The following is a 48,283-nucleotide window of genomic DNA, read 5'->3' as shown; positions in this document are numbered from 1 at the left end:
ACGCACCGGGACGGTAATGTTGTCTATCACGGGGCCCAGCTCGCGCTCGCGAGCGAGTACGCCGAGCTCAATGTTGCAGTTCGCCATCTGTTCGACGTTCATCCGTAGGGTCAGGCCCGTCGGACGCAGCAGCGGCATGAACCAGCCCATCCGCCGAAACAGCTTTCGGATATGCTGCTCCATGGCCTCGTCGAGCCAGTCGTACGGTTGCGCGCCTTCAACCAAGACTGCGCCTAGGGCACGGTCTGGATTCCTGCTGGCCCAGTGCGCGGCGACGAACGCCCCGTAGGACCAGCCCACCACCAGCACCCGGTCCACACCCCTGGCCGCAAGAACGGCATCCACATCCCGGACGGCTGCCTCGAAGAAATAGTCCGCCGAACGCTTCGACTTCTTGCCGCAAGCCCGCTCGTCGTAGGTGATGTGCCGCCACCCCGTCCCAAGTTCGGCGATGACCCGCCGCCAGTACCCCTGAGTGGCGAACTGGCCATTGAGGTAGACCAAAGGGATACCGGGACCGCCAGTGTCGGTGACGGACAGAGCTGTATCGTCGACCGGCACCATGCCGTTCCATGCCGATTTTTGCAGCCCTTTTACTTGTATTGCTTTGTTTGCATATCCTTTACGTTATATGGTACTATTCATGCGGTATTACCGCCAGTTAGTAGAATGGATTGTACAATAGACCTTGAGATACCAGCAGTGGTGAAAGGGCCAATGGAGGCTTGCCATTCCCGTTAATCTACATGTTCCTGACTGTGGGAGGAGGAGTCCCTGCCATCCCCAACCCTGCGGGACTCTGGTTCCCGCAGGGTTGGGGATGGAAGCCATCTCATTCCCACCGCACCACCTCCTCTGGATGCAGGAAAATCAAGGGGATAGGATAGGACGTTGATTGCTGGTACCTTTCGTAGTTGGAGAGGCTGGCGACCACGATTGGCCAGAGCCGCTGGCGCTCCTCCGGGCTGGTCTGCCGGACACTCACACGCATCCGTTTTCTCCCAATCTCGATCTGGGCCTGCTTGCTCTCACGCATATTGAGCCACCAGTTGGGAAGCTTTCCCTGACCTTGATTGGAAGCGACGATCATGTACCCATCCCCATTGGGAAAGTAGGCGATAGGCGTGGTATGCTGCTTGCCGCTCTTGCGTCCGATAGTCGTCAACAGCAGAACAGGCAGGCCCAAGATAGTTCCTCCAAGTTTCCCACCGCTCAGGCGATAGAGAACCACATGTCCGGCAGTGCCCAGGCGAGCCAGCCGTGCTACCAGTGGGGAGTATGGGTTGCCCTGAGTCTGAACGAGAGTCTCTCTACGCTCTTGCTGCTTGAACGCTCGGTAGCGTCTCTCGATTCTGAGGATCAGCATCATGGCCCCGATCCCCAGGAGCAGGTGAACGATCTGAACCAGCCAGTGCAGAGAACCCGGCAGGATCAGCGTCTGGGTTATACCAAAGGCAGGTACCACCAGCGCGTAAATGATGCTGCTCGCGCCAAGCCGTCTGCTTCCTTTCGTGGAGGCCGCCACGCCCCCGAGGATGAGTAGACCGAGGACGCCGAGGGTCCCAAGTGCCTCGTGAATGCCAGGAAAACCGATCCAGGCCAGGAAAGCCAGCAGGCCGATCCATCCCAACAGCTGAGCAATCCAAAAGACCAGGCCGAGGGCTAGGGTGACCACCAAGGCCACTCGCGCAACCAGAGAGATGAGGCGTATCCATTTCATACAAATACTCTTTCTTTGGAAATGAACTCATGCATCCTGTCTTTCAGTGATGAAAGCGTATAGTTTGTTGCGACTTCTCCACGTCTCTCAGTGGGAGACGTTGGAGCCCAATGCTCAGCACCAGGGCGAGGGCCATCACGCCAATGCTTCCCATATAGACCGCCCGTGGGGCGATGGTATCGAAGGCAAAGCCTCCCACGATGGGACCAAGAATTAAGGCCAGGCTGAAGGTTGCCTGGAACCAACCCAGAAGGCGACCAGACAGTCGTTCAGGGCCTGCCCTGGTGATGAGTGCTTGCAGGGTAGGCCACACGATTCCATAGCCGAGGGAGAAGATGACCACACACGCGATGACGACCCAGAGGGAAGTAACGGTGAACAAGCCCACTGCGGAAACAAGCAGGAGGACACAGCCCAGTACAATGGCTTTCCGCTCTCCCAGGTGGCCTGCCAGCGGATTGAGCAGAACGAGTTGTGTGAGAGCCATCACCAAGCCCAGCACCGTAATGATCCAGCCTACTGTGCTGACGACGACGCCCTCAGGCTGGCCTGGCAAGAGAACCCGGTCGGCGTAGAGCGCGAATGTCCCAGAAAGCCCCGCCATATACAGCCCGACCAGCAGCGCTGTTGCCAGGATGAGCACCACTGATCGGCTCAGCAACACACGGGAGAGCGTCACCTCTTCAGCCGATTGTGCTTGTGTGTCTGGTATCTGCGCGCGGATCGATGGTTCAGACAGCAGGATGAGGGTCAGCAGCACGGTCACTCCACTGACGACAGCGGCAGCGACAAAGGGGGCAAACAAATCGACCCCTGCAAGCAATCCGGCGAGGGCTGGACCCAGAATATGCCCCAGTCCGCTGGCACCTCCCACCAATCCAAGGGCCTGGGTGCGTTTCTCTGGTGTGCTGATGTCGCTGGCATAGGCCCCGGCCACGCTGACATTGCCGCCCGTTAGCCCATCAAGCACGCGCGCAAGGTAGATGACGGCCAATCCCGGCGCGATCCCCAAGCGCAAGCCAGCATGAGCGAGGAGCGCTCCCAGGGGAGTCGCAAAGATCAACAGAAGGTAGGAACCAATGGTTCCTACTTGACTCAACAACAGAATAGGGCGTCGCCCGAAGCGATCTGCCAGGCTCCCAAGCCACGGGGCTGCCAGAACCTGGGCCACATAATAGGTCGCAATCACCAGAGCAGCCTGGAACGGGGTGGCGGAAAACTGCCCCAGGACCACAACGGGGATAATCGGGATGATGGCCATGGCCCCGACATATCAGCAAGCACAATCAAACAAAGCGTTGCAATGCGTTTTGTGTCCATCACAAGCACCGCGTCCTTTCTCAAGATGTGACAAGGTAACCCTTTTACCTTTAAAGATGTGCGCTCATGACTCTTCATGCCGATGGACCGTCATCCACAGCTTGCCTCGTGGTCGCAGGGTGATTAGCGGTTCTGGTACCACAGAGGCTCCGGGCAGGAAGCGGATTTGATACCGGGACAGGACTGTCGCCAGAATGAGTTGCGCTTCGGTGAGGGCAAATTGATTGCCAATACACACGCGCGGGCCTCCTCCAAAGGGGATGTAGGCAAAGCGGTGACGCCCGGCGGCTCGATCTGGCGCGAAGCGATCGGGATCGAAGACATCAGGCCGCTCCCAGAAGTCAGGATGTTGGTGGGTCACGTAGGGAAACATTAGGACGTACGCCCCTTTGGGGATGGTATAGCCGCCAATCTCATCCGAGGCTCTGGCAGAACGGGCAAAGGTCCATGCCGGCGGATAGAGGCGCATGGACTCCTCCAGCACCATGCGTGTGAATGTGAGCTGCGGCAGATCCTCTATCTGCGGAGCGCGCCCACCTAGAATGCGGGCGTATTCCTCTCTGAGTCTGGCTTCAATATCCGGATGTTGTGCCAGCAGCATCAAGGTCCAGCAGAGCGCGCCGGATGTGGTCTCATGACCTGCTACCATGAGTGTTATGACCTCATCACGCACCTGCTGATCGTTCATGCCAAGGCCCGTTTCTTCATCCCGCGCCTCCAGGAGCATGGTCAGGAGATCGTTCTCGCTTTGTGTCACTCTGTTCCGACGCCCGACGATCAACTCGTCAACGACGGCGTAGAGGGTGTCTCTCGCCTCATACAGGTGACGGCGCTGGGGGTCGGCAGCGAGAGCAGCCCCGGCACATAAAAGGATTGCGCTTCCAGGCGAATGGCGGTGCTCAGCGCCTGAAACACGTGCTGTTTGTAGAGGAGCATGTCGGCGCCAAAGAGCGCTTTACACACAATAGTCAAGGTCAGGCCGCTCATCTGCTGGAACAGATCGAGGGGCTCTCGCGAGTCGATGTTGACTTCCTCGATCCAGGAGGCCACACTCTCGGTCATCAGTTGACCGAAGCCCGCGATGCGGCTTCGATGAAAGGCTGGTTGGATCAGGCGACGCTGCGTGAGCCAGGAATCTCCATTGTTGGTGAGCAAGCCATTGCCTAGTGTCAGTTTGAGCACCTGGTTAGAAATGCCCCCCTTGTGGTAGTTGAAGTGATTCTCCTGAACGACATGGCGCACGCCATCAGGATGAAAGACCAGGGTCCAGGGACCCAGGACCGTTGGCAGCGTCACGACATCACCGTAGCGCTCGCGCAGTTCCTGCACGAAACTCAGCGTCTGACGCGCAAATCTGACGGTGTTCCAGATTGCGGTAGGCCACAGTGGTCCAGGGGCAAGCGTCTGCGCTGCGTTGCTGGCAGCGACGTAGGCGTAGCATGAGACATCTGTTTTTCTCCTCAAAGACAAAAAAAGCTCGTAGACGTGAATTGTCTCTCTAATCTTTCTAGAAACCATCCTGATCTCAACCTTTACGCAACAGACCGAGCACGAGCAACGGGTTTGCCTTCGCGCCAGATGAGCACAGCGCTCCAGGCAATGGCCAGCCCTTCAGCCGCATACCCCGCTGTCTCGACCCACATCGGCACCATCAGATCAATCCCCAGAATCACGCCTCCGACGAGAAACAGCGCCCCAATAGGCCAGGGGAAGATACGTTTCAGCAGGAGCAGAATCCCCAGGAACCCATAGCCAACGATCAGGAGGAGAGACATCAGAAAGGGCGTATAGAGTGCGATCCCGAAGCTCTGAAGCAAAGGGCTCTGGGCGACGGCCTGAAAGAAGTCAGGCGAATGGAATTGCGTTTGCAACGCGGGATCAAAATGCGCAAAAAGAGGGTTGAGGAACCCATCAATAAACAGGAGCCCTGCATACGAGAGTTGCCCAAGCAGAGCAAGAATCAAGCTGAGTGGTGCGATCCTGCCCATACGCTCATGGTAGCGCAGGTAGATGGCGATCAGCCCAAACCCGGCCAAAATGGTACAGTAGGCTCCAATCATATGAGCTCCCATATAGGCAGCGGCGCGTGGATTGATCTCCATGGCGCGTCGTCCACCATGCAGAAAGGCCTCATAGAAAGGAAGAAAAAGCGCGGGGATGATACTGATAGCTGCCAGCGCACGCGTGAGGCGAGTGAAGCTGGTTGAGAAGGTCGTGTTCATAGAAAATCCTTCCGGGCCGGTTGAACCCGGCTATGTCTTTGACAAACTCTATGGATCAGATGTGCCTGGAAGCATCGGCCTGCTCTCTGCGCACTTCGAGCAGAGGTAAAGCCAGATCGCGCACTTTGTTTAGCACCCCATGCAGGGCTGCTTCATCCACCAGGGGTCCACGCAGCATCGTGTTCCCATGAGCGTCGTAGCTGATTTCCAGGCCGTCGAACCACGCTGACCAGTGCTGGTCAAGCTGCCCCTGGACACGAATTTCATAGATGTGCATCGTTCTTCCTCTGGTTGCGTATCTCCTACTTCATGAGCACTGCCCTCAGTATGCAGCTCAACCATGCAGGGAGACCTGTATCGAAGGATGTGTTGTGGGGTTGATTCTTGCCGCGTGCATCAGTCCAGAGAAAGATGGCTGTTGGAGAGGCGCAAGCAGTTCTGCACGAGTGTGTGATGTGGTACGCAGGGGAAGGCGTTCTATCCAGGGAGACGTTCCCTGAAAGTATGGGCGGCTACAGCACGTGCAACGCCTGGGCGCGAGCAATCGCCTGGGCTCGGCTCTGGACGCCCAGTTTGCCATAGATACTGTTGAGGTGCCGTTTCACCGTGCCAACAGTAATGATGAGATCCCTTGCAATCTCGGCATTGGACAGACCCGTCACCAGGAGCCGGAAGACCGTGAGTTCGCGCTCAGTAAGCGGTTCGACGAGCGGGAAGGTGCGGAGGGGGGAACTCTTGGGCTGCTCATCGAAAGCCGAGAGGAGGTTCACAATATAGTCAGGAGCGATGCCGAGCGTATACGCTTGACGCAGTAACGCTGCCATAGGTTCTCCCTCATCAACGAATAGGCGGATGTAGCCTTCCTGTTCGCCGAGCAGAAGAGCACGTTCGAGAGCAGGTAGGGCATGACGCCTGTGCGCCGAAGCAGCGGAAAAGGCGAGCGCCTGTAACACGAGAATTTCCAGGACACTGTCCATACGCGCTTTCGCCTCGGCATCAGCTCGCAGTCGCTCCAGCAGCCTCGAGACCTCCGCAAGATACGCCCCCCCCGGGTCGAGACGTCCCTGAGCGATGCGCACGCGGGCAAAAGTCAGGTATTCTTGCTCACGCGGGTGGGAAAGTTCGTCCGAGGCTGAGAGGCCGCTAGCTTCCGCCCAACGTACCGCCTCCGTGAAATCGCCCTGCATCACTGCGAGCCGGGCGCGAACGGCCCTGGCACTGGCCAGTTGCATGGGAGCGAACTGGCGGGTCTGGGCGAGCCTCTCAAACTCTTCCATGAATGCAAGTGCATGGCTGTGATTATTGCGCGCCTGATGCAAGCGTGCCAGAGTCGCGTACCCCTGGGCGATGGTGGAGGCCTCCAGCGTCAGTGATCCACGCAACGCCTCTCTCCCCTGCTCCAGGAGACGTTCAGCCGTATCAAGGTCGTTCCATTCATAGGCGAGTTCTCCCAGGCCAAAGCAGGAGCCCGGAGAGATAAACGTTCCCTCGTGCTCTCCCTGGAACTGCACCATCTGCTCGTAGGTCGCTGCTGCCTGTCGTAAGCGCCCCTGGAGTCGAAGCAAGCGAGCCTGCAGCAGGATGCCAGTCAGATTCAGAAGCGTCTCCATCGCAGACAGGTCGTTTCTGGTGGAGAGCGCAGAGGTGAACTGAGCCATGTGTTGCTCATCAACATGACTGACCTCTCCACTGAGCATCACGCGGTGAGCCGCAATCACATGGGCACCCTCTCGCACTTCTGGGGGACAATGGGCAAGGTGATTCGACGCCTGTTCTGCCAGCGCGACGCTGCTCTCCAGATCTCCCTGGAAGAAGAGGATGTAGGCTTGTAGGGCAGCGACCTGGTGCAGGAATGCCTGTGCCTCACACTCCTCAGTGATGAATGAGGCCGACTGCTCTGCCATCTGGAGGCGCATGAAGGCCTCCGGCAGTTGTCCTGTGAGCATGAGCAGCAGTCCCTGGGACAAGCGCAGACTCGGGTGTCTCTGGATACGTTCATCTGGGAAAGCATGGAGAAAGGCGAGCACCGTGCGCGCCTGACCACGGAGAACCAGAGCATGTCGGTGCTCTTCAATCAGGCGGGTGGTGCGTTCAAGGTCGGGAGCAAGAATCGCATGATGGACTGCTTCCAGGATCACGTCATGCGCCTCATACCAGCGACTGGCACGCTGATGCAGTTCAGGAAGAGAGGTGGGCATGGCCTTTTGCAGACGGCTGCGCAACAGGTCGGCAAACAGGTGATGGTAGCGATACCATCCTCTCACGTCGTCGAGGGCGATCACAAACAGGTTAGCCCGATCCAGGGTTTCCAGCATCGCCTGGCTTTCCTGCGAACCAGTGACCGCATCACAGAGTGAGCCCGAGAGACGCTCCAGCACGCTTGTCTGCAACAGAAACGTCTGCACCTGGGTGGGTTGGCGGGAAAGCACCTCCTCGGAAAGATAATCGAGCACGAAGCGATGACCGCCAGTGAAGGCGGCAAGCGCGCTTGCGATATCGGCTCGGCTCTGCAAGGAGAGTGCAGCCAGTTGCAGGCCCGCAATCCATCCTTCTGTACGTGTTTGTAAGGTAGTCACCTCTTCTTGCGAAAGATGCAGCCTCATCACTTTTTCGAGAAACGCGCTGGCCTCAGTGGCTCCAAAGCGTAACTCGGTGGCACGCAGTTCGGTTAGGTGCCCGAGTGCCCGCAAGCGTGCCAGGGGCAGTGGGGGATCACTACGTGTCGCAATGATAAGACTCATCTGAGGCGGAAGATGCTCTACGAGGTGCGTCAAGGCACGGTGAATAGGTGTGGCAGTGATCACGTGATAATCATCAAGCACAAGCGTGAAGTCCTCTGCCTGCCAGTTGATGAGATCGTTGATCAACAGAGCCAGCACGGTTTCTAGGTCCGCAGATTGTAGGAGGCGAAGCCTCGCCTGAGCACGCGCGCCAAAATGGGGATCAAGTGTTTGCAAGGCGGCAAGCAGGTAGGTGAAGAACTGCGTGGGCTCATTTTCCTCCGACTCAAGCGAAAGCCAGGCGACAGGTGCGAGCGTGGAAGCAAGCCATTGGGCCAGCAGGGTCGTTTTGCCGTATCCAGCGGGCGCGGAGACGAGGGTAAGCGCACCTCTCACTCCCCGCTGGAGTCTCTCGACAAGAGGCCCTCGGGATACCAACTGCGTGCGAGGGCGGGGCGGGTGGAACTTGGTGGCCAGCAAGAGATGGTGTGCCTCGTGCAAGGCATGTGGCGTCGTGCCAACTAGGTTGGCTGATCGCCGCGCGGGGGAGGGTTCAGGGGTGGGAGAGGCCGCCTCGTGAGTGGCCCGATCAGTTTCCGGCGTCGAGGTCTGGTCGCGGCCTTGTGCCTGAACGAGTGCCTGCAATGGACCCTCGGCAGGCTGTTCCGGTTTGGGAGAGGAAACAGACAGAACCGTGAGGTGAAGAGCGACCTTCTCCAGGTGAGCAGGGGTCAGATCAGCGGTACGGCCCAGATAGCGTTTGAGCATCTTGTCTCCATGCCGACGATAGGCATACCAATACGTCCCTGCACCTCCCCTGGTTTCCTGGCGGACAGTGAGTTGGCCGAGTTTGCCAGTAAAGGTGAAGGATGGGATGCTTCTCAACCAGGAGAACCATTCTGGACTGCCCACAAGATCAGGGATGGTGTGCTCGTTGTTGTCAGCGGAACGCACCGCATAGATTCCCTGCTCGTCGACCCAACTGAGATGGTAGCGTGCAGCCTTTGGCATACTCGCGCTCTCCCTCCTGCTCGTCTTTTGCTACCCAATCGTTCATCTGGATGAAGTATATCGTTTGGGTAGCAAAAACACAAGAGAAGAGGGGTGCCACCCTGGCGAACTCATCAGATTTCTATCACGGTCAGACCCCCTTCTTCCCGAGGGCGAGAAGCAGTGGAGAAAAGAGGCAAAATGGACAGCAATGCAGGCTCCTGGAGCAGCAGAATGATGGTTGTCTTTCGATATAAGATCAACTATACTGTGCACAAAACCTGATCTACATCTATTTTGAAGAGGTGTAGCATATGACCAAAGCCACTGACTTTACGCACGACGAAGGCGAACTCCTGTTTGCAGTTCCCTTTGTGGTGGCAGGAACCTCTCTGGCTGTCATTCACGTGAGCGCGCTCAAAGCTGTCAAAACAGCACTCTCCCTCTACCTGATTGTACGCGACACCAGCAGGCAATTCCCAGAGAGTGAATGTATCCAGAGCATTTTTGCTCTCAAAGAGGAAAATCACGAGGGGCAGAATGAACTCATCGAAAAACACGAGGGAAGCAGTAAAGAGGATGCCATCGCCATCAGAAATCAGATGTGTGAACAAGCCATTGGTATCCTGAACAAGAAAGGCCGGCCTCAAGAGGTCGAAGCATACAAACGCTGGCTTCTGCAAATCGCCAGTGAAGTGATACACAAGGCGCACTCCGCTGGTTTTCTGGGTCTGGGCAAAGCGCACGCTGAAGCCGAAATTGCCCAGGCGCTCTAGGATTTCACAGCAATTTTGCAATTCACCCAATAAGACACTATTTTCAGCCAGAGAGTTCTCTGTTATTTTGTAAAATGGCAGTAGTGTTTGCAGGCAGACTTGTCGCAGTAAAAAAGAGCCTGCCCTGCTCCGGCTAGAGGCATAGGCGTCAAGTTAAGAGAAGAGATCTCAACCTGACAAGTAAAAGCTCCTGTGTCATGATAGAAGTAGGCAAACTGCTATCAGAAACAGGAGCTTTTCTATGAAAAGTATAGCACCCTTGTGCCAGGCCTTAGAGGAATTGATCTATAAAGATGCGCCTCGTTTGGCTCAAGAACAAGGATTGATTGTCCGTCATCGTTGCTTTTCTGCGAGCACCTTGCTGCTTTTACTCGTCTTTGGCTGGCTGAAACATCCATTAGCTGGTCCCAGTCAACTGGCCCGCTTTGCGCACTCGGTGGGGGTGAGAGTGAGTAAACAAGCAATCTTTGAACGCTTGACAAAGAACACAGCGCATTGGCTCTTGAGCGTGTTACAGCAAGCAGTTCACACGCTCCTTCTAACGTCTTCTTTATCTGTTGGGCTCCTAGCTCGTTTCCCTGCAGTTCTCCTCGAAGATACTACCTGTATTGAATTGCCATCGGCTCTCGCCTGGCTCTGGAAAGGAAGCGGAGGGAATGCATCTCCATCGGCTGTCAAACTCGGCGTGCGCTGGGATCTGCGCAGTGGCAGGTTGGACGGGCCAGCACTCCATCAGGGACGTGATCATGATAGCCGAACGAGCACCCACACACTGCCTTGCGGGCAAGGCAGTGTGTGGGTGGCAGATGCTGCCTATTACTCCCTCAAGCAGTTGCGTCAGATGGACCAACAAGGGGTCGTTTTTGTCATTCGCCCACGAGGCAATTTGGCCGTGAGTACACCCGAGGGGCAACGCTTGGATTTGGCATCTCACTTGTCCGCTTTGACCGACACAGTCATTGATCTTTCGGTCCGTTTAGGCTCCATTCGCTCCCTCTGGCTCAATGCGCGGATTATTGCCTTACCTGTCTCTGATGAGGTAGCTCAGAAACGCCGTGAGCATCTGCTGGACAAGGCCAACAAGCAAGGGCATGTGCCCTCCTCACATGCTCTTGCCCTTGCTCGCTGGACCTTGATTGTTACCAATGCGCCTGTGGAACGCCTCTCAGCAGAAGAAGCACTCCTGCTGTTTCGGGCGCGTTGGCAGGTGGAATTGCTCTTCAAGCTCTGGAAGAGTCATGGGCATGTGGATGAATGGAGCAGCCAGCTTCCCGACCATATTCTTTGTGAGTTCTATGCTAAGCTGATCGCTATGCTCGTGGAACATTGGGTTCTCCTTGAGAGTTGTTGGGATGATCCTCACCGTAATTGGATGCTCTGTGCTGATCTCTTTCGAGATCAACTCTCGCTCTTGGTTCTCGGCATTCGTGGATATATCCCTCTTTCTCAAGCCCTTGCATGTATCCGTGAAGCGTTGTTGGGAAGCGCTTCCATCCCCGCTCGAAGTACGCGCCCCAGTACCTCCCATCAACTTCTTGATGGGGTTTACTGGGGCTTAACTTGACGCCTATGCCTGCCCTGCTCCGGCTAGAGGCTCTATTGCTAAACCTGCTCCACTCTTCAGTACGCACCCGGCTTTGCACGTTTCCCAGGAGACACTTTTGCTCCCCTACTTCTCCTCTCGATATTTTCCGGGATGTTCTCCCTTTAACATACCAGGAGAAATCAAGGGTAAATCGCCACAGGTCGCTGCCCAAATTGGTTAATAATGTCTTGGACCGGCATGGTCTGTTCCACCGCGAATTTACAAGAAGCATGTGTGGAACAGCCCTTCTGGTACGGATTTGCATCTTGAGAGATAGTCGATTCCAATGATTGGCCCAAATTCCCATCATTGACCTTAAAAATCGTCGAACATTCGGTTCTTACACATTCACGCTATTTACCACTTGTCAGAACCCGTGTCGATGGGAGGGCTTGACTTAGTTACAATTGACCACTGAGGTTGGCATGACGCAGTCGATTATACAACTGGCGAGGTAATGGCATTGTAAATGCGCGATTGAGGGTAAGATCTGCTGTGTTGTGAAGTGCGTGTCGTCTTTTTGCCATTATTGACAAGGACGCCTCTAGCAAATGATATCATGACATATGCAAGATTGACTCTTGAAGGGGCTCTCTTTCTAGATTATGCATCCTGCGAAGGTCAGCACTCGTGCAGGTTCCAGAGACCTGTAGTGCCAGAGAGCCAGCGTTCCTGTGTTCAACAAATATGAGGGACGCTCTCTCTTACACATTAGGTCTCCTGAGATTGTGCTAGACCCAAACAGATATTTCTCATACGGGGAAAGGTTTTTAAGGAAAATCACAACCTTGGAGGTCGTTTTCATGATTGTCGTCACCACACCTACAGGCCAGTTCGGCCATCAAGTTCTCAACAACCTGCCCAATAGTAACGAGTCGATCCGCGTGATCGTACGCGATCCTTCTCGCCTTCCCGCACACACATGAGCGCGTCGAGGTCGTGGAAGGATCGCATGACGACCTCGACATCGTCAATCGGGCGTTTGCAGGTGCCGACTCTGTATTTTGGGTGGTACCCCCGGACCCACACGCCGCGAGCGTCGAGGCCGCCTATGTTGACTTCAGCAGACCAGTGTGCGAGGCCTTCAAGAGTCAGAGGGTGAAGCGCGTGGTTGGGATCTCGACCCTCGGTCGCGGCACGGTGCTGGAAAAAAACTCCGGGTTCGTAGCGGGGTTTCTGATCAAGGACGACCTGATCGCAAGCGCGGGGGTCAGTTACCGGGCACTAACGATAGCTTCCTACATGGATAACCTGCTCCGTCAGGTCAGGTCGATCAAGGGTCAGGGTATGTTCTTTGACATGGTATCCGGAGATCGCAAGATCCCAACCTGCGCCACCTGCGACATCGCCTCCGTTGCCACCAGACTTCTACTCGATCACTCCTGGAGTGGACAGGGCAGCGTCCCGGTGCTTGGCCCTGAGGACCTGTCCTTCAACGACATGGCGCAGATCATGTCGGAGGTGCTAGGCAGGCCAGTGCGTTACCAGCAGATCCCCGGCGAGGCCTACAAAGCCAGGCTGACCAGATCCGGGATGTCCAACGTGATGGCGCAGAGCATGGTCGATCTGATGGTGGCCAAGAGCAACGGTATCGACAACACTGAGCTGCGCACCCCCGAGTCCACTGCCCCTACCAGCTTTCGCCAGTGGTATGAGGACCTGCTCAAGTCTGCCGTCTGAGCGCCACGGCGACGGAGTCGGCGTCAACTTTGGTCCGCCGAAGATATTCCCTCTGAAGAATTGTCGGAAGAGGAACGGCTTTTGACCTATCGCCGCATTCGCGCCACGCTTACCTAGTCCGCCAGGATAAACGTCATCCTTCGCACACGGTTTGCGATGATTCCACAACGCAAGTGACAGGAAGACACCTTGCCTCATGCATTCTCCAGAGGAAGCTTCTTTCTGATCAAAAAAGCTTCCTCTGGAGAGCCCTTCGGGAAAGTTCACGCTCGTCCTTCCCACCACAAAGGATGTTGCTTAGACCAACGCTCGATCAAGAGCTCGATATCTCCAAATGATACAGGGTCTTCCTTGGGCTCTAAATGGGTAAATACCGTACTTTCGGGTAAGGCTTTGCGGATGGCCAGTTCAATCTCTTCACAGACGGTATGCCCTTTGAGCACCTTCCATTGTCCGGGTACGATCACAGTGTTAGGGATTGATATGGGCATGCCCTCCTTTGAGTGTCAGCGCATTATCGAACAGCATCATGTGTCTCGGCACGAACCATCCGCAGCGCAATAAAGGCGTTTGAGGCACATTTCTACCTTGAAAAGACGCTCTGAGTGAATATGGGTACGCTCTGTTTCTGAGTATTGACGAAAACGGGGCTATATAACAAATCTGAATTGTTGCATGTGAAATCCGTCAAATAAACAGATATATGGAACAGAGGAGAGGAGGCTGAGAGGAAATCAGCCTCCTCTCCTCTGTTCTCTTCAATTGGAAAGCGGGCTCATCACCCTCTCACTTCTGGTCTTTCCAAAGAGTGGAAGCTGTTTCGGCATCCTCTTGCTTTATACAATTCACTCTATCTTTTTGCCAGATCGGCATTTGTTCATTGAAAGGAGAAAGAGGCGTGTTTACATATGATGCTCCAAATCTGTGCCAGACCCATGAAATTTCCACATGGATAAAGCGTAACACCTCAAGCACCCGTGTTATTTCAACTCTGGAGAGATTTCCCTGGTAGTTGTTTCACCTGATCCTGTTTCAATTGATGCACTCGTAGCCGTGGCTGACCTTTGAAGCAGTTTCACGGTCGATAAAGCTGCTATGAAGATCATCGTAAAGATGCTGACCGTCGCTTCTGCTTCAGCAATGCTTCTGGTATGCCAGACCACCCCCATCGCGTCAGTGACCAGCGTATCGCCGCTGCCTGACAGATAGGACACAACATATGCCAACCCAACCACGGCAAACACGATGATCGCCTGAGCGTAGTACGACTTGGGAAAGGCCGACACTTCCTCTTTGCTGTCAGTCCTGCGGAAACGCAGGAAGAGGGCAAACAATTGGAAGAGCACATACGCCGTGAAGAGCCACCCCACATAGTTGGTGAATGGCACCCCGAAGTAGCCACCACCTTGCTCCCAGATGAAGACATGATTGATCGTCGAGATTGTGGGATCCAAGCCCAGATCATTGGCAACCATGCCGAAGGAAGCAATAAACGGAACGGCGAACGTGGTGAACGCACTGGACTTGCGGTCAATATCGCCAATCAGCACCGTGGCAAGAACCCAGGCGGAGTAGCCGGGGAAGTAGGCAAAGCCAACCAGCAGAGGTACCTGAAAGAGCTTGGGACCAAACGCGTCGGTGTAATAATAGTGACCAAATGGAAAGCCAGTCAGAATACTGGTGTTCTCCAGCAGATTACTGACGACCAGACAAAGGACAAGAAAGGTGAGAATGCCGCTCCATTTGTAGCGCAAGGCTCCATGAAGCAGCCAAAAAACGATTGGGATCAAAAGCCCTATCGCCGTAGGAATATGGAGTGGAAGCACTGAATTCATGAGTTTCACCACTGCATACACCACAACCAGAAGCCAAAGGACATAGATCGAGACGTTTCTCACGACAGAGCGATTGTTGACAGTCAAGGGAGATTATCCTTTCTCTTTGACGTAGGCAACTGAACGACAGGTCCGGGAATGAAGGGGGGAACCACATCTTTGCGCGTCCCCCATGCTCTCCGCTTCGCCGAAAGAAGGGCTTCCCTGCTTTTAGAGATCCTTGCCTCGGATGAATGAGAAATTTTATACAATCTCTTTTGAAGCAAATAGGCTTAACAGAAATATAGCACGCCTTCTCAAAAAAAGGCAAGGTCAGAGGACAACCGGTGACGGTCTCGTGTGTTGTAGGAGAGCTGCATATGGATTCCAGAGAGATCTGGTCTCTCCTCTCGTCGTCAGCCGCGAGATCCTCAGTAGTTCCAAGCTTAGGCGACTGGCTCACGCGAGACCTCACCATGAGGCTGTCTTCCCCAGAGCCACAGGCTTTCTCTCTTGACTTATCAACCATTCTTGGGTATAGTTCTCTTAAATTGAATTGCTTCAAATAAGATTAGGAGAAAAGAGACGATGCAGACAATGGAACAGCCAGCGCCGTCGGTGCTCAAACTGCTGGCACACGATCTGCGGTGGACGTTACTCCAACGGCTCACACAGAGTGATTACCGTGTGGCCGAGCTCGTGGAGCAGGTGAAGCACCCACTCAATCTCGTCTCCTATCACTTACGCCAGCTCCGTCAGGCGGGTCTCGTGCATGAGAGGCGCAGCGCTGCTGATGAGCGCTCGTTTTATTACAGCCTGGACCTACAACGCCTGCACACGCTCTACCTGCAAGCATCCTCAAGCCTCCATCCGAGCCTTGGAGACGCGATCCCTCCCACGCAGCGCACGCGCTGGCACTTTGAGGTTTCCCCGCCGCGCCTCTTGTTTCTCTGCACAAGCAACAGCGCCCGCTCTCAGATGGGCGAGGCGCTAGTGCGTCACCTGAGCCAGGGACAGGTACAGGCGTGGAGTGCCGGGAGTCATCCTGCTCAAGCAGTCCATCCGTTGGCAATCCGCACGCTTGCCCAATCGGGTATTCAGATGAACCAGTGTGTGCCCAAATCCCTGGAGATGTTTGTGGGTCAGTCGTTTGATCGTGTGATCACGCTCTGTGATCGGGTTCGTGAGCGGTGTCCCACCTGGCGAGACTCGACACCAATTCATTGGAGTTTGCCCGACCCAACGAGGATAGAAGGGTCGGAAGCGGAACAACAACAGGTCTTCGACCAGCTAGCGAGCCAGTTGGACGTGCGCATTCGATTGTTGCTCACCGTGCTAGAGCAAGAGCGCCGGGAGACGGTTTCGAGATAGAAGACAGCAGGCTGAGCACCTCTCAGCTCGGTTCCGGGCTGGAACCGAGAAGGATCTTTGCGACACCAAGTCGAGGAAAGAGCTCCTGTAAAGGATTTATTGAAGGAACATGGTTCTTGAAGAAAAGGAGAAAGACATGGCACGCATTCGCTATATGATTGAGGATGTCGATCAAGCAATCACCTTCTACACTCGCCATTTGGGATTTACATTGGAATACAATGCCAGTCCAGCGATGGCCTTAGTGGCGCGAGGAGATCTCCAGCTCCTGCTCAGCGGCCCACAAAGCTCTGGGGCGCGCCCTCTGCCTGACGGGCAGCATCCTTCCCCTGGTGGCTGGAATCGCCTGGTCATCGAGGTGGAGGATCTCTCAACCGTGATGGAGACACTCAAACAGGCAGGAGTTCACTTCCGCCGAGATGATATCGTCAGAGGGCCAGGAGGGCAGCAAATCTGGATTGAAGACCCTTCTGGTAACCTTATTGAAGTGTTTGAGCCAGCGGGATTCCCACCTCGTCCCTAACGATATGGTGATCATGAAAGATCTAGTAGCCTTGCTCGACCTACTGGGTGCATATGGATCTCATGAAGCATCCAATAGGTTGATCCGACGCCGTTTCCGGGAGTGGCTTGTGTCTCGTTGATCAGGACGGAGCGTTGCGCACCAGATCTTTTATTGCTCCAATCGCTACGAGCCTCAAGTGATCGAAGGATGACGCAGGCGTTTGTGGCAGGCGTAAGTATCTACAATGTCGGCGAAAATGAGGAGCGCAGCTACACTCACTGGATAAAAACAATCACGCTCAAACTATGTGATACACTGATCAAAAATGAGAAGGCTCGTGGTCTCATTTCTTGTAGGTATCAACCCCCAAAAGTTTAGGAACGCGTTGGCTGCAGCGTTTTCGGTGAGAAGGCCACACTGGGTACGGCCTTGCCTTCTGTCTAGCAACTATTTCAAAACATGACACCAAACCAAAACTCGCCGAGCCACAGCGTAAGCTGTCAATGTGGCGTCAATACTGTCGCCCCTGAGAGATCCTAGAACGCCGGTCAAGAAATGCGAAGGGAGAATTGATAGCAGGGAGGAGGCATGATACTCACTAGAGAAACTGTGGAGATTCTCTAGTGAGGAACCAGTCATTCCCAAGCGCTTGCTTCTTGGAAAATCGAAGCCGCAAGCTTTGAACAGTACTGAGCCATCTCTCCAGGAGAATAGGGTCGTCCCTGTTCAAGCCACCAAGTAATTGCATCGACAAACAACGAGGCCAGCAGTGTTGGCAGAAATCCATTCACAAACACACGACGATCAGCTATGGGCTGCTTGTTTGGAACAAGCGTATGTTCCTTGACCAATTCAGCTAAAGAGGCTCGCATCTTCATGACAAACCAGGGACTCCCTTTCCCCCCAAGCAGCACACGATAGAGTTGCTCGTATTCCGCCACATGCTCGAAGAGATTTACCCATTGTTGCGGAGGGCGCTCTGGGCCGAAGTTGCCCAATGCACTCATCAAAATGTGCATCTCATCCTCGAAGATCTGCTCTACCAGATCATATTTATCTTGATAATTGCGATAAAATGCTGTTCGACTCACCATGGCTCGCTGGATAATCTCGCTCACCGTGAGCGCGTCAAAGCCTCGCTCCTCGATCAAATCAAGCAACGCCTCCCGCAACAGTTTTTTCATGCGTCTCACGCGTAAGTTCTCCGTGTTTTGGGTCATTTTCTGCTCATTTGTTCCATTCAGAACACATCCTCTCGATTGTGACTTGCTTCTTCATACTCTGCTGACTATACTTGCGAAAAGATAGCATATTCCGTCTGGAACAGTATGTTCCGAGTAGGAAGTCCTGTCAAGAGGCAAATCTGAGCCGTCTATGAGGCGAGGCAATGAGAGAGTCGCATGGATGGTACTGTCACAAGCCAAAATCACAGAAAAGATACAGGAGATGACTCATGCGTATTGTAAAAGTCCGCCAATTTGGCCTCCCCGAAGTGTTGCGCCTTGAAGAGAGCGAAGAGCCACAGGCTGGACCCAGCCAGGTCGTGATCGCCGTAGAGGCGGCAGGTGTCTCTTTTGGAGATACATCCGTCCGTGCGGGAAAGTACCCCTTCCCGCTCCCCTTTGTACCTGGATGGGCGGTGGGTGGTCAGATCAGATCAGTCGGGCCAGATGGTGACCAGACGCTCGTGGGAAAGCCCGTGGTGGCACTCACCAAGGCTGGTGGTGGCTATGGAGAGCAAGTGGTTACTGATGTGACCAACGTTTTCTCTCTTCCAAAGGAGCTGTCTGTTGAACGGGCGTTAGGCGTGTTCCTGGCAGGAGGAACTGCCATCTCCATCCTGAAAACGGTGCAGATTAAACCCGATGAAACCGTTTTGATCACGGCGGCAGCGGGCAACACTGGTTCGCAGTTGGTCCAACTGGCGAAAGCAGCGGGCGCGGGCACCGTGATTGGAGCAGCGGGGGGGAAAGAGAAACTCGCGGTCGTTTCTCGACTTGGGGCCGATATGGTTATCGACTACGGTGAGAATGACTGGATGGAGCAGGTGCGAAACGTCACAGGAGGCAAAGGGGCCGATGTGGTCATTGACGCAGTGGGAGGGACCATTGGCCATCAAGCCTTTGAGGTGACAACGAACGGAGGTGGTCGGTTGGTGGTGTACGGCTCCTCCTCTGGCACCGAGGCGACGATCGGCCTGCATGACCTGGCGATGCGAGGCATTACGGTGATCGGCGCCCTTGGGATGGCGATGGCCAGGACAGAACAGGAAACACGCGCTCACATGGAGACCGCATTGCAAGAGGCAGCAGCTGGGCGGCTGGTGGCCGTGATTGGGCAGAGGTACCCGCTGGAGCGTGCCGCTGATGCCCATGCAGCCATTGAAGCGCGACAGGCGATCGGTATGGTGCTGCTCATCCCGTAATGCGCGAGGGCAGCAGACCTGGATGGAGTTGCGAGTCTGCTGCCACATTTCGCAATGCGCGTCACATCCGCCTGTCAATGCTTTGAAGAAGCCGGCGCCTCATGCAATACGAAACATCAAACGGGAACACTTCTCATTTCTCTCTGACCATCGAACAAGAACTGGCAGAGCAAACATGCCCTCATGGCCCAGGCAACGCTCGCCATCCTTGAAAAAGATGCGCAAAGGAGCATACCATGCGTCCCCCACCTTGGCACCCTCCGATTATCCCAACGCCTTTGGAGCAAACTATTATCACATGCATCAAACGAGCGAAGTTGTTTGTCTTTCTCCGGCATTACCGTCATGAGTTGTTTTCTGACGCTTTTCAAGAAGAACTGGCCACACTCTATGCACCAGGTTTTCGAGGTCAGCCACCCATCGCTCCAGCACAACTGGCCTTGGCAACCATCGTGCAAGCCTACACAGGTGTCTCAGATGATGAGGTTGTTGAGGCGACGCTCATGGATCGGCGGTGGCAACTTGTCCTGGATTGCGTTGATACGGAAGAGGCACCTTTTAGCAAAGGAACACTGGTAGCGTTCCGCAAGCGGCTGATTGAAGGACAGATGGACCGACGGCTCATCGAACGGACGATAGAGATTGCAAATCAAAGCCAGGCATTTGGGTCACGGCCATTGCGTGCTGCATTGGATAGCAGTCCATTGTGGGGAGCTGGACGAGTTGAGGAAACATGCAATCTGGTGGGTCACGCGCTCAAAAAGGTCATGCGCGTGGTGGCTGAGCAACAGAAGCGAGACCTAGTCGAAGTAGCGAAAGAGGCAGGAGCAGAGTTGATTTGTGGGAGCAGCCTGAAGGCGGCGTTGGACCGCGATTGGGATCAACAAATCCAGAAAGACGAGGCGTTGGCACTGGTCTTGAACGTGTTACAAGCCGTGGAAACCTGGGTGCAGACCCTGCAACAGGGAGATGCGCAACTGGCTCAGTTATCTCTTGCAGCTGCACAACATGTCAAGGCGCAGGATGTAGAAGTCGATGAGAATGGAAAGGCAAGTCTGATCAAGGGGGTGGCGAAAGACTGGCGCATCAGCATAGAAGATGGGCAGATGCGTCATGGACGTAAAAGTCGCAGTGTGCGGGTAGATGACTACAAGCACCATGTGCTCCACGATCTGGACACAGGTCTCATCCGTGCGGCAGGTCTGACGCCAGCGAATATGCCGGAAGCCAGTGTGACGGAAGCGATCAGCGTCGATCTGGATCGACAAGAGGTCTTTTTGAAGGAACTGCACATCGATCGGGCGTATTTGAGTAGCCATTTGGTGCGTGAGCGCAGCGACGATCTGGAAGTGTACTGTAAAGCCTGGCCGGTTCGCGAAACCAAACGTTTTCCCAAGCAGGCGTTTACTCTGGACTGGGAGCAACAGATCATCAGGTGCCCTGCGGAACAAGAGACGCCTTTCGTGCCTGGTGGAGTGATCCACTTTCCCAAAGAGATCTGCGCGCAGTGTCCCTTGCAAACTCAATGTACTACCAGTTCCAAAGGGCGCAGCGTCAGCATTCACCCCGATGAGGCGTTGCTCCTCGAATTACGCCAACGCCAACAAACCTCACAAGGAAGGGGCAAACTGCGCGAACGGGTGGCTGTCGAACATACCCTTGCCCATGTGGGCCGATGGCAAGGACGACGCGCACGCTATCGTGGCCTGCGCAAGAATCTCTTCGATCTGCGCCGGTGCGCCGTCGTCCACAATCTCCATGTCCTGGCACGTTCTCAGCAGTTCTCGGCTGAGTTTCAGGACGCTGCTTGATTTCTTGACCGGCGCTCTAGGGAATACTAGTCTATGCACAGCAATAAGACGACAAGACCTCAAGGGTACGTGAAAAAAAAGTTCAGTATCTCCCTGGAAGCCAGACCACTTTTTCCACCGAGCGGCGCGACAGACGACCGAAGACATCGTGCGTCGCAGCCGCACCACCCCTCAGAGAGCCTTGGGAAAGCTGCCTTGCCCTCTTGCTCTGTGGAAGTTCTCGATGAATTTACACGATGAGTATGCAATAAGCCGCTTCCAGCATCGATTCACGTTGAACGAGCCTGTTGATTCCAATCAGTCCCGCCGAATTCCCACATTTCGGCTTCAAAAACCGTCGAATATTTACGCTATTTCCCAGTTTTTCCCTTCTCAGTCGTTCAGGCGCTCAAAAGCAACCTGCAGGTGTTCTGGGCCACGCAAAGCGGCATTCCTCCGATAGGGTGGCGGATCGGCGTCTAATCGCGGAGCCTCGAGACGGCGCGCGAGCGCCTTCAAGGCCGTCACCGCTTCGAGCCGGGCAAGCGGCGCACCAACGCAATAGTGATCCCCACCACCAAAGCCAAGATGCTCGTTGTCGTCACGTTCAGGCCAAAAACGATCGGGATCGGCGAAGCGCGCGGGGTCGCGGCTGCCTGCTGCCAGCAGCAGGGCGACCGAGGCTCCTTGCGGGATGGTCACACCAGCAATTGGCACATCGGTCAGCGTCGTACGCGTACGAAACTGCACTGGCGGATCATAGCGCAAGACCTCTTCCACTGTCGGAATCGCCAGCACATCTGGGTTACGCCGTAGACGATTCAACACATCCGTATGGCGTAGCAGCGTCAGCATGCCGTTCGTGATCAGGTTGACAGTCGTCTCATGGCCGGCGATAAGCAACAATTCCATGGTAGCCAGCAGATCCGACTCAGGTAAGCGACCATTGGGATCGTCCCCAACCACTAGACCAGAGAACACATCATCCTGGGGGTGAGCGCGACGGGTCGCGCAAAGCTTCTCCATATATTCACGCATCTGGGTTCGGCTTTGCGTTGCCTCCCGTACCTCTGCCTCGCTCAAGCTTTCTGTCGGATCAAGTGTGCGCACCAGCGCCGAGGACCAGACCCGAAAGCGTGGTTCGTCCTCGGGCGGCACCCCAAGCAACCGACAGATGATGGTGACCGGCAGTGGATACGCGAAGTCCTGGACCAAATCGAGCTGGTACTGGTTCTTCCTGGCATCGAGCAAGGCTTTCACCGCCTGTACGATGTGCTCTCGCAGGCCCATGATTCGTTGCGGGGTAAACTGATGCATAATCAGACGACGGAACCGAGTATGCTCAGGAGGATCGGTAAAAATGAACGGTGGCGTGGGTGAGAGACGCCCCGATGCAGCCAGGGCGCCAGCCCCTTGTATGTTCCTGCGTTCGTCGGAACTGATCCGTGGATCGTGGAGCAGCAAGTTGATCTCCTGATATGTGCTGACGACATAGGTCCCATCCTCTTGCACTGAGACCGGTGTCTCGCGCAAGCGGGTATAGAGTGGATACGGATTGGCTCGACTGGACAGGTCGAGCAGCTGGGAGAACAGTTTCTCTGGAGGAACAATCGATGTTTGTGTCATGAGTGTATTTCTCCTGTGTGTCCTTCTGGCAAGGGAGATCTCTCCTCCATGCCAATGCCGTTCGCGTGCAGTATCGTAAGGGGGGAGCACCGAAGAGTACCCGTGGGTCCAACAACTTGAGCACCTCTTCCTGAATCTCCTGTTCAGGCGTGCTCGGGCCAGCCCCTGTAGGCTCGGCACCCGGATCGTGGGTGGGTTGCCCGCGCTGAGGGAAACCTGCCGGTAAGGGATGTAGCTTAGCTGGCTCATTGGAGGCGTGCAGCTCTGGCGGGAACGGCGCACGAGCCTCGATGAGCGCTTGATAGGCTGGTAAGGACCTGGGTGCGTTGACGGCAACCGCCGCGACGATACGGCCTTGGTGTCCATAGGCGGCGATCAGGCGGCGCTCCTCACTTGAGCCCTGAGTGAGAACGATAGTATCAGCAATGGTGGGTAAACCGATGGCCTTGATATTGACCCCGAACTGGTTGGACCAGAAGAAGGGTAGGTGCTTATGTGCGCGGCGCGTCGCAGCCGTGGCCAGCATGTTATGAGCTGCGGCCTCTGCCTGGGTGACGGCATTGCTCCAGTGCTCGACGACCAGGAGTTGCCCATCATAGAGGGGATGAGGCCAGCGTGCGACATCCCCTGCAACGAAAATGTCATTGGTGACCATCCCATCCACATTGAAGGCACGACAAGCTGCGTCACACACCACCCCGCGGGCGTCAGCGGCCAGTCCGGCATCCTGTAACCACTCCGTATTGCGCAGAGAGCCAAGGGCCACCACGGCCACCTCCACATCCAGCTCGCTGCCATCCGAGAGCCGGGCGCAGCGCAGCTTCTTCTGAGCATCACCCTCCAGAGCCATAACCGTCGTGTTGCAGCGCAGATCCACTCCATGCTGGCGCTGTAAATACGCGGCAAAGGTGCCAGCCGCCTGGCCAAGGGCACCAGCCAACGGCGCCGCGCTGCGCTCAGTGACAGTCACTTCCAGGCCGAGCTCGCGACAGACAGAAGCCACCTCTGAACCGGTGAAACCGGCACCGATAACCAGCACCCGTTTGGGTCTTGCCGCCAGACGGGCATGAAGCCGAGCGGCATCGTCACGAGTGCGGAGCGTGAACACTCCATCGAGAGATGCTTGCTCCTTGTCTGGCCAGGGACGTGCTCGGGTCCCGGTGGAGATCAAGAGTCGATCAAAGGGGACCTGGCGCCCATCGGCAAGCAGAACGTGCCGATTGGGCAAATCCAGTCTCGTCGCCGGGGTTCCCAGCAACCACTCCGCCGCGACATCCCGTCGCCGGGGCAAGGTGGTATGCTCTTCTGAGATCCACCCGGCCTGGACGGTTTTAGATAAGGGCGGGCGATCATAGGGTTCGTAGGGTTCATCACCAATCAGGGTCAATTGACCAGGAAAGCCTTCGGCGCGCAGGGTCTCTGCCGCGCGCAAACCGGCTAGCGAGGCACCAACGATTACTATATGACCATTGGTAAAGCCCGGCATTCTAGGGAGATGGCTACTCGTCATGCCTTTCCTCCAACACTCTCCTGATGAGAATCACTCTCTGGTTGTTCATCCAGGTAATCTAGCATGATGGCATGGACCGGGCAGGCTGCCGCGGCCCACCTGACCTGTTCACGGAACCGGTCATCAGGAGTATAGTCATATTCAAGAGCTTCTTCGCCATGAAATCGAAAGACACTCGGTGCGGCAAAGACACACTGCCCATAGCTCTGACAGCGGGTTAGATCCACGACAATTCTCATGTAAACGCTCCTTTATACTCAACGGTTTCTGGTTCCACCCGGCAAACGAGAGGTGTCCTTGACAGTATGAACCCAAGGATAAAGATCAACCAAAGCGTGATGCCTGATCTAGAGGAAGCACTGGAAGACGTGCCCAAGCATATTCGCACAGTCGTCAGTAAAGCATTGCACTTCAATACTGTTGTCTTCTCAGACCTCATCGCACTGCTAGTGGGTTTGACGGAACTAAATGGACGAGCTTCTGATCGGTATTGCTATGAGGACAGCCACGCATTCACGCAGGTTTTTCCTCACACGTGTAATTGTGTAGTGCTTGCCAGATGAAGGTCTTATTGAGCACCATGGTTGTGGGAGAGCGCTTTTGCTGCACCAGGATCAGCGTTTGCTCCTGAAACGAGCAGTTCAGCAATCGATTGGAGTAGCGCCTCCAGCTCAAAGGGTTTCTGCAGCGTTTTGAGGTGCTTTTTGCCGCTGGCCTCTGGTGGCAGCACATCCGCACTCATCAAGAGGACAGGGATGTGTCCACGCTCTTCTCGACTCCTCAGCCAGTCTGTCAGTTCCAGACCGCTTATCCCAGGGAGATGATAGTCCAGGAGCACTAATGCAGGGATATCCGTTTGCAGGATATGTTGTGCCATCTCTCCGCTGAGGACATGGGAGGCCTCATAGGCCGCCTCATCCTGGAGCGCTTCCAGCAGGATAGCGCCCAGGATGGGATCATCTTCGACGATGAGAATACGTTTGCTGCGCGCAGATTCATGCTCTCCATCGTGGCTCTGGTTCATTGCTGTTCCTCTTCTCTGTTTTCTTCCCACAAGGGAGCCAGAGGAAATGTGACGTGAAAAGTCGATCCTTTTTCTTTCTCGCTTTCGACCCGGATCGTTCCTCCATGATGCTTGACAATCTCCGCGACAATATACAAGCCCATCCCAAGTCCCGGAAAGGCACATTGCTGGGGAGTCACTGCCCGATAGAAGCGTTCAAAGATTCTCCCTTGCAGTTCTCGTGGGATGCCAATCCCCTGATCGCGTACACTGATCGTGACTGCCTTTGACGAGGTGGTGAGCGCCACTTCGATCAGCGGGGCACCTGGAGCATATTTAATCGCATTGCTGAGTATATTCAGAAACACCTGCGCGAGTCGATCTCGATCCCCGATGACGAAGGCAGGGGATGCGGCATGCGGGACCACAATGGTATGAGTCGTTTGCGTGTGTTGAATCACTTCAACCACGTCCTCAAGCATCGCACTCAAATCGACCATCTCGTGCGCATATTCCAGCTTCCCGGCCTGGATGCGCGAGAGGTCGAGTAACTCGTTGACCAAGCGGGTAATGGCATGAAGCTGTTTTTCCATGCGAGCACATACCTCATCCACATTGGAAAGGTTTTGTTTCCCAAGTTTCTTGCGCAAGAGTTGGGTTTGCAGTTTCAAGGAGGCCAGAGGCGTCTTCAATTCATGGCTAGCCATACCCAAAAAGGCATCTTTGCGTTGTTCCAACTCCCGGCGAGCGGAATTATCCAGAACAAAACCAACCCCTTGTAGCACCCGGTCATGAAAGGCGACACCTCCCATTAAGACGGGAAGATGACTGCCATCTTTACATACTAGTTCGGTCTCAAAGGGGGTCGTGCAGTGTCGTACGACCACTTCCTGGTAGACCCGCTGGGAAAAAGAGGACGTGGGTGGGCTGGACATGGTTGCCCAGTGGACATTGCGCTGCTGCAGATCCTCTTGTGTGTAGCCAGTCATGCGGAGAAATGTGGTATTCGCATCCACAATCTCATTGCCCTCGGCGCAAAAGATGCCGATCAGACTAGAATTCATGAGTAGATTCACGCGTTCCTGGCTCTGGCGCAAGGTCTCTTCTGTCCGTTTCTGGTCATCGATATCCGCGCAGGTGGCTACCCACAGGACAATCTGTCCTGCTTTATTGCAACGTGGAGCGCCTCGTGAGAGGAACCAGCGATATGCTCCTGTGCACCCCTCTCTGAGGCGATATTCAAACTCAAAAGGCTCGCCTGTGGCAAAGGCCTGGCCCCGAAGTGCGAGGACACGTTCTGTATCCTCTGGATGAAGGTTCTCAAGCCAGCAGATCTCTTGCTCAGAGAGGAGCATGGTGTGAGGCAACGCGTGCGGTCCATTCTTGATGTGTTGAGTGTCATCGAGATGTGGAACCTGAGGCCCTTCCTGCTCTGTGGACAGGTGAGGCAACAAACGGCTGTAGTCGCGCCAGCGTTGATTCATGTATGCGACGGAACCATCAGGTCGGATGAGCCAGACAAATTGAGGAAGTGTATCAAGCAGTGCAAGCTGTTCTTCTTCCATCTCTTGATACTCTGCTCGTGGTTGTGGATGTTCTAGGAGCCTATGCATCTGTCTATCGTTTCCCGCTTGATGGCAAGGGACAGGTGTCCCACTGTAGAGCTCGTGCTCTTGTTTCATCAGGAGCCTCCTTGGTATTACCCCTTTTGTGCCTTGATGGTGTGGTGCTGCTTTGATAAGGACGGGTGGTTTCTTTGCTTGCGTGCTTCATATTGTCTACGTAGATCGAGCCCAACAAGCGATTGGATTACCTCTTCATAGGTGTGCTGGGTTCCGGGAATACATGCATAGGCCCCATATTCCAGCTGCGCTTGTTGCAAACACTGTATTTCTTGAAAATCGTTTTCAACAGATCTAAAGATTTGAGAACGGCAAGGGAGAAGTTGCATATCTTTGATCGTCCTTTGTCTTCTGCTTCAACGGTCCCTTCTCTTTGACGAAGGAAATTGGCCATGCTACGAACGATACTGTTTTTTCGGTTGTATAGGCCATATTGCATTCTCTCTCTCATACCTCATCCCTGATGAAGACGCTCTTCTCTCACAGGGCAATACTGTCATTCATCACATCACGTCAGTGTTTCTGCTGGCAGATGATGTTCTGACCAGGAGTATACTGCAATGAAGAGGGGACTATCATCGGCCAAAAGAGATATTTTTAGGGAGCAATGACGACCAAGAAATGAGACGAAAGTTATACTGTCCTGCCAGCCTTCTTTAGGCTGCGGAAGCAATTACGCAGCCTAAAGAAGGCTGGCAGAAGATGATGCGACAGTAACAAGCGCAGAGCCTCCTGCAGGTAGGACGACAAAGCGTTTTCGTTGAGGATTGCTAGACGCTACAACAAGGCACAAAAGATGCGGAAAGGCAAGAATGGTCATGCGCCAGAACAACGTGTCCGAGCCCATTCCACGCTCGTTTCCTCAACCACTGCTTGCGACCAAGTTCCTGCTCCCGACCTCTTCCCATGAGATCATTGCCCGCCCTCACCTCCTGACCTTGCTTCATGCAGGCCTCCAGCAACGCGTTATCCTCGTCTCCGCTGCCGCAGGCTTCGGAAAAACCACGCTTCTCGCAAGCTGGGTTCGTTCGTTTGCTCCCGACCACCCCCCAGTAGCCTGGGTATCGCTTGACGCTGGCGACAATATTCCCTTTCAGTTCTGGACCTATGTATTGACAGCATTGGAACAGTGCCAGCCTGGGCTCTCGCACCTCCCCTTTGTGGCACTCCACGATACCCCGCAACCCTCCTGGCAAGCGATGCTCACGGCTCTGATCAATGGCCTGACTCAGTTGAGCGAACCCATGGTGCTCGTGCTGGATAATTATGAGGAGATTACAGAGCCAGCGATCCATGCTCTGCTTGCCTCGCTGCTCAAGCACCTGCCACCTCTCCTGTGTGTGGTGCTCTCGACACGAACGGATCCCCCTTTTTCCCTGGCACGGCTGCGCACACAGGCACAGATCCTGGAAGTACGGACCGAGCAGTTGCGTGCGACCAGAGAGGAGATGATTGCTTTCCTGCGTGGCACGATGAATCTTCGGTTTACCGAGCAGGACAGCCAGGACGTTGACGCCCGCATACAAGGCTGGTGGGCAGGCATGCAACTGGAAGCGCTCGCCTTCAAAGGGCGGGCACATCCCAAAGATCTGCTGCAAGCGTTCCAGGGAACCCAGCCTGCGCTGTTCGAGTATCTGGTGCAAGAGGTGCTGAACCGCCAACCAGAGCAGATGCGGACCTTCCTTCTACGAACATCCATCTTTCCCCGTCTCTGTAACTCCCTCTGTAATGCGGTCTTGGAAACGCAGGACAGCCGGCTCCTTCTGGAAGAAGTCGAACGGGCCAATCTCTTTTTGAGTTCCCTTGATCAGCAGCGTCAGTGGTATGCCTATCACCCTCTCTTTGCCGAGGTACTGCGTGCTCAGCTGCAGCAGACCGCTCCCACTGAGGTACTGCTTCTGCATCTGCGGGCTAGTCAGTGGTATGCGGCACAGCAAATGCGCAGCGAAGCCATTCAGCACGCATTACAGGCACACGAGTGGTCTTGGGCCGCGACACTGATGGAGCAGATACCCAGTCAGCACTTATGGGGTCGGATCAGGGACCCATGGCTTCTTTCCTGGATTGAGCAACTCCCCCGCGAGGTCGTGCGTGAGCGACCTCGTTTATGCCTGACCTGTGCTCAAGGCCTGTTCTGGATCGCCCCACCAGGGGTCACCGAAAGCTGGGTGCTCGATGCCAGACGCGCCTGGACCCAAGTCCATCAGCGGGAAGAACAGGCACGCAGCGTGCGAGGCAGCCATGAACCAGGGGCCTCCACGTTGCTTTTAGGGGAAATCGCCGCCTTGCAGGCCATCATTGTAGGTTTCTATTACGGAGATGCGGGAGCAACACGGGCTTTCTGTCAAGAAGCGCTGACCCATCTTGAAGGGCTGCAAGGGGCGGCACGGCTCCAGGCAACGTTTGCCCAGGCCTGGGCAAACTTCTCTGAGGGGGATTTCGAGCGGGCGATGCAGCAAACGCAAATTGCCTGGAACCGGATTAAAGCGGAGGGAGATCACGTGCTCGAGGGTGTCTACTTATGTGAGGGAGTATGGGAAAACATGATGGCAGGGAAACTGAACCAGGCCTGGCAATGGAGTCAGCAGGCGATCCACACAATCCACTTCCTGGAGGGGCACCAGTCCGCTCTGTTATGCTGGCCCTATACCTTTCAAGCAAAGATGTTGAATGAATGGAATCGATTAGAGGAAGCCCAAAATATGGCCGAACAGGCAATTCAGCTGGGCGAGCAGACTGAATTGCTGTCGTTTTTACCGGTTGGCTATACCATCTTGTTGCAGAATGCTCTCTCACAAGAGCGGTGGGAGGAAGCCAGAAACGTTTCGCAACAACTTGCATATGTCGGGCGGGTCATGGCATCACCCTATTCCGTAGCACTCTGGAGCAGCGTCGATCAGATGCGTTTCTGGCTGGCAAGTGGCGATCTGGAACAGGCGAGATGCTGGGCAAGGAATCTGCAGCGAGAGGCACCACTGGCATCTTCTCTGGCGCGGGAAAAACAAGGTGTTGCATTCATCCGCCTGCTGCTCGCCGAATCCCAGCCGGAATATGCCTTACACCTGTTGTTCCCTCTGGTAGAACGAGCAATAGTCACGCAGCGTTGGTACAATGTGCTGGAGATGTTGCTTTTGGAGGTGAAGGCGTACCATATGCAACAGCAACGGCAAGAGGCCTGGGCACGGCTTTCACAAGCGGTGCATCTAGGCGCACCTGAAGGGTATATCCGTTGCTTTGTGGACGAAGGACCGCTCATAGCGGCATTACTCTCCCAACTCAGAGAACAGGAGCACCACGAGGAAGATCTCCCATATGTGGAGACACTCTTGCGGGCGTTCAAACAGCAGCCGGAAGGCCAACCAAGCCACCTGAAAAATGAACCATCCCCAACACTGATAGATCCGTTGAGCACACGTGAACGAGAAGTGTTGCATCTGCTCGCCCGCGGCGCCTCGAACCAGGAGATTGCGGAAAGCCTGGTGGTGGCAGCCGGTACGATTAAGCACCATGTCAGTAATATCCTTAGCAAACTCGACGTTGCCAATCGCACTCAGGCGGTTGCACAAGCTCGGACCCTTGGCCTTCTTTCCACTAGGGAGTAAGCCGATCTCGCCTACAATAGTGAGCGAGCAAGGCAAAGGAGATGAGATATTAAACACCGTTCTTCGCTCCATTCCCTCTAGAAATTGCATGAGGATTGCTTTTTCGGAAGTTTTTGTCTCTCTGATGCAAAAAGAGCTTATCACACGCGTTTTTCAGATGTGTATGAAGTGCTTATGAATGAGAGATATGGTGTGCTGGAATTTTAGTCATCTGATGCGACCCGAAGCTGCTCAGGACCTAGAAAGACATACGACCTGGCAGAGATCTTGGGGATCACGATCTAGGGAAGAGATAGTAGAAAGAGACGCATAGGTAAGCGCGACTATGCCGCAGAAAAACCAGATGTTACCCACCTTGAACCGTGGCCGGAGACACACGACCGGTTCGTGCCACATTTAATCGACGTGACAGATCCTCTGCTCTGTTGTCTGTCTTTCTTAGTGCTGAAAGGAGATCACGTTCTTGATCCCCACTGGCCGTCCGAGAATGCGGTCAGTTGCCTGCTCAATCGGGGTCCGCTCCGCCAGCAGCGCACGCACGGCATCTGGCCAGCGCTGATTGAAGATCTCCAGATCCGCGACAGCTGCACGAAAATCGTGCGGTCCCGCATTGACTGTTCCTAACATCACCTGATTTTTGAGGACCATCTCGCGAAACAGCGTCGCAAGATCAGCCTCAATCAGCGTTTGCCAGCCAGGAATACCCGTGAGCACGTAGATGCCATTCGGACCCAGCACACGGAGCACCTCAAACATAAACTGAGAATGGCCCACTGCTTCATAGACCAGATCAATTGGGCCAATGTGAGCAACGAGTTGCGAAGGGGACACAACCTGGCTCGAAAAGTATGTCGCGCCAATGGCTTGTGCAACCTCACTCTGGGGATTGGGCATTTGCCCTCGTGAGTAGACGAATGTCTCGAACTCCCTAGCCTGCAGTGCCATTGCTCCCAACAATCCCACTGGACCAGCTCCCAGGACCAGCGCCGTGTGCCCACGTCCCTGAGTGCGTTCGCTGAGGGCAGGGTCGATCCAGGGGGGGCGGCGTTGCATCAGTGTGTAGAGTTGATACTCTGCTTTTTCGGCGATGGTGAGCGGCTCGACCAGGACGGCAATCTCGCGCAGGTGCTGAGGCACAGGATTCATGTATTGATCTTCATCCACAACGAACTCCGCTAGATAGCCGTGAGCACCCTTAATGCCGCGCTCCGTAAAGTCCTCCGTCTCGCAGAAATCCTGGTGCCCGGCGCGACAGGAGCGACAGAGCTCATGTGTACAAGGGCGGCGCACGGTTGGCACAACCAGGTCGCCAGGCACGAACCGTGTCACGGCATCCCCAACCTCCATCACTTCCCCCAACGCTTCGTGGCCGATCACCAGGAAATCTGCTCCCGCTGGAGGAGTACCGTATGCGAATGAGCAGATCTCTTTATCGGTGCCACAAATGCCAACCTCCAGCAGATGTAGTTTGACATGATGCGATTGCGTGATTACTGGCTCTTCCTGTTCAATGAGCTTCACTTCTCGGTGTGCAGGAAAAACAGCCACTGCTTTCATCTCTTTCTTCCTTCTCAAACGCTGGAAGCATATCTGCTGGCAGGCAAACGGGAGCACTGATCACTGGACGGCTTTACAGGCTCAGGTAGAGATGGGGAGCCATCTTACTGAGTGCTTCGTCCACACACAAGCAAGCGTGAATCAAGGCCAGGTGAGTAAACGCCTGTGGGAAATTCCCCAATGCCTCGCCTGTCGATGCGATTTCTTCTGCATACAGGCCGACGTGATTTGCATACGTTAGCATATGCTCTAAAGAAAGTCGTGCTTCTTCCAGCCTCCCCGCTCTTGCTAAGGTTTCCACCAGCCAGAAACTACAAATGTTAAAGGTCCCTTCATGGCCTGCTAACCCATCGCTTGCTGCTGTTTCAACATCATAGCGATATACATGAGGCATATGCGTCAGATCCCTCTGGATACGCTCAATAGTTGCCAACATGCGCGGGTCACGTACCTCGATAAAACCGGTCAGCGCGAGCAACAGAGCACTTGCATCGACCGCATTCCCGCCATAATATTGCACAAAGCTTTGGCTTTGCTCGTCCCATCCTTGCTCCATAATCTCGCGATAGATCTGCGCGCTGGTCTTCTGCCACTCATCAAATGGTGCCGGAAAGCCACGTTCGCGAGCAATACGCTGCGCGCGGTCAAAGGCAACCCAACACATCAGGCGGGAGTGCAGGAAGTGCTGGGCCCCGCCACGAACCTCCCAGATGCCTTCGTCTGCCTCCTGCCAGTGCCGGGACAACCAATCGAGCTGCTGGCACAGATGCAACCAGCTCTCATAGGTCAAGCCACGATGCCGCGAGTAGACATAGAGGACATCCATTAGCTCTCCATAGATGTCCAGTTGACGCTGGGTCGCGGCTCCATTGCCAATACGCACCGGACGACTCTGTCGATAGCCCTCCAGATGATCCAGCAGGACCTCCGGCATCTCAGGATCACCACGAATCGTATAGATGGGCTGGAGTTCGCCACCCTCCTCAAGGGCGTTGAGGCACCGCTTCAACCAGCCGATAAAGGCTTCCGCCTCCTCCACAAAACCGAGCGCCAGCATGCTATCCAGGGTGAAGGAGGCATCACGAAACCAGGTAAAGCGATAGTCCCAGTTGCGCTCGCCTCCAAGAGTTTCCGGCAGGCTGGTCGTCGGTGCTGCCACGATGGCTCCAGTAGGTGCATAAGTAAGCAGTTTCAGGGCTAGTGCGGAACGTTGCACATGTTCGCGCCAACGCCCTTGATACCGACACTGGCTCAACCAGTGGCGCCAGTAGCGGCGCGTCTCGACAAATTGCGCGTTATACAACTCCTGTCCAACAGGATGAGGGCACATCTCCTGGTCCTGGGAACTGTCCAGAAAAAAGAAAGCGGATTGGTCTTCCGAGAGCGTAAAGGTCGTCTGTGCTCCCCCCTGTCCATCATCGTTCAAGGGTACCGACGATGAAAGCGCTAGTGTCAACTCAGGACTGCGGAAGGTAGCCCCATGCTCAGAAAGCTGAAGGATATGTGAATCGCGCGCATAATTAAAGGCTGGTCGGCAGGCGACCTGGAACGTGAGCGAGCCGCGCACCATATGGACCGCACGTACGAGATGGTGTTCGTAACGTTGAGAGCCTTCCTGTTTAATTGGCATGAAATCGGTGACTTCTCCAATCCCATCGTGCATGAGAAAGCGCGTAATCAGGATATTGGTCTCTGGAAAGTAGATCTGTTTGGTGGTGACATCTGCCTGCTCGACGGGTGCCAGGCGAAACGACCCGCCCTTCCCAGCATCCAGTAGCTTACCAAAGACGCTCGGCGAATCAATATCGGGCAGACAGCACCAATCGATGGAGCCGTTTTTACCTATCAGCGCCACCGTTGTGAGGTCTCCAATCATGCCATAATCTTCAATGGGAAGATAACGCGTTGTCCTTGTGAGTTCGACTGGTTTTGATTGGATTTTGACCATGGATACGTCCTTTTCCAAATCGCTGATGGGTTCAACAAGGCATGTCTCCTTGCAGTATAGGGGAGATGAAAAGTCTGGCTGAAAGAGGTTCGGCCAACGAAAGCGAAGCCCATGGGTGTAAAACAAGTTTCTTGAAGAGGAGACACATAGTTCTTTCCGCTGACATCTGTTGCTCTTGCGTTCGTCCCTCGTTTCTGCTGTAATTGCCCCTCGTACGGTGAGTGACACCGGAATGCACGCCTGTGGAGATCCTGTACGACCTGGTCTCTTCAGGCACGTTGTTCGTTGAAGCAGGAACCGAACGCGAGATATGGCTTGTCCCTATGTGGGTCAGTTTCGGATAACGGTAAAGAGAAGGATTTCTCCTCACCTGCGATGTTGCTCCCGATAGAGCTTTCTCTCGGATCGCCCTTTTCCCTCAAACCAATGAGCATACAAGACCTCTACGAATACTGGGCGATAGTAGGTCTTGTATGCTCATTTCTAGCACGCCATTTCTGTTTACTAAAGAAGACCCTGGTCCGCACAGAATCTCCAATTTCCCGGATGTTTCATATTCGGCAAACCGCACTCATACACGTCCTGTAGGAGAACTGCGCGCAAAGAAATTGTCACACAGGAAAAGCCGCTGAGTTTTGGTGCCTCTGTATCCTCTCCTTAGAGAGCGGTTCTGCTCCGTTGATCTCTGGTAACTGTTAAGGCACATTTCGCGTGCCGCCATACATTGATGTCCTTGTGTATCTATTGAAAGAGATATAGCTTATGGCCCCATAAGTACTGCACTTATCAAAGCACTCCTGCAGATGTTGAATGAAAACATCAGGTTCTCAGACGGAAGAAGTTGACCTTGAAACCCATCGAAGCCACCTGGAGCAGCCCTATTACTCTGTATCTCAATGATCATTTTCCCACGACCAATGAGGAGATGCACATGCGTCCACCACTTGCATCGATGACGGAAACGACAACATCTGCCAGTATTCCCCGGCGGTTGGTCATAATTGCAGGAATTGCAGCGATGATTATGGGGCTGTTACTTCTTTTCTCGCCAGGAATGACGCTCCTCGTGCTCGTCCAGCTCTTAGGGGTGTATTGGATGGTGACTGGTGTCCTTGCATTCGTCAATCTCTGCATGGATAGGAGGTTGTGGGGATGGAAGCTTATTACCGGTATTGCAGGTATTGCCGCAGGTTTGGTCATCTTACGAAATCCGTTATGGAGCGCCATCTTTGTGCCTAAAGTGCTGGTCATCTTTCTGGCAATAGACGCACTCATATTGGGCGTGGCTCAAATCATTCATGCAGCCAATGGTAAGGATTCCAGTCTTGGCATTCTTGGCATTCTGAATATCAACTTTGGAATAATTTTGCTGCTCAGTCCACTTTTTGGTGTCTTTGCCCTATCAATGCTTGTAGGCATTATTGCGGTGATTGGAGGGGGCATTGCTTCTTTTCGCGCTTTTGGTTCACGTCCTCAACGCACTCCTGTCCAACCGCCGGGAGCTCATCCTATGTGAGATATGCATCTGCAATCCGTTCTCCGAGTGCGACCTGCAAGCTATTGTTTTGATGTAGGGCGCAATTCCCTACCCGCGAGATGGTCACCTCCAACCAGCGAGCTTGTTTGATATGCATGTGCTTCCAACTGGTGACTTCCACTGGACGACCTTTCGCATTGGTGCCTTTCCATGTGCCATCTGGCTCGCCATGCGTGGTGGGATCTTTGGGTTGCAGTTTGGCATCATCTTTGGGGGGGCTGCCTTTCTTGCCCGTTGGGGCGGGAGCTGGTCGATACAAACAGCGATTGCTTTTGAGACGACCCAACGCTCCAATGTCCAAAGCGCTACAACGGCACCACAACCAGTTCGCATCATAGCCGCGACCCAGCACCACAATAGCATTCTTGGGCAGATGGGGAGCCAAGCGTCTGAGCTGAGGAGCAGCTACCTCGATGGCTGTAGTCTGCGATGCCACCCGTTGTTGATCCTGAATGTAGGTCCAGCTACTGGCTGGATCTGCCAAGACCACCGCCGTCGAAAATTGCCAGCCAAATGTGATCGGTTTCTTGCATTCTGGCAGGCTATGCACGTGTTGTGTCGTTCTATCTTCCGAAGTCACGGCATCAGGACGCGCAATTTTACTGGCATCGATCCCGATCCAGAGCCATTTCCCTGGATCTGCTTTGGGCAGGTAGTGAGCAAAGGTTTCTTGCAAACGCTTTTCATCGATGCGTCCATCTTCGAACGCTTCATACAAACTTGGCCATTTGCGCTCAAACCACAGCGATTGCGATACTTCAGGGAATGATTTGGCCTGTGTTTCTGTCATCAGAGCATTTACCGTGTTGAACAGGGCATCCTATGATCGCTGAAAACACTCGTAGACGTCATATCGAAATTGTCGCAATGTGTCAACATGGTCACCATTCATGTGAGTGAAGCTCCTTGGGCTACGACAGTGGTCGTTGTGTGGTGGGAACCAAGCTCCGTTTGCCATGACTGTGCGTTTGATGACATCGTCTCCTATCTTCCCGGAAACCAGAGTGCTCCTTGCCTATGCAGACAAGGAGCACTCGCGTGTGTCTGACAAGCTAGGCGATGAATTCCTGTGCGAAGCGCCGGATTGCATCCTGTTGTCCAGTTCCAGGGAACCTGAGCAGCAATTCCTGGACGCCCGCATCCTCATACGCGGCGATCCGTTCGCGGATGGTTTCGGGACTGCCAATCAGCGCCGCATTGCCGAAGAGGGCTCTCACCCTCTCAGGAACCTTCGCTTGGGCCTGCTCATCCGTATCTCCAATGATGCAGTACGATCCTGAGGTGCGATGAATGCTTTGGTAGTCGCGGTGAAGTCGTTCGCAATGCTCTTTGAGTACCGTGAACTTGTTCTTCAGTGTGGCTGGATCGCCGTGAATATTACAGGCATTGCCATACTGCGCCACGAGCTTGAGCGTGACTTGCTCTCCATTGCCAGCGATCAGCAAGGGAATATGGGGCTGTTGGATTCCCTTGGGCTGGTTGATCGCGCCCCGTACCGAGTACGACGTTCCTTCAAACGTGGCTTCTTCCTGTGTCCACATCGCGAGGAGAATTTGAACTGCTTCGCGCAATTGACGTGATCGTTCCGGAACATCAGGGTAGTCGTAGCCATATGCGCGAGCCTGATCAGCAAGAGCAGGAGAACCTGAACCAATCCCCAGGGTGAGTCGGCCATGACTCATGACATCAACCGTACTGGCCATTTTCGCCAGCAGTGCGGGGTGGCGAAAAATGTTGGACGTGACAATCTGGCCGATGCGCACATGGCTCGTGTCGCGTGCAAGTGCTGCCGTGGTAGTCCAGCACTCAAAGAGAAACTCTTGCGATGTATCCAAGCCTGTGAAGTCACCAGGCCAGAGGACATCGGAGATCCAGAGCGTGTCGAAACCCACTTCCTCGGCGGTCTGAGCAACGTGCGTCAAGGTCTCATAGGCTTCCACCGGATCGGTGATTCCCGCCAGTTCATTGGTCGCACCATTGGGGAGGATCACACTAAATTTGATCGACATGAACAACTACCATTTCTCTCTTACTGGAAGGACGACTTCCAGCTCTTTCTCAAACGATATGATAATCTATCGTATCATTTTGGGATGATGAGGTCAAGGATGTGGAAATGTGCTAGAATAGAATCTCTCGTATCATCTGTTCCTTCAGAAGCAGAAGAGACGTGCGTCGTTTGATGAAGAAGGCAGGATTTGTATGCGAACATGGTCTGAAGATCATCCGAAAGCTCGTTTGCTGGAGCGCAAACAGGAAGCCATTAAAGTGGCGGCGAAAGAACTGTTCCTGCGACATGGATATGCCAATACGACGATGGAAATGGTTGCTGCCCACGCTGGTGTTTCCATTATGACCCTCTATCGTCATTTTCGTGGGAAAGATGTCCTCTTTCAGGCGGTGATCCAGCATCTCTGTAACCAAAAAGCGAAGGAGGGGAGGGAAATGTTCTGGCAGGGGAACCCTGCCGAGGTGCTCCGTCGATTGGGCCAGTTGCGGCTCGCCTACGCCCTCAATCCAGAGGAGATCGCTCTGTATCAAGTCATTCTCGGTGCCATGGAACACTTCCCAGAAGTGGGGCGGATGTATTATCACCTGAGCGTTGAAAAGGCACTTGAACGATTGAGCGCGTACTTTCAGGAACTGGATCGCCAGGGGAGCTTACACATTCCCGATCCTCGCCTCTCAGCACAGACTTTTTTAACTTTACTGCAAGGACAGATCATCGAGCGAGCACGTCTGGGAGCAGGACCCGCTCCGACGAATGAAGAGATTGAGCAGCATATTGATGCCTGTGTCACCTTTTTCCTCGCGGCCCATCACACCAATTGTCCTGATTGAGCGGCTTTTCCATCTCGACTTCCGAAAGATGCATGCCCAGAGGCGAGAGTAGCCGTGCGATATGTGCAGGAAACCCTGACAGAACGCTTCCACTTGTTCAGTTTCAAGCGAATGTGCATCTCGTTACGCAACCTGTGGACAGATACGTTTTCGGGTCATTTACCAGCTCCCGCCTGTCTGGCACTCGATACGCATGGTGTATTTGCCATCTTTTTCTGACAAGGCTTTTTTGGCCATCTCAAGGGGTTATTTGCCTTCCTGTGAGACGCGCATTTCGGGCATATGTCAAGCTGCTGAGGAGCATATGAGGGAGAAACTGGAAGCGTGGTCATGCCTCACATCTTCTGAAAAATGGCCTCCATTTCAGTCTCGTTATACGCACGAAGGGTCTCGGTGTGAACGTTGCCAAGGCTCCCGAGGGCGAGTAAAGCTGCCATCCCCGTCTGCTCATCTGGTGTTTCAACGATCGTGATGGAATCATACTGCCCCTGGGTCCAGTGGCAGCTGCGTAACTTGCATCCACGACGCTCCAAATCGGAACGGAATTGGTGCATACGCTGGACGGCGTCCTTGGCGTTCTTCGCTCCTTGATCCGTCCATTTGGTGAGGACGATGTAGGTGGGCATAGCCTTGCTCCTTTCTTCTCTGTGTGCTTGTCACACTTCCAGTTCACCCCAGCTATGATGCATCACGTCCCTATGGCACCAGTCGTAACATTTTTGGGGCATCTGTCTTCTCGCGTGTTTCGTCTCTGACCAGCCAGGATCTAAACCTGGCAAACGAATGTGGAAATGGGCACACTTCACACGTGACGTTTTCCTTCTTCCCTCACTGACCTCCAACCAAGGTTTCTTAGGAGACACATTTCTCGCGGATGCGCGTCAGTTACAACTTCCACTACCTGGTGAGACAACCTCGTTGCGCAACCCGTGAGTATCACAAGCTGTTTGACCCGAAGCACAGCACCCATCTGTACCTCCTTGACAACAAGCACAATGAGGGTAGTAATCGATGACTCGACCGAGACGATCAAACTCGAAATGGCAGCAGTCCAGTAACAGTTGCTTGAGCTTCTCACGCGCACGTTGCACCCGTGACTTTGCCCCCGAAAAAGACATCCCCAGACGCTCAGCCAGGTCCTTTTGCGACATGCCTTGATACTCGGTAAGGAAGAGTGCCTCCCGATAAGGGGATGGCAAACAGTTGATCATGGCTGCCACCGAAGGAGCGAGTTCCGCAAGGATATCCTCTTCTGGGATATCCTCAAGAGGAAGCAAGGGCTCTGCGTCCTCTAAAGGAATCTCCTGTCGTTTCTGCCGATATTGATCAATAATGAGGTGACGGGCAATCTGATAGATCCAACTTTCCAGCTTTTTGTGCTCGCGGAGGGTCTCTATCTGGGTGTGAATCTTGAGAAAGACCTCCTGGAGCAAGTCCTCGGCTTGCTCCTCGGTGGCGACGCGTTGACGGATAAAGTGATGCAGCGGTTCATGGAGTGCATACCAGGCTGACTCAGTGGTTCCTTGCATGAAATCTGTCTCTCCTCTCTTGGTCTTTGTTTTGTTCTCTCAGTACCATTATGAAGCACAACAGGGGGCTGTGGTAGTGGCGAGGCCGCATTCCTGGACACCTTGGACAGGGGTCAACAACGCTCGAAGCAACGCAGAAATGTGGGCCATGGTGGAGGATGTCCTTTTCCATGGGTTTGAGGTCCTTCCTGCCAGCACCTGCTGGTACTGGTGGATCTGATGCCGCGCCTGTTCATAGTCTTGTTGGCGAAACTGGGCGAGCAGTTCTTCTTGATACATAGGTTTTGTTCCTTTCAACGTGTTGTGTGATGACTCTATACCAGTTGACGAAGCGAATCAGAAAAAGACGCAACCATTTCTGATGGCGAAGCATGAACACATTCTCCGGTTATCTTATCCCGATATCTGATGCCACTTCCTTTTGCTCTCTCCCCCAGGGGCAAGAATCGCACCACATGGATGTGCTTCCAACTGTTGCGTCTTTTGGAAAAGCGTGCCGTCTCCATTGATGAACCTCTCTAAGGGAGGGTCTCGCTTCACAGTGAAGAGAGAGACAATAATGAGAACAAGCAAAGGAACACTGTCGTATGGCACATTCATCAGAGACCAGCCCCAAAGGGGGATTTCTTCAAGGACTTCCAGATGTTTCAACTCGTGCAGCACTCCCGGTCCAGCAAAGTGACTGTTGTGGCACCACTGATCAGGCCACAAGTGGCTGTTGCGGGGAGCCCGCAACGCAGGGAGCCACTGCCTCTACAGCCATAGGTGGATGCTGTAGTGAGCCAACCAGTACATCCATGTCGAGCGGAGCTACGAGTGGATGCTGTGGTGAACCAACCACGACGTCTGTGGCGAGCAAGGGAACGGGCGGGTGTTGCGGTGAACCTGTTCAAGCGTCAGCATCCACCTCCTCTGGCGGGCAGGTCCGATGCTGCTAACACCGTCACGAGACAGAAAGGAGATGCTCAATGCCTGCCATTGATACTCTCTCATCGGAACTTGTGGCGGCCCTGGCGCTTCTTGATCCAGCACGTATGATGGAGCACACACGCCGTTTGTGTGCTCCCGCTTTTACGGGCCGACGTGTGGGAACAGAAGGGCATCACCAGGCAACGCGCTATCTGCTTGAAACGCTGCAAGCGTTCGGGTGGAAGCCGCGCACACATGCCTTTCCCATTGCTACTCCAGTGCTTGAGCTTGAAGCGCCACTCGTGCTGGAACACATGACTCTAGCGGAGTCGGTGGCGCGCGTCTTTGCCCATCGTACAGAGTTTTGTGAGCACCCTCGTTCTGCCTCGCATCCTGGCCTTCAAGAAGGCCAGGTCATTGCGTTGCCTGAAGATGGTCTGCTGAATGTGTGCCAGGGAAAGTGGGTGCTCCTTGAGGTAGTGCCACAGGGAGAAGATCTGACGGTGTTAGCTGCGCAGTTGGCAGAGCACGGTGCCTTGGGCTTGCTCACTCCCTTGTATGCGACAGCTGAGGGCTATCTTGTCAAACGGATCGTGTCTGCTCCTGTGGTGGCTCTTCCCATACTGTCAGTACGAACTGATCTGCTGTCTACCCTAGTTGGAATGCGGATACGAGCACATGTACCTCTCGTTGCCCGGAAGGTGCAGGGAGTCAATGTTCTTGCGGAATGCGCTGGTACCGATGATCATTTTGCTCATGCTCCCCTGGTCATCGGTGCCCATTACGATGCCCTGGGCGATGATCTGGGTGGTCATCACTTCCCAGGAGCAACAGACAACGCGGCAGCGGTCGCGGTCATGCTGGAATTGGCACGCGTCCTCTCGCTGCTTGAGACACCACCGCGTCGACCGCTGATGATAGTCGCATTTGATGCGGAGGAAGTCGGCGCTCTTGGATCGCGAGCCCTCGCATCCGATCTCAAAGAGCAGAGAAAAGCGCCTCTGATGCTCAATCTCGATGGGGCTGCGTGTCTCAACGAAGCGGTCTGGGTCGAGCCTGGAACGGGGACAGAATCGCTGGTGCAGGCGCTTGACCAGGCAGGACGCTGGCTCGATATCCCTCTGGTGGTGGGCACTATTGCCTCAGATCAGCGCTCTTTTCTCCAGGCAGGGTTTCCCGCCGTTGGACTGAGCGTGGGATGCGCCAAGATCCATACTCCGGCTGATGCACTTGATCTGGTGGAGCCAGAGGCATTGCGTGTCGCAGCGACGCTGCTTCTTGGGGCCATCTGGCAAGTGCTCTGGTGATACTGGTCCTCCTCATGAGAACGAAATCGCTCTTAAGAGGAGTGTGATGGGGAGGATGATTCGGGAATGGGTGGATCTGGCTTCCTTGCGCAGGTCCACCCATTCCAATTACAGCCATTTGTCACTTTTGCAGACGTGTCTCTGGAAAAGTGTCAGTTCTTAGGAGGTGTGCCATGAGGATGAACGTGTCACGACAATGCCACATCCTGCCAGTACAAAGCCCACGACACAGCACCAGAAAGCCACGTCGTAGCGCCCAAATAGATCATAGAGCCATCCTGCCGCCAGCGGTCCCAGTGCTGTGCCGAACGCTATGGGAAGACCTTGCAAGGCGGTAATGGTTCCATAGGCTTTCTTCCCAAAGTAGTCAGCCACCACCGACGCCTTGAGAGGAGAAATGGCTCCAAAGGCGGCCCCGTAGAGTAGCACGTAGAGCAGTAACCAGGGCACCGAGGGAGCGAGAATCAAGACCACAACTCCGAGCGCTTGTACGACATGGCAGAGGCCAAGCAGGAGGCGTGGGGACACACGTTCGCTGAGGAGATTGAGTCCCACCCGTCCTGGCAGACTTGCCAGTCCCAATCCACCGGTCAGTGTGGCTGCAAGTACGGGATCATAGCCCCTATTGATCATGTGGGCAATCTGGTGGGTGAAGAGAATAGTATTCCCCAGCATGGCAATACTGAAAGAGATTGTGAGAGTCCAGAAGGGAAGTTGTGCCACGGCTTGTCGAGCGGTGACGCCTTCATGAAGGACGCCAGATGAGGCAAGCTGGTGAAGCTGGTTCTTCTCATGGCGTTTTTGGCGTGTGTCTTGTTGAGTTCTCGGTGCGCGTCGGAGGAGGAAACCATGCAAAGGAACCGCAATAAGCAGGTGGAGTCCTCCGAAGAGCATGAGCAGAGAGCGCCAGCCCATGAGGGGAAGAAGTACCCCGGCCAAAGGAAAGAAAATAGGAGAAGCTAACCCACCCAGAAAAGTGAGGATCGCGAAGGCTTTGCCGCGTCCACGATCAAACCATGTGGTGATGACGGTAAAGGTTACCGGATAGAGAAACAATGCCATCGCGATTCCCATGCCTCCTGCCCACAGGACCGCAAACTGCCATGACGCCTGAGAGAAAGCCAATGCAAAGAGGGTGACTCCTCCCAGCAACGAGCCCAGTGTCATCAGCAGGCGCGCTCCATACCGATCCACCAGATACCCTACGGGAACCCCAAGCAGCCCGGAGAGCAGCAAACTCATGGCATAGACGCCCGACACGCTGGCTCGATTCCAGTGGAAGGTCTGGTTTACTGGGACAATGAGCGTCCCGAAGAGGTATTGTGTGGTTCCATAGGAGATGATGGTTGTCAGGCCCAGCACGCTCACTAGGACCCAGCCGTAAGAGAAACGCCAGGAAGCATTGTCCCTGGCGTTTCTCGACGCTCTGTGCGAGGATGACACTCCCGTTGAAGACGGAGAAATGGCCTCTTCTCCACTATCTCGTCTAATCACAGCAGTTCCCTTGCGTGGTCAAAGGGAGGCGGTTTCGTGAAAATTGCCTGACCCCGAGTGTGACGGGCACCTGAACAGGTCGGGGAGACGACGGAGCACAGCAACCGGCGTTTTCGGCTTCGTTGTTAGTGGGTGAGCAGCATGATCCTCCATCGACAGAGCAGACGCCGGTCTCAGGTAATTCCAGTTCAACCCGGCGAGCGCTCTCCCAATCTCCGGTGAGAGCAGCCACAATCGAGCGCACCTGCTCATAGCCGGTGAGCATCAGGAAGGTGGGGGCTCGGCCATAGCTCTTCATTCCGACGATGTAGAAATTGGCTTCGGGATGGGTCAGCTCGTCCACTCCATGGGGGGGAACGGTACCGCAGCTATGCACATTGGGATCGATGAGAGAAGCCAGAGCGACCGGGCTCTCCACAGCCGGATCAAGTGTGAGCCGCAATTCATTGATAAGAGAGAGATCGGGGCGGAATCCGGTGGTTGCAATGATCTCATCAACGGCTGGAAGCTCCTCGAAGCCAGTGATCTGTATTCCCTCTGCTGTCTGAGCAAGCTTCTGAATGGACACATTGGTGAGGAGACGCACCTGCCCGCTTTCGACCAGATGCTGGAGGCGTGCCCCAAGATGTCCACGTTTGGCAAGCTCGTCATTCTCACCGCCACCATAAAGTTGTCCGACCTCCTTGCGGCGAATAGCCCAGAAGAATTGCGTGCCTGGTTCCTGGCAGGCTAGTTCCGCCAGATCCAGAAGCGCATTGAAGGCGGAATGTCCGCTGCCGACGACGAGTACCCGGCGACCAGCGTATCGGCTACGATCTCTTCCCAGCACATCAGGGATACCATAGAAGATGTGCTGGTGGAAGGTTCGCTCGCCTAGGGCAGGGACACCATATGCACCGAGGGGATTTGGATGCTCATACGTCCCGGAGGCATCAATCACGGCACGAGCCAGAATATCTTCTTCGTCTCCATTGGCACGCTGTACACGGAGGACGAACGGAGCCTCTTCACGTCCAGAGGTCTTCATCTTGTCATAACCCAGGCGTGTGACAGCAAGGACACGCGTGTTGAGGTGCAGATGTGGCGCAAGCGTGGGAACCTGGGCAAGCGGCACGAGATACTGCTCTACGAGGTCGTGTCCCAGTGGGTAGTCTTCGCCATCAGGCTTGCGCCAGTCAGTCTCTTCGAGGAGAGAGACGGCTTGCGTATCGAGCATATAGCGCCAGGGAGAGAAGAAGCGTACATGCCCCCAACGTAGGATTGAAGCCCCAACGCTTTCCCCCGCTTCAAATACCACAGGCGTTTCTCCGTTGCGTACCAGATGCGCAGCCGCAGCCAACCCCACAGGTCCTGCCCCAATGATTGCCACGGGAAGCGGAGATGATATATCAGAGAACGCAGATTGATTCGACATAGGTTCTTTCTATCCTTCTTCGTTTTTCTCAAGCATTTTTTTGCAGTGTTTTTCACTTGTTCTCTCTACTGACGCGATCACGCGCCAAAAGACGCAGCGGAGAGATTCGCTTGGAAGAGATATTCGACAATGACGACATCACGCCAGATGCCATCAAGCTGCCCATGTTTCTCATAGACGCCCACTTCACGAAAGCCCAGCGACCGAAGGAGCCCACGACTAGCAGTATTCTCAACAAACACACGAGAAATCAGTTTCCAGAAGCCCGCCGCTTCGCATGCCTGGAGCAGGTGTTGCATTGCCTCTTTTCCTGCTCCTTTGCCACGCCAGTTACGGCGAACATACACCGAGAATTCCCCTACTCCAGCATAACAAGGGCGAGCGCGATAGGAAGAGGTGGAGGCATAGGCAATGATGTCCTGCTCTTGCTCCACCACCACAATTGGATGAGACCCATCAAACCAGGATGCCACCATTGCTTCCGTGCGCAGTTCCGTCTCAAAGGTCCCCACACGGTCCTCTATTCCCTGGTTATAGATATGCGCAATCGCCGCCGCATCTGCGATTGTCGCTAGTCTTCTCCACATGTCGAGCCTCCGTCTACTGTTCCAATCTGTGCTGTGGCTTCTGTACTCAGAGTGAGCAGCGCCTGCTGGAGCAGTTCCAGGGAGGAGCGCACCATTGCATGCTGTTCCTCTGGAATATGCTTAAATGCCTGCTCGGCAAGAGTATTGAGAGTGCCATTGAGATCGGCTAGGCGTGTCTGACCGGTTGAAGACAGAGAAAGCTGAACCGTGCGTCGATCCTGAGTACTGGCAACCTTTTCCACCAGTCCCTCCTGAACCAGCTGTTCCACAGCACGACTTGTCCAGCTCTTATCAAAGCCCACGCGGCGACTGAGTTCTGCCAGGGTCACTGGGCTACTGCGACCTAGTTCCGTGAGCACCGTACATTGAGTGCTCGTGGTTCCACCACAGTAGGCGACGCAATTGCGCTGCAACTGTACATGTAAACGGGCAACTTCTCGTAACAATTTGCCCGTTGAAGGGAGCATTGATGCCATCTTCTCTCGTTTCTCGTTTCCCATTGCTCTTCCCAGTTCTTCTTTGTTGCTATTAGCAACGATTGGCATTGGAAGTATATCTTCTCCTTATTTTTGTTGTCAATGGCAACGTTGTGAAAAGCAACCAATGCTTGTTAATGAAAAGAAGCAGGTGGCATATCGAAGCGGTCAATGTGGGGAGGAAAATGAGATAAAAAAAGAGCCACAGATAATCTATCTGTGGCCATGTGAAACTCTCTCCAAAGAGAGCTTCTTTCCACTCCCTTTTTTAAAGGATGTAAGACTTACATCTGACAACTTCAAAGGTGGGCAAGGATTCGCCCACCAGCGCGCTAAGGCGTGCTTTGAGTTGGTACACTCTCCTGAGAAGATGAGCCGGTAATATCTTGTTGGGAAGGTGAGCCAGTCGTGTCCTGCTGAGAAGATGAGCCGGTAATATCTTGTTGGGAAGGTGAGCCGGTAATATCTTGTTGGGAAGGTGAGCCGGTAATATCTTGTTGGGAAGGTGAGCCGGTAATATCTTGCTGGGAAGGTGAACCATCCAATACGGCAAGAGATCTGGCATGGGAAATACTTTGTGGCTGACAGATCAGACCGATCACAAATACGAGAGTGAGCAAAGCCATGAACAGACTGACTTTTCGCATGTGTTTTAACATTGATAAACTCTCCTTCTCTTTTTCATACTTACACGTCTACATGTTGTGTGAGCTTTCTCTCTTTGCACCGCTGAGATGTTGCTCACACCTCCATTATAGAAGAGCTTCAACCATAGAAAAGAGCATAGCAAAAGCGCCATGAGGCATTGCACGTGGATGAGGAGTCAAATGCTGGTAGCTATAACGCAGCAGAACAAGCAACTGCTGCTAAGATCCCCCACTCTGAGCAGTGGCATACACAAGAGCCGAACGGAACAGTCACCTTATTGAGGTGCTGATAGATACGAAAGCGGACGCTAATGGAGATATTAAAGTTTATTACGTGCTCGGCGAGCATGGACTCTGTAGCAATCCCGAGTGGGCTTCATGTTTCTACCGTATGGCGTGCGTTAAGTGCTCCTTTTTCGTCCCGAGAGAACAAGCTCATCTTATTCAAGTACGTGATCATCTCAAACATTTCATGGAAGTTGTTGCGTTGACAGAAGAGGAAATGCTAGCAGTCTACGACGATGAGAAAAAGATTGAAGCGACACTTCAGCGAACTCAATCTCTCTCTCAAACACGCCCAATAGGTCGTATGACAACGGCACACGTCCCTGATGCCCACGATTCTTTCCGTTCAGGGGCAGCCCCGATCCCGGCTTGTTCTCCTAAGACATATTTTCACTTTTCATCCTTATGGTGCCACCAGGCATCAAGGTCTTGGAGACCAATGAGATGCCCTTGGTGCTCAAAGATAGCTCGACTCTGTTCTGCCTCCCTGCGCGCTGCCTGTGGCAACTGAAACAGATGCATACATTGCGCACGCAAGGCAAGGACATGACCCCGCCAATGCCCCTGGTATGTAGCTGGAATATATTCTTCCAAATCGCCGATGAGCCTGAGTGCTTGCCCTGCGTCCTCCCTAAGTACAATCATGCAACATTTTGGGCATGGTCCACCCTCAATGCACACCCGCATTACCAAGAAGATTATTTGATTGTACTTAGTGAAAAAAGTGAAAGTGAAGAAGAAAAGAGAGGTGTCTCTCATGTTCAAAAACAATCTTGTATGGTGTTGTCCCGTTTGGAGAGAAGGGCTAAAGTGAAAGAAGAAGACCCTTCAAGGAGACAACAATGGCAGAGCATCAACCCACATATACACGAGAATTCAAGCAGGAGGCGGTGCGACTGCTGCACGAAAGTGGCAAAAAGCAGGCCCAACTTGCTCGTGAGCTTGGCATCTCAGAGAGCAGCCTTTGGCGATGGCGGACCCAATACGAAGAGCATGGAGCTCAGGCCTTTCCAGGGAGTGGACATCCACGTCCTGAAGAAGCGGAACTCCGCCACCTCAAGCACGAGTTAGAGGTCGTCCAACAGGAGCGTGATATTCTAAAAAGAGGCATGCTCCTTCGGAGCACCACCGCGGATGAACCAAGGTATACTTGGAAGGAAGGGTCCCAACGCGCAGGACGAAGTTCACGCTTGTTAAGCCTTGAGCTTGGCTAAAAAGATGTTCCTGGGTATCGAAATGCACCACCGCATGTCGCTCCTTGAGAGGAAGCACGAAGAGGAAAGTATCATCTGTGCAGATACCCCATTGGTGACCTTTCACCCACCAACGTCTCTCTGTTTCACCAAGGAGGGTGGTTGCCATGCATGTGCTTTACCAATGTTGTTGCGGTCTTGATGTTCACAAGCGCTTCGTGGTTGCGTGTCTGATCTGGTATACCGAGGATGGCAAGCAGCACAAAGAGCTTCAACGC

General features: G+C 54.3%; 41 protein-coding genes and 3 pseudogenes (1 of these 44 running past the window's edge). 15 read left to right on the top strand and 29 right to left on the bottom strand.

Features of this window, described 5'->3' with window-relative positions:
* The 8 genes from K3T82_RS42980 to K3T82_RS42945 form a co-directional block, all read right to left on the bottom strand.
* On the bottom strand, positions 1–564 hold a 564-nt coding region (locus K3T82_RS42980; protein WP_220199602.1), incomplete at its 3' end, for an alpha/beta fold hydrolase.
* Between the two features lie 268 nt (positions 565–832).
* The gene (locus K3T82_RS42975) at positions 833–1,720 is read right to left on the bottom strand and encodes a nitroreductase/quinone reductase family protein (RefSeq protein WP_220199601.1); all 888 of its coding nucleotides are present in this window, start codon (positions 1,718–1,720) and stop codon (positions 833–835) included.
* 43 nt (positions 1,721–1,763) lie between these two features.
* Positions 1,764–2,981, bottom strand: a complete 1,218-nt coding sequence (locus tag K3T82_RS42970; RefSeq protein WP_220199600.1) for an MFS transporter — start codon at positions 2,979–2,981, stop codon at positions 1,764–1,766.
* Positions 2,982–3,104: 123 nt separating this feature from the next.
* Positions 3,105–3,821: a cytochrome P450 gene (locus K3T82_RS49540; RefSeq protein ID WP_268886735.1), complete on the bottom strand. Its 717-nt coding sequence runs from the start codon at positions 3,819–3,821 to the stop codon at positions 3,105–3,107.
* Positions 3,818–4,504, bottom strand: coding sequence for a cytochrome P450 (locus K3T82_RS49535; RefSeq protein WP_220199599.1), 687 nt, complete (start codon positions 4,502–4,504; stop codon positions 3,818–3,820). The genes K3T82_RS49540 and K3T82_RS49535 overlap by 4 nt, the downstream gene beginning before the upstream one ends.
* Positions 4,505–4,572: 68 nt before the next feature.
* Positions 4,573–5,262 carry a hypothetical protein gene (locus K3T82_RS42955; protein ID WP_220199598.1) on the bottom strand — a complete coding sequence of 230 codons (690 nt, stop codon included), beginning with the start codon at positions 5,260–5,262 and terminating at the stop codon, positions 4,573–4,575.
* Positions 5,263–5,317: 55 nt separating this feature from the next.
* Positions 5,318–5,539 carry a hypothetical protein gene (locus K3T82_RS42950; RefSeq protein ID WP_220199597.1) on the bottom strand — a complete coding sequence of 74 codons (222 nt, stop codon included), beginning with the start codon at positions 5,537–5,539 and terminating at the stop codon, positions 5,318–5,320.
* Positions 5,540–5,774: 235 nt separating this feature from the next.
* Positions 5,775–8,993, bottom strand: a complete 3,219-nt coding sequence (locus K3T82_RS42945; RefSeq protein ID WP_220199596.1) for a winged helix-turn-helix domain-containing protein — start codon at positions 8,991–8,993, stop codon at positions 5,775–5,777.
* A 293-nt stretch (positions 8,994–9,286) separates the two neighbouring features.
* Here K3T82_RS42945 and K3T82_RS42940 point away from each other — a divergent pair, with 293 nt between their 5' ends.
* The 3 genes and pseudogenes from K3T82_RS42940 to K3T82_RS42925 all read left to right on the top strand — a co-directional run bounded on the left by K3T82_RS42940 (position 9,287) and on the right by K3T82_RS42925 (position 13,013).
* A complete protein-coding gene (locus K3T82_RS42940; protein ID WP_220199595.1) occupies positions 9,287–9,748 on the top strand; it encodes a hypothetical protein in 462 nt (153 codons plus the stop codon).
* Positions 9,749–9,989: 241 nt separating this feature from the next.
* On the top strand, positions 9,990–11,312 hold the full coding sequence (locus K3T82_RS42935) for an IS4 family transposase (RefSeq protein WP_220192805.1): 1,323 nt from the start codon (positions 9,990–9,992) through the stop codon (positions 11,310–11,312).
* Positions 11,313–12,136: 824 nt separating this feature from the next.
* A pseudogene (locus K3T82_RS42925) lies at positions 12,137–13,013 on the top strand (NmrA family NAD(P)-binding protein).
* A 263-nt stretch (positions 13,014–13,276) separates the two neighbouring features.
* Here K3T82_RS42925 and K3T82_RS42920 read toward each other — a convergent pair.
* Both K3T82_RS42920 and K3T82_RS42915 read right to left on the bottom strand, forming a co-directional pair.
* Positions 13,277–13,504, bottom strand: coding sequence for a cation transporter dimerization domain-containing protein (locus K3T82_RS42920; RefSeq protein ID WP_236031903.1), 228 nt, complete (start codon positions 13,502–13,504; stop codon positions 13,277–13,279).
* Between the two features lie 489 nt (positions 13,505–13,993).
* A complete protein-coding gene (locus K3T82_RS42915) occupies positions 13,994–14,935 on the bottom strand; it encodes a carotenoid biosynthesis protein (protein ID WP_220199592.1) in 942 nt (313 codons plus the stop codon).
* Between the two features lie 480 nt (positions 14,936–15,415).
* On the opposite strand from K3T82_RS42915, the gene K3T82_RS42910 reads away from it, so the two are divergent.
* A complete protein-coding gene (locus K3T82_RS42910; RefSeq protein WP_220199591.1) occupies positions 15,416–16,198 on the top strand; it encodes an arsenate reductase/protein-tyrosine-phosphatase family protein in 783 nt (260 codons plus the stop codon).
* Between the two features lie 136 nt (positions 16,199–16,334).
* Positions 16,335–16,721, top strand: coding sequence for a VOC family protein (locus tag K3T82_RS42905; protein WP_220199590.1), 387 nt, complete (start codon positions 16,335–16,337; stop codon positions 16,719–16,721).
* A gap of 617 nt (positions 16,722–17,338) precedes the next feature.
* Here K3T82_RS42905 and K3T82_RS42900 read toward each other — a convergent pair.
* Entirely contained in the window at positions 17,339–17,923 is a 585-nt protein-coding gene (locus tag K3T82_RS42900) for a TetR/AcrR family transcriptional regulator (protein ID WP_220199589.1), read from the bottom strand.
* A gap of 233 nt (positions 17,924–18,156) precedes the next feature.
* Between K3T82_RS42900 and K3T82_RS42895 the strand changes: the two genes are divergently transcribed.
* Complete coding sequence (locus K3T82_RS42895) at positions 18,157–19,128, top strand: zinc-binding dehydrogenase (RefSeq protein ID WP_220199588.1); 972 nt, start codon at positions 18,157–18,159, stop codon at positions 19,126–19,128.
* 236 nt (positions 19,129–19,364) lie between these two features.
* Positions 19,365–20,939 carry an IS1182 family transposase gene (locus K3T82_RS42890; protein ID WP_220199587.1) on the top strand — a complete coding sequence of 525 codons (1,575 nt, stop codon included), beginning with the start codon at positions 19,365–19,367 and terminating at the stop codon, positions 20,937–20,939.
* 372 nt (positions 20,940–21,311) lie between these two features.
* Here K3T82_RS42890 and K3T82_RS42885 read toward each other — a convergent pair whose 3' ends face one another.
* Genes K3T82_RS42885 through K3T82_RS42875 form a run of 3 tightly spaced genes read right to left on the bottom strand, consistent with a single transcriptional unit; the run spans position 21,312 to position 24,293 of the window.
* Complete coding sequence (locus K3T82_RS42885) at positions 21,312–22,379, bottom strand: cytochrome P450 (RefSeq protein ID WP_236031911.1); 1,068 nt, start codon at positions 22,377–22,379, stop codon at positions 21,312–21,314.
* Entirely contained in the window at positions 22,261–24,054 is a 1,794-nt protein-coding gene (locus tag K3T82_RS42880; RefSeq protein ID WP_236031902.1) for an NAD(P)/FAD-dependent oxidoreductase, read from the bottom strand. Before K3T82_RS42880 ends, K3T82_RS42885 begins: the two co-directional genes overlap by 119 nt.
* Entirely contained in the window at positions 24,051–24,293 is a 243-nt protein-coding gene (locus tag K3T82_RS42875; RefSeq protein ID WP_220199585.1) for a ferredoxin, read from the bottom strand. Before K3T82_RS42875 ends, K3T82_RS42880 begins: the two co-directional genes overlap by 4 nt.
* 66 nt (positions 24,294–24,359) lie before the next feature.
* Between K3T82_RS42875 and K3T82_RS42870 the strand changes: the two genes are divergently transcribed.
* On the top strand, positions 24,360–24,617 hold the full coding sequence (locus K3T82_RS42870; RefSeq protein WP_220199584.1) for a hypothetical protein: 258 nt from the start codon (positions 24,360–24,362) through the stop codon (positions 24,615–24,617).
* Between the two features lie 5 nt (positions 24,618–24,622).
* Here the strand turns inward: K3T82_RS42870 and K3T82_RS42865 are convergent, their stop codons facing one another.
* Both K3T82_RS42865 and K3T82_RS42860 read right to left on the bottom strand, forming a co-directional pair.
* Entirely contained in the window at positions 24,623–25,078 is a 456-nt protein-coding gene (locus K3T82_RS42865) for a response regulator (protein ID WP_220199583.1), read from the bottom strand.
* Complete coding sequence (locus K3T82_RS42860; RefSeq protein ID WP_220199582.1) at positions 25,075–26,739, bottom strand: PAS domain-containing sensor histidine kinase; 1,665 nt, start codon at positions 26,737–26,739, stop codon at positions 25,075–25,077. Before K3T82_RS42860 ends, K3T82_RS42865 begins: the two co-directional genes overlap by 4 nt.
* Positions 26,740–27,497: 758 nt before the next feature.
* Here K3T82_RS42860 and K3T82_RS42855 point away from each other — a divergent pair.
* On the top strand, positions 27,498–30,281 hold the full coding sequence (locus K3T82_RS42855; RefSeq protein ID WP_236031901.1) for a winged helix-turn-helix domain-containing protein: 2,784 nt from the start codon (positions 27,498–27,500) through the stop codon (positions 30,279–30,281).
* A gap of 438 nt (positions 30,282–30,719) precedes the next feature.
* Here K3T82_RS42855 and K3T82_RS42850 read toward each other — a convergent pair whose 3' ends face one another.
* Both K3T82_RS42850 and K3T82_RS42845 read right to left on the bottom strand, forming a co-directional pair.
* Positions 30,720–31,838, bottom strand: coding sequence for a glucose 1-dehydrogenase (locus K3T82_RS42850; protein WP_220199580.1), 1,119 nt, complete (start codon positions 31,836–31,838; stop codon positions 30,720–30,722).
* A gap of 73 nt (positions 31,839–31,911) precedes the next feature.
* Positions 31,912–33,786, bottom strand: coding sequence for a glycoside hydrolase family 15 protein (locus tag K3T82_RS42845; protein ID WP_220199579.1), 1,875 nt, complete (start codon positions 33,784–33,786; stop codon positions 31,912–31,914).
* Between the two features lie 847 nt (positions 33,787–34,633).
* Between K3T82_RS42845 and K3T82_RS42840 the strand changes: the two genes are divergently transcribed.
* Positions 34,634–35,302 (top strand): HdeD family acid-resistance protein, encoded by a 669-nt coding sequence (locus K3T82_RS42840; RefSeq protein WP_220199578.1) that lies wholly within the window; start codon positions 34,634–34,636, stop codon positions 35,300–35,302.
* Here K3T82_RS42840 and K3T82_RS42835 read toward each other — a convergent pair.
* Positions 35,295–36,113 (bottom strand): transposase, encoded by an 819-nt coding sequence (locus tag K3T82_RS42835; RefSeq protein ID WP_220199577.1) that lies wholly within the window; start codon positions 36,111–36,113, stop codon positions 35,295–35,297. The genes K3T82_RS42840 and K3T82_RS42835 overlap by 8 nt on opposite strands.
* A gap of 262 nt (positions 36,114–36,375) precedes the next feature.
* Positions 36,376–37,332, bottom strand: a complete 957-nt coding sequence (locus K3T82_RS42830; protein ID WP_220199576.1) for a TIGR03560 family F420-dependent LLM class oxidoreductase — start codon at positions 37,330–37,332, stop codon at positions 36,376–36,378.
* 193 nt (positions 37,333–37,525) lie between these two features.
* Between K3T82_RS42830 and K3T82_RS42825 the strand changes: the two genes are divergently transcribed.
* Positions 37,526–38,164 (top strand): TetR/AcrR family transcriptional regulator, encoded by a 639-nt coding sequence (locus K3T82_RS42825; RefSeq protein WP_220199575.1) that lies wholly within the window; start codon positions 37,526–37,528, stop codon positions 38,162–38,164.
* A gap of 335 nt (positions 38,165–38,499) precedes the next feature.
* On the opposite strand, the gene K3T82_RS42820 is transcribed toward K3T82_RS42825, so the two are convergent.
* The 3 genes from K3T82_RS42820 to K3T82_RS42810 all read right to left on the bottom strand — a co-directional run bounded on the left by K3T82_RS42820 (position 38,500) and on the right by K3T82_RS42810 (position 39,972).
* Positions 38,500–38,790, bottom strand: a complete 291-nt coding sequence (locus tag K3T82_RS42820; RefSeq protein WP_220199574.1) for a GYD domain-containing protein — start codon at positions 38,788–38,790, stop codon at positions 38,500–38,502.
* A 255-nt stretch (positions 38,791–39,045) separates the two neighbouring features.
* Complete coding sequence (sigZ, locus tag K3T82_RS42815) at positions 39,046–39,693, bottom strand: RNA polymerase sigma factor SigZ (RefSeq protein ID WP_220199573.1); 648 nt, start codon at positions 39,691–39,693, stop codon at positions 39,046–39,048.
* 48 nt (positions 39,694–39,741) lie between these two features.
* The gene (locus K3T82_RS42810) at positions 39,742–39,972 is read right to left on the bottom strand and encodes a hypothetical protein (protein WP_220199572.1); all 231 of its coding nucleotides are present in this window, start codon (positions 39,970–39,972) and stop codon (positions 39,742–39,744) included.
* A 308-nt stretch (positions 39,973–40,280) separates the two neighbouring features.
* Between K3T82_RS42810 and K3T82_RS42805 the strand changes: the two genes are divergently transcribed.
* Positions 40,281–40,631, top strand: coding sequence for a hypothetical protein (locus K3T82_RS42805; protein WP_220199571.1), 351 nt, complete (start codon positions 40,281–40,283; stop codon positions 40,629–40,631).
* A 30-nt stretch (positions 40,632–40,661) separates the two neighbouring features.
* Positions 40,662–41,909, top strand: coding sequence for a M28 family metallopeptidase (locus tag K3T82_RS42800; protein ID WP_220199570.1), 1,248 nt, complete (start codon positions 40,662–40,664; stop codon positions 41,907–41,909).
* A gap of 159 nt (positions 41,910–42,068) precedes the next feature.
* On the opposite strand, the gene K3T82_RS42795 is transcribed toward K3T82_RS42800, so the two are convergent.
* The 6 genes from K3T82_RS42795 to K3T82_RS42770 all read right to left on the bottom strand — a co-directional run bounded on the left by K3T82_RS42795 (position 42,069) and on the right by K3T82_RS42770 (position 47,457).
* Positions 42,069–43,403 carry an MFS transporter gene (locus K3T82_RS42795; RefSeq protein WP_220199569.1) on the bottom strand — a complete coding sequence of 445 codons (1,335 nt, stop codon included), beginning with the start codon at positions 43,401–43,403 and terminating at the stop codon, positions 42,069–42,071.
* Positions 43,396–44,817: an NAD(P)-binding domain-containing protein gene (locus K3T82_RS42790; protein ID WP_220199568.1), complete on the bottom strand. Its 1,422-nt coding sequence runs from the start codon at positions 44,815–44,817 to the stop codon at positions 43,396–43,398. Before K3T82_RS42790 ends, K3T82_RS42795 begins: the two co-directional genes overlap by 8 nt.
* Positions 44,818–44,894: 77 nt before the next feature.
* Positions 44,895–45,404 (bottom strand): arsinothricin resistance N-acetyltransferase ArsN1 family A, encoded by a 510-nt coding sequence (locus tag K3T82_RS42785; protein WP_220199567.1) that lies wholly within the window; start codon positions 45,402–45,404, stop codon positions 44,895–44,897.
* Positions 45,389–45,949: a MarR family winged helix-turn-helix transcriptional regulator gene (locus K3T82_RS42780; RefSeq protein ID WP_220199566.1), complete on the bottom strand. Its 561-nt coding sequence runs from the start codon at positions 45,947–45,949 to the stop codon at positions 45,389–45,391. The genes K3T82_RS42785 and K3T82_RS42780 overlap by 16 nt, the downstream gene beginning before the upstream one ends.
* Before the next feature lie 263 nt (positions 45,950–46,212).
* Positions 46,213–46,539, bottom strand: coding sequence for a hypothetical protein (locus K3T82_RS42775; protein ID WP_220199565.1), 327 nt, complete (start codon positions 46,537–46,539; stop codon positions 46,213–46,215).
* Between the two features lie 663 nt (positions 46,540–47,202).
* Positions 47,203–47,457, bottom strand: coding sequence for a hypothetical protein (locus K3T82_RS42770; RefSeq protein WP_220199564.1), 255 nt, complete (start codon positions 47,455–47,457; stop codon positions 47,203–47,205).
* 197 nt (positions 47,458–47,654) lie between these two features.
* On the opposite strand from K3T82_RS42770, the pseudogene K3T82_RS42765 reads away from it, so the two are divergent.
* Together K3T82_RS42765 and K3T82_RS42760 are read left to right on the top strand one after the other, a co-directional pair.
* Positions 47,655–47,918 (top strand): annotated as a pseudogene (locus K3T82_RS42765) (transposase); the annotation flags it as partial.
* 254 nt (positions 47,919–48,172) lie between these two features.
* Positions 48,173–48,283, top strand: a pseudogene (locus tag K3T82_RS42760) (IS110 family RNA-guided transposase); it runs 1,123 nt beyond the window's last position.

Origin of the sequence: Ktedonospora formicarum (assembly GCF_016587355.1) — a bacterium.
GTDB classification, from domain to species: Bacteria; Chloroflexota; Ktedonobacteria; order Ktedonobacterales; family Ktedonobacteraceae; genus Ktedonobacter; species Ktedonobacter formicarum.
Note: the sequence above shows the minus strand (reverse complement) of the source record. Positions and strands in the feature narration are given on the sequence as shown.

What these genes read in the sequence shown, in the direction of transcription:
- K3T82_RS42975 (WP_220199601.1), bottom strand. Translation starts at nt 1,720, where the DNA reads ATGAAATGGATACGCCTCATCTCTCTGGTTGCGCGAGTGGCCTTGGTG.
- K3T82_RS42970 (WP_220199600.1), bottom strand. Translation starts at nt 2,981, where the DNA reads ATGGCCATCATCCCGATTATCCCCGTTGTGGTCCTGGGGCAGTTTTCC.
- K3T82_RS42955 (WP_220199598.1), bottom strand. Translation starts at nt 5,262, where the DNA reads ATGAACACGACCTTCTCAACCAGCTTCACTCGCCTCACGCGTGCGCTG.
- K3T82_RS42950 (WP_220199597.1), bottom strand. Translation starts at nt 5,539, where the DNA reads ATGCACATCTATGAAATTCGTGTCCAGGGGCAGCTTGACCAGCACTGG.
- K3T82_RS42945 (WP_220199596.1), bottom strand. Translation starts at nt 8,993, where the DNA reads ATGCCAAAGGCTGCACGCTACCATCTCAGTTGGGTCGACGAGCAGGGA.
- K3T82_RS42940 (WP_220199595.1), top strand. Translation starts at nt 9,287, where the DNA reads ATGACCAAAGCCACTGACTTTACGCACGACGAAGGCGAACTCCTGTTT.
- K3T82_RS42935 (WP_220192805.1), top strand. Translation starts at nt 9,990, where the DNA reads ATGAAAAGTATAGCACCCTTGTGCCAGGCCTTAGAGGAATTGATCTAT.
- K3T82_RS42920 (WP_236031903.1), bottom strand. Translation starts at nt 13,504, where the DNA reads ATGCCCATATCAATCCCTAACACTGTGATCGTACCCGGACAATGGAAG.
- K3T82_RS42910 (WP_220199591.1), top strand. Translation starts at nt 15,416, where the DNA reads ATGCAGACAATGGAACAGCCAGCGCCGTCGGTGCTCAAACTGCTGGCA.
- K3T82_RS42905 (WP_220199590.1), top strand. Translation starts at nt 16,335, where the DNA reads ATGGCACGCATTCGCTATATGATTGAGGATGTCGATCAAGCAATCACC.
- K3T82_RS42900 (WP_220199589.1), bottom strand. Translation starts at nt 17,923, where the DNA reads ATGACCCAAAACACGGAGAACTTACGCGTGAGACGCATGAAAAAACTG.
- K3T82_RS42895 (WP_220199588.1), top strand. Translation starts at nt 18,157, where the DNA reads ATGCGTATTGTAAAAGTCCGCCAATTTGGCCTCCCCGAAGTGTTGCGC.
- K3T82_RS42890 (WP_220199587.1), top strand. Translation starts at nt 19,365, where the DNA reads ATGCGTCCCCCACCTTGGCACCCTCCGATTATCCCAACGCCTTTGGAG.
- K3T82_RS42880 (WP_236031902.1), bottom strand. Translation starts at nt 24,054, where the DNA reads ATGACGAGTAGCCATCTCCCTAGAATGCCGGGCTTTACCAATGGTCAT.
- K3T82_RS42875 (WP_220199585.1), bottom strand. Translation starts at nt 24,293, where the DNA reads ATGAGAATTGTCGTGGATCTAACCCGCTGTCAGAGCTATGGGCAGTGT.
- K3T82_RS42870 (WP_220199584.1), top strand. Translation starts at nt 24,360, where the DNA reads ATGAACCCAAGGATAAAGATCAACCAAAGCGTGATGCCTGATCTAGAG.
- K3T82_RS42865 (WP_220199583.1), bottom strand. Translation starts at nt 25,078, where the DNA reads ATGAACCAGAGCCACGATGGAGAGCATGAATCTGCGCGCAGCAAACGT.
- K3T82_RS42860 (WP_220199582.1), bottom strand. Translation starts at nt 26,739, where the DNA reads ATGAAACAAGAGCACGAGCTCTACAGTGGGACACCTGTCCCTTGCCAT.
- K3T82_RS42855 (WP_236031901.1), top strand. Translation starts at nt 27,498, where the DNA reads ATGCGCCAGAACAACGTGTCCGAGCCCATTCCACGCTCGTTTCCTCAA.
- K3T82_RS42850 (WP_220199580.1), bottom strand. Translation starts at nt 31,838, where the DNA reads ATGAAAGCAGTGGCTGTTTTTCCTGCACACCGAGAAGTGAAGCTCATT.
- K3T82_RS42845 (WP_220199579.1), bottom strand. Translation starts at nt 33,786, where the DNA reads ATGGTCAAAATCCAATCAAAACCAGTCGAACTCACAAGGACAACGCGT.
- K3T82_RS42835 (WP_220199577.1), bottom strand. Translation starts at nt 36,113, where the DNA reads ATGACAGAAACACAGGCCAAATCATTCCCTGAAGTATCGCAATCGCTG.
- K3T82_RS42830 (WP_220199576.1), bottom strand. Translation starts at nt 37,332, where the DNA reads ATGTCGATCAAATTTAGTGTGATCCTCCCCAATGGTGCGACCAATGAA.
- K3T82_RS42825 (WP_220199575.1), top strand. Translation starts at nt 37,526, where the DNA reads ATGCGAACATGGTCTGAAGATCATCCGAAAGCTCGTTTGCTGGAGCGC.
- K3T82_RS42820 (WP_220199574.1), bottom strand. Translation starts at nt 38,790, where the DNA reads ATGCCCACCTACATCGTCCTCACCAAATGGACGGATCAAGGAGCGAAG.
- sigZ (WP_220199573.1), bottom strand. Translation starts at nt 39,693, where the DNA reads ATGCAAGGAACCACTGAGTCAGCCTGGTATGCACTCCATGAACCGCTG.
- K3T82_RS42810 (WP_220199572.1), bottom strand. Translation starts at nt 39,972, where the DNA reads ATGTATCAAGAAGAACTGCTCGCCCAGTTTCGCCAACAAGACTATGAA.
- K3T82_RS42805 (WP_220199571.1), top strand. Translation starts at nt 40,281, where the DNA reads ATGGCACATTCATCAGAGACCAGCCCCAAAGGGGGATTTCTTCAAGGA.
- K3T82_RS42800 (WP_220199570.1), top strand. Translation starts at nt 40,662, where the DNA reads ATGCCTGCCATTGATACTCTCTCATCGGAACTTGTGGCGGCCCTGGCG.
- K3T82_RS42790 (WP_220199568.1), bottom strand. Translation starts at nt 44,817, where the DNA reads ATGTCGAATCAATCTGCGTTCTCTGATATATCATCTCCGCTTCCCGTG.
- K3T82_RS42785 (WP_220199567.1), bottom strand. Translation starts at nt 45,404, where the DNA reads ATGTGGAGAAGACTAGCGACAATCGCAGATGCGGCGGCGATTGCGCAT.
- K3T82_RS42780 (WP_220199566.1), bottom strand. Translation starts at nt 45,949, where the DNA reads ATGCCAATCGTTGCTAATAGCAACAAAGAAGAACTGGGAAGAGCAATG.
- K3T82_RS42775 (WP_220199565.1), bottom strand. Translation starts at nt 46,539, where the DNA reads ATGTTAAAACACATGCGAAAAGTCAGTCTGTTCATGGCTTTGCTCACT.
- K3T82_RS42770 (WP_220199564.1), bottom strand. Translation starts at nt 47,457, where the DNA reads ATGATTGTACTTAGGGAGGACGCAGGGCAAGCACTCAGGCTCATCGGC.